The organism is Shewanella inventionis (genome assembly GCF_019931735.1).
Taxonomy (GTDB): domain Bacteria; phylum Pseudomonadota; class Gammaproteobacteria; order Enterobacterales; family Shewanellaceae; genus Shewanella; species Shewanella inventionis.
In genome coordinates, this window is the sequence record NZ_CP082926.1 from 3979331 (window position 1) to 4037001 (window position 57671).

54 protein-coding genes and 2 tRNA genes (2 of these 56 running past the window's edge) are annotated in these 57671 nt (G+C 40.6%); 12 read left to right on the forward strand and 44 right to left on the reverse strand.

Annotated features, from left to right (window positions below; genetic code table 11):
• A protein-coding gene (locus tag K8B83_RS17735) for a HipA domain-containing protein (RefSeq protein ID WP_223418538.1) crosses the window boundary here: on the forward strand, positions 1-428 show its 3' portion. 457 nt of this gene lie to the left of the window's left edge; only the last 428 of its 885 coding nucleotides appear in the window; its start codon lies beyond the left edge, outside the window; its stop codon occupies positions 426-428.
• Between the two features lie 88 nt (positions 429-516).
• Here K8B83_RS17735 and K8B83_RS17740 read toward each other — a convergent pair whose 3' ends face one another.
• From K8B83_RS17740 to K8B83_RS17910, 35 genes are all read right to left on the reverse strand, one after another.
• Positions 517-777 carry a hypothetical protein gene (locus tag K8B83_RS17740; protein ID WP_223418540.1) on the reverse strand — a complete coding sequence of 87 codons (261 nt, stop codon included), beginning with the start codon at positions 775-777 and terminating at the stop codon, positions 517-519.
• 376 nt (positions 778-1153) lie between these two features.
• The gene (glmM, locus tag K8B83_RS17745; protein ID WP_223418542.1) at positions 1154-2503 is read right to left on the reverse strand and encodes a phosphoglucosamine mutase; all 1350 of its coding nucleotides are present in this window, start codon (positions 2501-2503) and stop codon (positions 1154-1156) included.
• A 252-nt stretch (positions 2504-2755) separates the two neighbouring features.
• Positions 2756-3187 (reverse strand): type VII toxin-antitoxin system HepT family RNase toxin, encoded by a 432-nt coding sequence (gene hepT / locus K8B83_RS17750; RefSeq protein ID WP_223418543.1) that lies wholly within the window; start codon positions 3185-3187, stop codon positions 2756-2758.
• Entirely contained in the window at positions 3184-3567 is a 384-nt protein-coding gene (gene mntA, locus K8B83_RS17755) for a type VII toxin-antitoxin system MntA family adenylyltransferase antitoxin (RefSeq protein ID WP_223418545.1), read from the reverse strand. The genes hepT and mntA overlap by 4 nt, the downstream gene beginning before the upstream one ends.
• 297 nt (positions 3568-3864) lie before the next feature.
• The gene (gene galU / locus K8B83_RS17760; protein WP_223418546.1) at positions 3865-4743 is read right to left on the reverse strand and encodes a UTP--glucose-1-phosphate uridylyltransferase GalU; all 879 of its coding nucleotides are present in this window, start codon (positions 4741-4743) and stop codon (positions 3865-3867) included.
• A gap of 45 nt (positions 4744-4788) precedes the next feature.
• Positions 4789-5862 (reverse strand): UDP-N-acetylglucosamine--undecaprenyl-phosphate N-acetylglucosaminephosphotransferase, encoded by a 1074-nt coding sequence (gene wecA, locus K8B83_RS17765; protein ID WP_223418548.1) that lies wholly within the window; start codon positions 5860-5862, stop codon positions 4789-4791.
• Positions 5863-5993: 131 nt separating this feature from the next.
• Complete coding sequence (gene wecA / locus K8B83_RS17770; RefSeq protein WP_223418549.1) at positions 5994-7073, reverse strand: UDP-N-acetylglucosamine--undecaprenyl-phosphate N-acetylglucosaminephosphotransferase; 1080 nt, start codon at positions 7071-7073, stop codon at positions 5994-5996.
• 92 nt (positions 7074-7165) lie between these two features.
• Complete coding sequence (locus K8B83_RS17775; RefSeq protein WP_223418551.1) at positions 7166-8071, reverse strand: glycosyltransferase; 906 nt, start codon at positions 8069-8071, stop codon at positions 7166-7168.
• 54 nt (positions 8072-8125) lie between these two features.
• Entirely contained in the window at positions 8126-9253 is a 1128-nt protein-coding gene (locus tag K8B83_RS17780) for a glycosyltransferase WbsX family protein (protein ID WP_223418553.1), read from the reverse strand.
• On the reverse strand, positions 9250-10074 hold the full coding sequence (locus K8B83_RS17785) for a hypothetical protein (RefSeq protein WP_223418554.1): 825 nt from the start codon (positions 10072-10074) through the stop codon (positions 9250-9252). Before K8B83_RS17785 ends, K8B83_RS17780 begins: the two co-directional genes overlap by 4 nt.
• Before the next feature lie 71 nt (positions 10075-10145).
• Complete coding sequence (locus K8B83_RS21760) at positions 10146-11111, reverse strand: EpsG family protein (protein ID WP_223418556.1); 966 nt, start codon at positions 11109-11111, stop codon at positions 10146-10148.
• A gap of 56 nt (positions 11112-11167) precedes the next feature.
• Complete coding sequence (locus K8B83_RS17795; protein ID WP_223418558.1) at positions 11168-12211, reverse strand: glycosyltransferase; 1044 nt, start codon at positions 12209-12211, stop codon at positions 11168-11170.
• A 118-nt stretch (positions 12212-12329) separates the two neighbouring features.
• Positions 12330-13580, reverse strand: coding sequence for an O-antigen translocase (locus K8B83_RS17800; RefSeq protein WP_223418559.1), 1251 nt, complete (start codon positions 13578-13580; stop codon positions 12330-12332).
• Positions 13577-14680, reverse strand: a complete 1104-nt coding sequence (locus K8B83_RS17805) for a DegT/DnrJ/EryC1/StrS family aminotransferase (protein ID WP_223418561.1) — start codon at positions 14678-14680, stop codon at positions 13577-13579. The genes K8B83_RS17800 and K8B83_RS17805 overlap by 4 nt, the downstream gene beginning before the upstream one ends.
• Positions 14680-15594: a WxcM-like domain-containing protein gene (locus tag K8B83_RS17810; RefSeq protein ID WP_223418563.1), complete on the reverse strand. Its 915-nt coding sequence runs from the start codon at positions 15592-15594 to the stop codon at positions 14680-14682. Before K8B83_RS17810 ends, K8B83_RS17805 begins: the two co-directional genes overlap by 1 nt.
• A gap of 14 nt (positions 15595-15608) precedes the next feature.
• On the reverse strand, positions 15609-16148 hold the full coding sequence (gene rfbC / locus K8B83_RS17815; RefSeq protein ID WP_223418564.1) for a dTDP-4-dehydrorhamnose 3,5-epimerase: 540 nt from the start codon (positions 16146-16148) through the stop codon (positions 15609-15611).
• Positions 16149-17024: a dTDP-4-dehydrorhamnose reductase gene (gene rfbD / locus K8B83_RS17820; RefSeq protein ID WP_223418566.1), complete on the reverse strand. Its 876-nt coding sequence runs from the start codon at positions 17022-17024 to the stop codon at positions 16149-16151. It abuts the gene before it with no gap.
• Positions 17025-17026: 2 nt separating this feature from the next.
• The gene (gene rfbA / locus K8B83_RS17825) at positions 17027-17905 is read right to left on the reverse strand and encodes a glucose-1-phosphate thymidylyltransferase RfbA (protein WP_223418568.1); all 879 of its coding nucleotides are present in this window, start codon (positions 17903-17905) and stop codon (positions 17027-17029) included.
• A gap of 68 nt (positions 17906-17973) precedes the next feature.
• Entirely contained in the window at positions 17974-19038 is a 1065-nt protein-coding gene (gene rfbB / locus K8B83_RS17830) for a dTDP-glucose 4,6-dehydratase (protein WP_223418569.1), read from the reverse strand.
• 341 nt (positions 19039-19379) lie between these two features.
• Entirely contained in the window at positions 19380-20366 is a 987-nt protein-coding gene (locus K8B83_RS17835) for a Wzz/FepE/Etk N-terminal domain-containing protein (RefSeq protein ID WP_223418571.1), read from the reverse strand.
• A gap of 417 nt (positions 20367-20783) precedes the next feature.
• Positions 20784-21179, reverse strand: a complete 396-nt coding sequence (locus K8B83_RS17840; RefSeq protein ID WP_223418572.1) for a four helix bundle protein — start codon at positions 21177-21179, stop codon at positions 20784-20786.
• Between the two features lie 109 nt (positions 21180-21288).
• Positions 21289-23781: an SLBB domain-containing protein gene (locus K8B83_RS17845; protein ID WP_223418574.1), complete on the reverse strand. Its 2493-nt coding sequence runs from the start codon at positions 23779-23781 to the stop codon at positions 21289-21291.
• 1282 nt (positions 23782-25063) lie between these two features.
• Positions 25064-25573, reverse strand: coding sequence for a transcription/translation regulatory transformer protein RfaH (gene rfaH, locus K8B83_RS17850; protein ID WP_223418576.1), 510 nt, complete (start codon positions 25571-25573; stop codon positions 25064-25066).
• Between the two features lie 306 nt (positions 25574-25879).
• The gene (locus K8B83_RS17855) at positions 25880-26437 is read right to left on the reverse strand and encodes a DUF4136 domain-containing protein (protein ID WP_188739339.1); all 558 of its coding nucleotides are present in this window, start codon (positions 26435-26437) and stop codon (positions 25880-25882) included.
• 744 nt (positions 26438-27181) lie between these two features.
• Positions 27182-28924: a sugar phosphorylase gene (locus K8B83_RS17860; protein WP_188739338.1), complete on the reverse strand. Its 1743-nt coding sequence runs from the start codon at positions 28922-28924 to the stop codon at positions 27182-27184.
• A 93-nt stretch (positions 28925-29017) separates the two neighbouring features.
• The gene (locus tag K8B83_RS17865; protein WP_188739337.1) at positions 29018-30238 is read right to left on the reverse strand and encodes a glycosyltransferase family protein; all 1221 of its coding nucleotides are present in this window, start codon (positions 30236-30238) and stop codon (positions 29018-29020) included.
• A gap of 1 nt (position 30239) precedes the next feature.
• On the reverse strand, positions 30240-31097 hold the full coding sequence (locus K8B83_RS17870) for an HAD-IIB family hydrolase (RefSeq protein ID WP_188739336.1): 858 nt from the start codon (positions 31095-31097) through the stop codon (positions 30240-30242).
• Between the two features lie 927 nt (positions 31098-32024).
• Complete coding sequence (gene ruvX / locus K8B83_RS17875) at positions 32025-32444, reverse strand: Holliday junction resolvase RuvX (RefSeq protein WP_188739335.1); 420 nt, start codon at positions 32442-32444, stop codon at positions 32025-32027.
• Positions 32445-33120: 676 nt separating this feature from the next.
• On the reverse strand, positions 33121-33681 hold the full coding sequence (locus tag K8B83_RS17880; protein ID WP_188739334.1) for a YqgE/AlgH family protein: 561 nt from the start codon (positions 33679-33681) through the stop codon (positions 33121-33123).
• A 28-nt stretch (positions 33682-33709) separates the two neighbouring features.
• Positions 33710-34039, reverse strand: a complete 330-nt coding sequence (yciH, locus tag K8B83_RS17885) for a stress response translation initiation inhibitor YciH (RefSeq protein WP_188739378.1) — start codon at positions 34037-34039, stop codon at positions 33710-33712.
• A 457-nt stretch (positions 34040-34496) separates the two neighbouring features.
• Positions 34497-35510 (reverse strand): ferrochelatase, encoded by a 1014-nt coding sequence (gene hemH / locus K8B83_RS17890; RefSeq protein WP_188739333.1) that lies wholly within the window; start codon positions 35508-35510, stop codon positions 34497-34499.
• Positions 35511-35707: 197 nt separating this feature from the next.
• A complete protein-coding gene (locus K8B83_RS17895; protein WP_188739332.1) occupies positions 35708-36241 on the reverse strand; it encodes a glutathione peroxidase in 534 nt (177 codons plus the stop codon).
• Between the two features lie 120 nt (positions 36242-36361).
• On the reverse strand, positions 36362-37462 hold the full coding sequence (locus K8B83_RS17900; protein WP_188739331.1) for a hypothetical protein: 1101 nt from the start codon (positions 37460-37462) through the stop codon (positions 36362-36364).
• Positions 37463-37583: 121 nt separating this feature from the next.
• Complete coding sequence (locus tag K8B83_RS17905) at positions 37584-38696, reverse strand: PilT/PilU family type 4a pilus ATPase (RefSeq protein ID WP_188739330.1); 1113 nt, start codon at positions 38694-38696, stop codon at positions 37584-37586.
• An 11-nt stretch (positions 38697-38707) separates the two neighbouring features.
• Positions 38708-39745, reverse strand: coding sequence for a type IV pilus twitching motility protein PilT (locus tag K8B83_RS17910; protein WP_188739329.1), 1038 nt, complete (start codon positions 39743-39745; stop codon positions 38708-38710).
• 27 nt (positions 39746-39772) lie between these two features.
• On the opposite strand from K8B83_RS17910, the gene K8B83_RS17915 reads away from it, so the two are divergent.
• The 7 genes from K8B83_RS17915 (at position 39773) to K8B83_RS17945 (ending at position 47185) form a co-directional block, all read left to right on the forward strand.
• The gene (locus K8B83_RS17915; RefSeq protein ID WP_188739328.1) at positions 39773-40459 is read left to right on the forward strand and encodes a YggS family pyridoxal phosphate-dependent enzyme; all 687 of its coding nucleotides are present in this window, start codon (positions 39773-39775) and stop codon (positions 40457-40459) included.
• 546 nt (positions 40460-41005) lie between these two features.
• Positions 41006-41824: a pyrroline-5-carboxylate reductase gene (proC, locus tag K8B83_RS17920; protein WP_188739327.1), complete on the forward strand. Its 819-nt coding sequence runs from the start codon at positions 41006-41008 to the stop codon at positions 41822-41824.
• A 150-nt stretch (positions 41825-41974) separates the two neighbouring features.
• Positions 41975-42523, forward strand: a complete 549-nt coding sequence (locus tag K8B83_RS17925) for a YggT family protein (protein ID WP_188739326.1) — start codon at positions 41975-41977, stop codon at positions 42521-42523.
• Between the two features lie 132 nt (positions 42524-42655).
• Positions 42656-43057, forward strand: coding sequence for a DUF4426 domain-containing protein (locus K8B83_RS17930; RefSeq protein ID WP_223420107.1), 402 nt, complete (start codon positions 42656-42658; stop codon positions 43055-43057).
• A 327-nt stretch (positions 43058-43384) separates the two neighbouring features.
• On the forward strand, positions 43385-44029 hold the full coding sequence (gene rdgB / locus K8B83_RS17935; protein ID WP_188739324.1) for an RdgB/HAM1 family non-canonical purine NTP pyrophosphatase: 645 nt from the start codon (positions 43385-43387) through the stop codon (positions 44027-44029).
• Entirely contained in the window at positions 44030-45169 is a 1140-nt protein-coding gene (hemW, locus tag K8B83_RS17940) for a radical SAM family heme chaperone HemW (RefSeq protein WP_188739323.1), read from the forward strand.
• Between the two features lie 171 nt (positions 45170-45340).
• The gene (locus tag K8B83_RS17945) at positions 45341-47185 is read left to right on the forward strand and encodes a DUF885 domain-containing protein (protein WP_223418578.1); all 1845 of its coding nucleotides are present in this window, start codon (positions 45341-45343) and stop codon (positions 47183-47185) included.
• Positions 47186-47927: 742 nt separating this feature from the next.
• Here K8B83_RS17945 and K8B83_RS17950 read toward each other — a convergent pair.
• The 5 genes from K8B83_RS17950 to trmB all read right to left on the reverse strand — a co-directional run bounded on the left by K8B83_RS17950 (position 47928) and on the right by trmB (position 52293).
• Positions 47928-48869 (reverse strand): LysR family transcriptional regulator, encoded by a 942-nt coding sequence (locus K8B83_RS17950; RefSeq protein ID WP_188739321.1) that lies wholly within the window; start codon positions 48867-48869, stop codon positions 47928-47930.
• 340 nt (positions 48870-49209) lie between these two features.
• Positions 49210-50022, reverse strand: coding sequence for a YggN family protein (locus K8B83_RS17955; RefSeq protein WP_223418579.1), 813 nt, complete (start codon positions 50020-50022; stop codon positions 49210-49212).
• 283 nt (positions 50023-50305) lie between these two features.
• Positions 50306-51220, reverse strand: coding sequence for a glutaminase B (gene glsB, locus K8B83_RS17960; RefSeq protein WP_188739319.1), 915 nt, complete (start codon positions 51218-51220; stop codon positions 50306-50308).
• A gap of 6 nt (positions 51221-51226) precedes the next feature.
• Positions 51227-51553 (reverse strand): YggL family protein, encoded by a 327-nt coding sequence (locus K8B83_RS17965; protein WP_188739318.1) that lies wholly within the window; start codon positions 51551-51553, stop codon positions 51227-51229.
• A gap of 23 nt (positions 51554-51576) precedes the next feature.
• The gene (trmB, locus tag K8B83_RS17970) at positions 51577-52293 is read right to left on the reverse strand and encodes a tRNA (guanosine(46)-N7)-methyltransferase TrmB (protein ID WP_188739317.1); all 717 of its coding nucleotides are present in this window, start codon (positions 52291-52293) and stop codon (positions 51577-51579) included.
• 215 nt (positions 52294-52508) lie between these two features.
• Between trmB and mutY the strand changes: the two genes are divergently transcribed.
• Positions 52509-53582, forward strand: coding sequence for an A/G-specific adenine glycosylase (mutY, locus tag K8B83_RS17975; protein ID WP_223418581.1), 1074 nt, complete (start codon positions 52509-52511; stop codon positions 53580-53582).
• 33 nt (positions 53583-53615) lie between these two features.
• Positions 53616-53894 (forward strand): oxidative damage protection protein, encoded by a 279-nt coding sequence (locus tag K8B83_RS17980; protein ID WP_188739315.1) that lies wholly within the window; start codon positions 53616-53618, stop codon positions 53892-53894.
• Between the two features lie 68 nt (positions 53895-53962).
• Here K8B83_RS17980 and K8B83_RS17985 read toward each other — a convergent pair whose 3' ends face one another.
• Complete coding sequence (locus K8B83_RS17985; protein ID WP_188739314.1) at positions 53963-54538, reverse strand: YceI family protein; 576 nt, start codon at positions 54536-54538, stop codon at positions 53963-53965.
• A gap of 54 nt (positions 54539-54592) precedes the next feature.
• Complete coding sequence (locus K8B83_RS17990) at positions 54593-55144, reverse strand: cytochrome b (protein ID WP_188739313.1); 552 nt, start codon at positions 55142-55144, stop codon at positions 54593-54595.
• 559 nt (positions 55145-55703) lie between these two features.
• Here K8B83_RS17990 and K8B83_RS17995 point away from each other — a divergent pair.
• Both K8B83_RS17995 and K8B83_RS18000 read left to right on the forward strand, forming a co-directional pair.
• Positions 55704-55779, forward strand: a tRNA-Phe gene (locus K8B83_RS17995).
• A gap of 7 nt (positions 55780-55786) precedes the next feature.
• Positions 55787-55862, forward strand: a tRNA-Thr gene (locus tag K8B83_RS18000).
• Between the two features lie 401 nt (positions 55863-56263).
• Here the strand turns inward: K8B83_RS18000 and K8B83_RS18005 are convergent.
• Positions 56264-56965: a SapC family protein gene (locus K8B83_RS18005; RefSeq protein WP_188739312.1), complete on the reverse strand. Its 702-nt coding sequence runs from the start codon at positions 56963-56965 to the stop codon at positions 56264-56266.
• Between the two features lie 214 nt (positions 56966-57179).
• A protein-coding gene (locus K8B83_RS18010; RefSeq protein ID WP_188739377.1) for an NAD(P)/FAD-dependent oxidoreductase crosses the window boundary here: on the reverse strand, positions 57180-57671 show its 3' portion. Its footprint extends 798 nt past the window's final position; only the last 492 of its 1290 coding nucleotides appear in the window; the start codon falls outside the window, past its right edge; it ends in the stop codon at positions 57180-57182.

The following is a 57671-nucleotide window of genomic DNA, read 5'->3' on the forward strand; positions in this document are numbered from 1 at the left end:
TGTTTAATTTAATGATCAGCAACTACGACAGTCATGGCAAGAACGTTTCATTATTCTTTGATAGCAATAATGCACGATTCACTCCAGCTTATGATCTCGTCAATATCGCTTTGTTCCCTCAATTTAAACACAGGTTAGCGATGGCTATAGGTGATGAGTTTGACCCCGACCATATTCATGCGTATCAACTGGCTGATTTCGCAGAAACATGTGATATCGATAAGAAACTGTTATCTAGGCTATTGATTGAATTAGCAAATAAATTGATAAAACAACTATCGACTGGGTCGTTGATTAAAAGTTTACAAACTCAATCTCATTTTTCTGATAATGATATTAAGTATTTTCAGCAACTGAGTGACAACATACTGACAAGAACCGAGTATTTAAAAGCTCAAGCAGTTGAAATCCCTAATATTGAAGTATAGAGACGTCAGCTTAGTGAAATCGTTTTTTAGAGGGGATGACCAACGGCGTAGCCAACAAACATAGCTGCGGATTACACACATTGTTTAATTACCACTTAGAAAAGTCATAGTGCACGAATGAAGGTGACAATGAAGTGCTGGCTCCATCAACCTTTTTTCCACAATAGGGACAATAGCGTACTTTTATTGCTATTGTTTCGATAATTTGGCCAACTTCTTCTAAGTAGTGGTTTTCCTGAAGATCAATTTCTGTTGCCACTCTATTTAAATTTAAAATGCAGCAACCTTCGACATGTTCATACCAAGCATCTACTAATTTCATGTTTTCGCAATAGTGAAGATCTTTCATTTGTCACCCTTCCAAGAGAAGAACATATTTGTAACCGGCTAGCACTGTTAATTTTGCACTGTTCTGAAAGTTAAGGCCATAATCAGATCTACGCTAAGTTTCGATTCGCTCACGTAAAGATGACGAAGTGTGCTACTTGTAATTTAATGGGTATTTTCTCTTAATTGCCCGAAAAATTGCACTATCATTCCGCCATCCAGAACAGCATAAGTAGATATCATGCAATAGATTTTTTGTTTAAAAGCGCACAAACAAAAACAGGTGATTGCTAAGCAATCACCTGTTTTTATGTTTTATGTGAAGCGCTCTAGGAACTAGGTTCTAGGAACTGCAAGAGAGCGGACTTCGTCCTTCTAGAATCTAGAAGCGAAGCGCCCTAGCACCTAACTGCGTTAGCGATGTGCTCAGCTTGTGTTTGCGACATTTCTGGGTCAGTAGATTCTACCATTACACGGATTAATGGCTCGGTGCCAGATTTACGCAGTAACACGCGGCCGTTGTTGCCTAGTACGGTTTCGGCTTCGATAACCGCTTGTTTAACGGTGTCTGAGGCTAAAATCTCATCAGCATTGTTTGCGGTTAAGCGCACGTTAAGTAGCACTTGTGGCAGTTTTTGCATGCCAGAAACCAGTTCAGCTAATGATTGTTTAGACTCTAATACAGCTTGCAGTACCAGTAATGATGCAACTACACCATCACCTGTTGAGGCGTAATCAAGGTGCAAAATGTGGCCAGAGCCTTCGCCACCTAGCCTCCAACCGGTTTCTTTTAATTGCTCAACCACATAACGGTCGCCCACTTTGGCGCGTTTAAAAGGAATGTCCATCTCTTTTAACGCCAACTCAAGGCCAAGGTTAGACATTAACGTGCCAACCACTCCGCCTTGTAATGTACCTTTACGTTTAGCGGCGCGGGCTAATATGTATAAAATTTGGTCGCCGTCGACCACATGGCCGTTATGATCAACAAACATAATGCGGTCGGCATCGCCATCAAGTGCAATACCTAAATCGGCCTCGTGAACCATTACTGCCGTTTGTAGGCTGTCTAGATGGGTCGCACCGCAATGATCGTTAATGTTCACACCATCCGGTTTGTCATTAATGCTAATGACTTCTGCACCTAACTCGCGGTACACATTCGGCGCAATGTGGTAGGCCGCACCATTGGCGCTGTCGACCACAATCTTCATTCCCGCTAAGGTTAAATCTTTAGCAAATACGCCCTTGCAAAACTCAATGTAACGGCCAGCGGCGTCGGTAATACGGCGCACTTTACCGAGTAACTCAGAAGACACACACTGCATCGCATTGTGGTTTAACGCCTGGTCGAGTAGCGCCTCGATTTCAAGCTCTTGTTGGTCATTGAGCTTAGTGCCAGAGTTAGAGAAAAACTTAATGCCGTTATCGTAATGGGGATTGTGCGATGCGCTAATTACCACCCCCGCATCAGCTCTAAAGGTTGAGGCTAAATACGCCACCGCAGGCGTTGGCATAGGGCCGATTAACGCCACGTTTACACCGGCAGCAGAAAGCCCCGCCTCAATAGCCGACTCAAACATATAACCACTACTGCGGGTGTCTTTACCAATTAACACTTCCTTGGTACCGGTTGAGGCAAGCACAGTACCCGCAGCCCAACCCAGCTTCATTGCAAAATCAGGTGTAATTGGAAAAGTCCCCACTTTTCCACGCACACCATCGGTACCAAAATATTTACGACTCATAAAAACTCCAAAAATAAAGAAGGGTCTAGGTTCTATATGCGTTGACGGATTACGGATTACAGAACGCTTCGCTTACGGGTTCAAGTACTAGGAGCTCGCAAGCTCGCCGGAGAGCGGACTTCGTCCTTCTAGGTACTAGGGTCTAGGAACTCGCAGGCTCGCCTGAGAGCGGACTTCGTCCTTCTAGAATCTAGCAGCGAAGCGCCCTCGAAGTGACGCAGTCACGCCCTAGCCTCCCCGACGATGTGAGGGTTACTCGGAAAGCAAAAAAGGAATAGCCTTATCCGTAAATTCGGCCAAGGATTGATAATGCTTTTGGCGCAAAATATCTTCAATAATCAATAAATCGATATTCAAATAATCGTGCACCAAACCATTACGCATGCCAATGATCTGTTTCCAAGTTCGTAATTCATCACTGGATATCAGGTTATGCACCTTTAAAACGGAGAATGATTGATAAGCTTCGGTCACACTGTGACCCTGAATCTTTTTCACCATATGCTTGGCTAGCCCTATGCACATTTCTGTGAAAACTTGCAGTAACCGCTCAGTTGCTAAGAAGTCACGATTTTTAAGCCCTGAATGTATTAAATCAAAGCGAAGTTCATCGAGTTCTTTGAGATACATTGCTTTGTGCATTTTGACTTCATTGAGGTATAGCTCAATACCTTTGTTCATCATTCTGCCTCGCGTTTGCTTTCCATCAATTGATACTCAAACATAGAACGAATGCGGTTTTCTTCTTGATAAACGCGCAGTGGGTTATTGTTATATACCAATTGGCCATATTCAATCACATTAAAAGCGAGCGCAATAGGTATGCGATTAATATCAACGATGCTCAATTTATCGAGAGGCATGTTTAACTCTTCTGCCCACTCTATTGCTATACATTCGGGGCGAGATTTAAGTGATAAAGCAGGGAGAGTATGATTCTTAAACGCTATGGCTAAATCAACATCACTTTCTGAGTGTGCGGTTCCCTGAGCTTGAGAGCCATATAACCATACAAGCTCAATGTCTTCATTAAGCTTGGCTAAGTTAACGATAAAATCTATCATCCCCATCCTATTTTTACCGTTTATAAGCGAAGCGTCTAGCAGTGACGAAGTCAGGTTCTAGGTTCTAGGTTCTAGGTTCTAGGTTCTAGGAACTCGCAAGCTCGCCGGAGAGCGGACTTCGTCCTTCTAGGTACTAGGGTCTAGGAACTCGCAAGTTCGTCTGAGGGCGGACTTCGTCCTTCTAGGTACTAGGGTCTAGGAACTCGCAAGTTCGTCTGAGGGCGGACTTCGTCCTTCTAGGTTCTAGCAGAGTTGCGCCCTTCTGTTAACCTAGCAGCGAAGCGACCTCGCACCCAGCTAGAGCATTTTTGCGATACGTTCTTTAAATTCTGCACCGAGTTTGGCGTCACGTAAGCCGTATTCGACAAATGCGGCCATGTAACCAAGTTTGTCACCACAATCGTGTGATTTGCCTGTCATATTAAAGGCTTCAACTGTGTCCTGTTCAATCAGCATATCAATCGCATCAGTTAGCTGAATTTCATCACCAGCACCGGCTGGGGTTTTAGCCAATAATCGCCAGATTTTTTCAGACAATACATAACGGCCAACCACCGCTAAGTTAGATGGTGCCTCACCTATGGCAGGTTTCTCAACCATGGCAGAAATTTTTGCCGAATCCCCTGGGGCAATCTCAACACCATTACAATCGGCAATACCATACTTGTTTACTTCATCGTCAGGCACTGGCGCCACCATGATCTGGCTAGCAAAACTGGTTTTGTAACGGGCAATCATCGCCGATAGGTTTTCAGTTTTTTGATCTGCTGTATACGCGTCTAAAATCACATCAGGTAGCACTACAGCGAACGGGTTATTACCAATACAAGGGTGTGCACACAATACCGCATGGCCAAGGCCTTTCGCCTCACCTTGACGCACATGTAAAATAGTCACATCTTTAGGGCAAATGGCCTGCACTTCTTCAAGCAACTGTCGTTTAACACGTTTCTCAAGCGTAGATTCGAGTTCAAAAGACTTATCAAAGTGGTTTTCAATAGCATTTTTACTGGCGTGCGTCACCAATATAATCTCTTTAACGCCCGCAGCCACACACTCATCAACAATGTACTGGATTAACGGCTTATCAACCAAAGGCAACATCTCTTTAGGGATCGCTTTGGTTGCCGGTAACATGCGAGTCCCAAGGCCCGCCACAGGAATAACAACTTTCATCAATAAAACCTTATATATTAATTCTTAGGCGCATAAAGTTAACAGTTAGTCATTACGTTTTAACCAGGTAATTATTTGCCAAACATGTGCTAAGGCCCAGTTGTAAGCAATAAATAATGCAATAAATACAGAAAACATAACCCATTCAGAAACAAAATAAAACTCACCTGCTATACCAAATAAGGCCAAAAGCAAAGACAATAACGTGATGCGGATCAGTGTTTGTTTACGGTTATAGCCTGCACGTTCAAAAATATGATGCAAATGATCTCTGTCAGGTTTAAAAGGTGAATGCCCCTTTTTTACACGTCGATACATAATAGCTGCCATGTCCATTAATGGAATTGCAATGAGGTACAAAGCGGTTACAGGAGAGAAAATTACATCACTCGATGCGGTCAAGCCATGCACGTTATTGGATTGAGTGCCAAGCACTAACAACCACACCACAGTCAAACCAATTAGCATACTGCCTGCATCACCCATAAAGATTTTTTGTAGCGAAGCAAAAGGCCAGCGCAGGTTAAAAAATAAATAGGCAATAATTGCAGCGTCAAACAGCAACGGGATTAAAAACCACTCATTATCAGCACGATAAAATAGCAATGCTAAGGATGAAAACGTCACCAGGCTTAGCATACCTGCAAGGCCGTCAATGCCATCAACCATGTTAAACGCGTTGATACACCCGATAACAGCAATTACGGTGACAAGAATGCCAACATAACCCAGCCTAAAATCAAAAAAGTAGAAGATGTCACCCAAACTACTCAAATAAAAACCAGCACCAAATATGAGTATAGAAGCAACAATTACTTGCGCGACAAGGCGAACACGAACAGAAAGGTCGTAGCGATCATCCAGCACACCAATAAATAAAATTAATGACGCTGAAATAAGATACAAATTGAGGGTCTGGCTCTCTTGAATAAACAGACTGGAAGCCAAAAGAACACTGAAAAAGATCGACACACCACCAATGAGTGGTATGGCACCTTCATGGCATTTTCGCTCATTTGGGAGATCTAACAAACCTACTTTTGCAGCAATCGGGTTAAAGACTAAAATCGCAGCAAAACTGAGTATAAAAGCGGTAATAAACGGAATAAAATAATCCATTATCTCATCCTTAAGGTGTTATAGAAAAACACAGTAACAGGTTTAAAGGTTAATCTTTACAATAGTAACACTTCTTTCAAAATTGCGATAATTAACTTTGTGAGTACTAACGAGGTTACTTAAGCAATATGTCATTCATGTGACGGCTTGGTAAACTGGAAGTGTTTGTGTAAAAGGGCAATTATTCGCCAAATATTGGCGATAACACTATAGTAAATAGCAAAAGTAAACACAAAAGAAAAAAACATAATGGATTCTGGCACGCTATATAGCTCTGACCACACTCCTACCCCAGCCATCAAAGCCGCTAAAAAACAAATAAAAAGTAAAGATTGAGCAGGTGAAAGGCCTATGCGTTGGCAAATATGATGTAAATGCTCTCTATCAGGTTTAAAAGGTGACTGTCCTTTTTTGATCCTTCGCGCCATGATGCAAACCATGTCCATTAAGGGTAATGCAATAAACCATAACGCTGTCACTGGCCTAATAACCAACTGCTCTTGCCCCTGGCTTGCATCAATTAATAACCATATCGCAGTGAAACCGATAAACATGCTTCCCGCATCGCCCATAAACACCTTAAAACGGCGGCCTAGAGGAAAACCTAAATTAAGCATAATGTATGGGAGCATTGCACAAACAAATAATAAGCAAAAAGTGGCAAGGGTTGAATTGCCAGCAAGATAAAACATAACACCAAGGGCTGAGAATGTCACCGAAGCAAGCCCGCCGAGCAAACCATCAATACCATCGACCATATTAAAAGCATTAATTGCTCCAATCACAGCAAAAATAGTCACTATGTAACTCACGTATGTCGGAATAACTAAGGCCGTATCATTAAACATGGCCCCAAGGTAATGCAAGCTCTTATAGCCAATTAAAATCATTGCTAGGGAAATACCCGCTTGAACAATTAACCGAGATTTAAAGCTTAAATCATACTTATCATCAAGCGCTCCAAGCACAATAAGCACTGTTGAACATGCAACATACAGGAGTAAGGCGTTGGTAATCTCAAAAAAAGCAAACAAAACAATCATTAAAGATGTGTAAATTGAAATACCACCCACTAACGGGATTTGACCTACATGGTGTTTACGTTCATTGGGTTTATCAACTAATCCAATGCGTTTAGCCAATTTTCTGAAAAAAAACAAAATAATAAAAGAAAAAGAAAAAATGAAAAAAATTAAAATATGTATCGACATAATTGATTCTTGATTATATGTGTTAGAACACATAGGGAGTAAGTTAGAAACTTCAATATTGAAATAACAATTAAAATCAAAAACTTAGATAATTAAAATAGATTCAAGAACAAAATTAAAGCGAGAGCCAATTGGTCTCTAATTCTGCGTCTTAACTGCCTAACATGAAGGATTAAATACAAATTACCTAAATAACCATTTAGTAAGCCATACTTAACGATTTTAAACTTTTCCAAGTCAAATAATGAAACTAACTTCAAAATCTCGTTTCTATACCATTTATTTTTAATCAAAATAAGTCTCTTTCTAGCAGCTGAAAAAGAATTATTAGCACCTACTTGGTTATTTGCATGCTGTCTGTATAGCATTGAAGGAGTCATATCAATAAACCACCTATATTTATTAGACCTAGCAAATGCGTACAATAACCAATCATGCAGAACGATTTGATTAACTTTATCTTGTTTCTCAAAAATAAATCTTTTAAAGTCTAAAGCTGCTTCGGTTCGCATAATATATGTACAGCCAGGTCCTGCGGCTTCAAAAATAAAATCATATTGAACCTGTGGTTGAGCTTTATCAATGAGGCAGTCTCGACCATCAACCCAAAACGCTGTTACATTGGAGGAGTAAAAATCGTAATCTATTAGCTTTTCAGAACCAATATGAAGCTTATCTTCAAACCATATATCATCTTGATCACTAAAAGCAACTACATCAAATGAAGAAAAATCTACGTTACGCAGCAAGAAGAAAAAATTTTTACCTGCTCCGCCGAAATAATTACCATAAGAAAGAAGAATAACATTATTAAAACTTGCATACTTTTCTTCTAAATAAGCATAAGTACCATCGGTTGATAGATCTACACTAATAAAAATTGTAACACTAACATTTCTCTGTCCTAAAATAGATAAAACTTGTTCATCAATCCATTTTTTTCCATTATAAGCTGCTAGTAACACAGCACAACGAGGTACAACAACATTTAAAGTCATAAACAAATTACTTATAATAAATCAATCTATTAATTCGACAATATATGAGTTGAATCAAATATCATCATGAAATACTTGTTTTATAATATCAAGTTTTTTTAGACCGTATAACTCATCTGGTTCAAGATATGCACCTTCAGACCATTCATTCCAAGCATTTATTATCACAAGTTTGTCTTCTACATTTCTTAGATTATTTTTTACGATTCTAAGAGCAGTTTCAAATTGTTCTAACGAAATATCACTAAACAAAGTAGCTCGGTCGTTGTAACGAGGAGTATTATCCCAATCTGGAAATACTACTTGATAACAAACTTTGCCAGCTATTGTTAAGTCTTGGCTAGAATCAAGTTTACTAACGTAATCAGTGTAAGAGTATGACTTTACAGAATAATTATTGGTAAAATAACTTAATTTACTCTGAATCGACTCAGGTAATTTTCTAGCTACAGATTCAAGTCGTTTAGTAAAACTAGAACGTGAACTCAAGTATTTATTTACAGCAAATCTAGGCTGAAAGTTGATTATGGCTTCAAACATTGAATATACTTGTTCTGCACCCGACAAACTATAAGCTCTCATAGCAATAAAATGAATTCCGTCGAAACCTGCTTCAAGGGCCTTTTGATTGAAGAAAACTAACATCTCATTTAATGATATAATTATTTCAGGACGGTATATACAAAAAACGGGCTTATTCTTAATTTTTGTATATCTAGGATCTTTAAAGAAATTCAATAAGTAATCAAAATGTTCACCCCACATTTCTTTCGATGGGGTATAAGTATTTTTAATAAGTATATCATTTGGTTTACCAACCCATTGTCGTGTCCAATTTTCATTTGCCCAAGTAAAAAAAAACTCAAAATCTATATTAGAGTTATTTAACAAATTATTGACTGGTGCATCAAGTAAAACTTTACCGTCAAACCAATAATGATAAAAATTAAAACCTGTAACACCATAACTTTTAGCTAAATTACATTGGGTTTCAATAGTAGATGGCAAAGATTGATCTAAATAACCTAAAGTAGGAACCCTAGGCTGATAATGACCAGAAAAAGACGGGGTAGACTTTCTAACTAAGTCCCAATCTGTAAATCCGTCACCCCACCACAAATCATTTTCAGGAATTGAATATAACTGAGGAAAGTAAAGTGGAAAAATTTTGAAATCATTCATGAATTGGTACCTATGTTAAACAAGTTTATTAGAGTTTTATACTTTATAGAAAGCTTAATAGAAAGCATAAAAAGATAAACTTTAAAAAAGAATTGACTAATTAAGCCAAAAGAATAATGTTCACGCCAAAAACATATTACTTTCACTAATGATGAAAGATATTGAACTTTATCATTATCAGGGTGAAAAGATAAATCATGTTGAATATATGAGTCTAATACATATATTTTGACTTTTCTAAAATGTAAAAATTCAAATAAGACGGTGTCAGTCCCATAAAACTTCGCGTATTCGGGATATACAAAGAGATTTAAATCATTAAATTTTGGAATAAATATACCACTATTCATTGCAAAAACCTTCTCACTAAACCCATTTGAATTATAAGGCTTTGAAAACACAAAAAAACTCTTATATGGACTAATTAAAGATGAGTGTGTAATTACTTTAGGAACAAAAACAATGCCGGAAAGACTAGACAAGGTTTTTCTAGTACTTATAAAATTTGAAATATAATCATCTGGTAATTTAGAATCATCATCTAGAAGTAATAAGTACTCATCGCTAGATAACAAGTCAAACTGTTCTTTATATATAGTACTTAGAGGTAAGTTGTTTTTATTATGTTTATAATTCACATAATAATTACTCTCTAGTAATTTTAAATCAGAAGAATTTAAACAAGGAAGTTTACTGTTATCGTAAATATTCAACTGGTGCTTCTTTTCTAACACCGCCTGAACTTGAGAAGTTAATGTAACAAGAGTTTTGCTTTCATTTAATTTTTTATTAAAAAGAACAACAACTATTTTAATATTCATAAATTTCACTTTTGTAAATTACAAAAAAATGGGAATTAAATAAAATATATTAAAAATATTAAAAATATCATTTAATACAAGTTAGTGTAAGCTAACAGCCTATAATTGTAATAGATAGATGATATAATAAATAGTGAGACAGAAAAATAAAACACTGACTTTTGATAATATTTATACGTACTTTGTATTAAAAAAATTGAGAAAAATATTGCAATATCCACTAAGCGAAATGCAATATCTGGAATACTCTTAAAACCTATAGACAATATAACAAGCAGCGACACACAGAAAAAATACACAAAATCTAATTTCGACAAATAAATCAATTTATACAGAATCAACACCATCAAAATATATAAAACCATCATTCTAACAGAGAAAATATTCATACTTTGATTCATATGCTGACTTACATTTATATATAAAATCAATTTATCATAAATATAATCTGGAAGAATAAAGTTTGAAAAGCTTAAAATATCCAAGAAGAAGTTAGAGAAAACAAATACAAATGGAATTAAAATAAATACAAACCTTCTTCTGGCTTCAAGTATTATTGAAACATAAAAAATAAAAACAAATACAATAGATGAAGTATGAATCAAAATTGAAAACAAAAAAAGAAAAAAGGCTCTCCAACTATATCCTTTTACATATAAAATTGAGCTCAAGAATAATAATGATATGGCTAATGCAATTCTGATTTGTATAAACTCATGCAATATCAATAAAGAAGAAATATACATCAAAAAAATTGCATTTTTCTTCTTAAACATTATGAAACAATTGAATTTTACATATAACGAGATAAAAACATATAAAAATATAACCCATCTAAATGAATCACTGAATGATAGTACTAATTTTGAAACTAAAATAAAGCTATATTCAACAAGTACATTAACACCAGTCTTAACATTATTGAAGTAATCTTGATATGTACCCATGTCTGGTAATAAATTAATAGGTTTGAAAACACCAAAAATAGTAAATATGATCAAAAACAAAAGGGAGTAACATCTATAATAACTGATCATATAGTCTTCACACCTAATATTAACAAAGATGACTTTGAATTAATGTTATAAATAAATCACAAAACTTCAGCTCTTATAACAGAATGAAATTCATCTGCTACTGATTCCCAAGATAAATGCTTAACCAATTCATAATTTTCATTCAACTCTGATTCAATTCTTTCTTTGCTAAATTTAAAACATTGACTCAATTTACTTTTAAGCTCAATTGAATTAAATGTTGATAACTTAAGCTCACTATTTGATAAGGTTAAGGGTGCATAATTTGATATTACTAAGCAACTTGAAGCTATAGCTTCAGCACATGGATAATGGAATGCACCATCTTCAATTAATCCAGTTGCAACAACAATATCATTACGTTTATAAAAGTCTGCGAGTTCAAACTCATTGTTTATGTCAAAAAACTTTAAATTTGGTAATTTCGCCGACCACATTTCATTACAATAAACAGCCACGTTTACAAAGAGCTTACCTTTAAACTCATTATTTAATTCTATTAGTACGTCGATAATCTCTTGACTTCCTTTATATAACTCTTTTCTGCCAATAAGACCTATATTTATTACTTCTTTGTCACAAAAGTAAGAATCTTTAAAATTTCGATATAAAGAAAGATCTATTCCTGCAGGAACTATGGAAATATAATTATTAAGATAAGAGGGTAAGAGCAATTCTGAGTTTACGATCTTCTTTAGGGGTAAAAAATAAGTAATATATGCTAAAAGTTTGCGATGAAAATGATTACTAAACAGGACCTCATACGCTTGAATATAATAAAACTTGCCAACTTTACGACTTAACAATAAAACAACATATGCGGTTAAAAAATAATTTGCAATTGCTACGTCTGCATTAACACTTTTTACTTTTCGCCATAAGTAATACATATTAAATAAAAAATTTAATGTTTTAAAATTTGTTTTTTTTACTTTTGATGTCAAAATTTTACAATTGAGTTTATAATATGGTGTGCAGTTGTTTTCAGGTGCAACAATAATTACCTCCTCACCTCTTTTTACCAATTCATTAGCTAAATTAGCTAACACACGCTCACCTCCTGAGCGTCCTATCCCCATAAGTGGTATAACAATCTTCACAATATTCTCAACCTGATAAAGTAGAATTTCACTAATTTTATTAGTAAACATCCATGAAATAGAAACTAAGCACTAAACAAACTATGTCTAATACCTATAAAACAGTAAATTTTTAGAATCACAAAGAAAATCGCTTTACATTTAAAAATACAAATAAAAAATATAATATGTAATTAACTAAATAAGCTATGCTCGCACCTTTAACACCATATATATCAACAAATAAATATGATAAAAATATAAAATTTGTAGAAAAAAATATCTCTGTTGAAATAAACCATTTTGTAGCACCTCGAGACAGCATTGGGTATGCATATAGCCAAGCTAAAATTTTAACCACATCTCCAGTTAATTGTATTGCAAACAAATCACGTGCGGCTTTAAACTCTTCTGTGAATAATAGCCATATAGCGACATCTCTTAATAAATATACGCCAAGAGCCATAATACAAACAATAGGAAAAATAACTTTAGCTGTATGATGTATCTCTTTAACAATTGAATCCACACCAATTAACGATGATAACTTGGGTAAATAGTAAGTACCTAAAGCTATTGTGATAACACTGAGATAAACCTCTGATATTTTCCATACTGCTTGCCAGTGGCCTGTTGACTCCCATCCGACTTGTTCAACTAAGATATTTCTAACTAGAATTAATGATACTGGGACAGTCAACGCTGTCGTTATCGCCATTAACGTATAATTACCTATAGATTTGCGTGCTGTAACACTTGTAGTCCCCCACCAATACCGCAATTTAAACCAAGGTTGACGTAAATTGGCAGATAACATCACTAAACCAATCAGAGCTGATTGCAAAGCTGCTGCGAGCAGTGCACCTTTTATATTTGCGTAAAATATCATGCCTAACATCAAGGCTGCTGATATAATTGCCGAGAGCATGCCTAAACCAACATAACGACGATAGTTTTGCTGGCCATTAATGACTGAATTACAAAGTGTCCCTATAGCGGATAAGGGTAGAACACAAACCGTAACAGTAATAACCCAAGAAAGTGCTTCATCTTGAAATAATAAAATAGCTAAGTAATCAGATAACAATAATACTACTGGAATAGTAATCCCAGCGAGTATCAAAATCCATTGCAATGAAGCCTTCCACCAAAGAGAACATGCTTCATAACCCTCAGCTTGTTTCTCTGCGGTATAACGCACTACCCCATTGGCAGCTGGAGCATTGATTAATCCATTGAGTACAGCCACGACACCTTGTACCTGCCCTAACATAGCTAAACCGGTAGGGCCGGTGTAAACGGCCACCACTTTAGCTATTACAAAGCCCATTACCATTTTTAGAAGCGTTAGCAACCCTGTCATGGCAGTGACTTTTAGAAGACGTTTCATGCCCTAAAGCCATTTACTGCTTCAATGATAGTATTAACTGACTCATCACTCATTGTTGGATCTAACGGAAGTGATACGACTTGATTATGAATTAGCTCTGTTACTGGTAAACATTGCAATCCCATATCTGGATATGCTTTTTGCTGATGTGGGGGAATTGGGTAATGAATTAATGTTTGAACTCCTGAATTAATTAAATGCTGTTGTAATAGTTCTCGTTTATCGCAACGGACTACAAAGAGATGCCAAACATGTGCAAGTGATTCTTTTAACTCAGGTAAAATGATTAGGTCATTATTTATTCCTGATAAATAACGTTGCGCAATTTGCTGACGGCGTAGCGTTTCTGAAGGTAAAAAATTCAATTTCACTCGCAACATAGCAGCTTGAATTTCGTCTAGGCGGCTATTCAAACCTTGGTACAAATTTTCATATTTTTTATGAGAACCGTAATTACGCAAAGCCTTTAACGTTAACGCTAACTCATCATCATTTGTAGTCACCGCTCCAGCATCACCTAACGCACCAAGATTTTTTCCTGGGTAAAAACTAAAACCTGCTGCATCGCCCCAATTGCCAGCTTTTTTATCTTGTGTTTCTGCACCATGTGATTGTGCGCAATCTTCCAGAACTAATAAATTGTATTCTTTCGCAATCGACATTAGCTCAGGCATAGGTGAAAGTAAGCCATATAAATGCACTGGCAAAATAGCTTTAGTTTTCGGTGTTATTGCTGCACGAACTAAATCTGGTTCAAGATTGAATGTAGCAGGATTAGGTTCAACTAATACTGGAACTAAATCATTTTCTGTAATCGCTAAAATAGAAGCGATATAAGTATTAGCTTGAACAATGACTTCATCACCTGATTTCAACTTGCCTAACTCTTTCCATGCACGCAATGTTAAAATTAAAGCATCTAACCCGTTTGCGACTCCGATGGCATGTTTGGTTCCACAATAGATGGCAAACTCACTCTCAAACTGAGTTAATTCATTACCCATTATATACCAACCAGAATCGATAACTCTAGCACAAGCTTGTTTCAGCTCATCAGCGTATTGACCATTAATTGATTTTAAATCTAGAAAAGGGATCATTATTTTTGGCTCATTTGTGTAAACGTTGAATAGTCGCGAATGTAATCATCTGCATCATAGTAATGAGAAGCAAAAACAAGGAGTACGGCATCTTTTGAATACTTATATTGGACCCCCCATGTCATCGCTGGTAGATATATACCTTTATCAATACTATCTAATATATATTCTTCTCTATTTTTACCATCATCAACTAAAACACTACAGTTACCGCTAACACAGATTAAAAACTGCTGACATTCTTTATGAGCATGTTCGCCTCTGACTTCTTTATTAGGAACACCGAACACGGTAAAATAACGTTTAGGAGTGAATGGAATTTCCTTTTCAAACTCACCAACCGATAAATTACCTCTTAAATCATTCACCAAATGAAATTTATGTAACGATACACCGTTAACTTTAGATTTTTGATATTCCAGTCCAAAGTTATTACTCGGAATAATGGTTTCTGTACTTGTTGCTACATAACCAGTAATTTTAGCCGGATTTCCCATTACAATGGCGTTGTCTGGAATATTTCTAGTTACCACAGAACCAGCACCAACCATAGAGTTTTCACCTATCGTGATACCCGGTAAAATAGTTGCATTGGCTCCAATTGATGAACCTTTCTTAACGACTGTTTTCAAGTATGTATCAGGATAGGCTTTAGATCTTGGACGCTTATCATTGGTAAAGGTTACATTGGGCCCAATAAACACATTATCTTCAACATGTATACCATCCCAAATCTGTACACCAGACTTTATGGTTACATTATCACCTATAATTACATTGTTTTCGATTAATGAATTTGCACAAACGTTACAATTACTGCCTATAACTGCACCTGGTAACACAACACAAAACTGCCAAATATTAGTATTCTCACCAATATGCTTAGACTGAACATCCGCTAATTTATGGATCATTTTTCCACCTGACTCTATAATTGATTTAAACGTATCGCTAAGTTTTCATCTTTATTTGAAAGCAGAGGTTTATCGACTAAGGGCCAATTAATATTTAACTCTTTGTCATCCCAGCTAATACTGATTTCTGCTTTGGGATTATAATAATCTGTACATTTATACACGAATTCAGCCTCTTCACTAGTAACATAAAATCCATGTGCAAAGCCTTCAGGGACCCATAACTGACGTTTATTTTCTGCTGATAAATACACTCCGACCCATTGGCCAAATGAAGGAGAACCTTTTCTTATATCGACAGCAACATCAAATACCTCACCAGACACAACACGCACTAATTTACCTTGAGTATTTTCAGTTTGATAATGCAAACCTCGTAAAATACCTTGTTTAGACTTGGAGTGATTATCCTGTACAAACTTTGTAGGTTTACCAGTTACCAGATCCTCAAATTTTTGTTGATTCCAGGTTTCCATAAAGAATCCACGTTCATCACCGAATACGGCTGGTTCAATAATTTTAACGTCTGCAATGCTTGTATCAATAACTTTCATTTATGAATACTCTTTAATTCGAACTAACGCTGCTTGCCAATCGCTCTGCTTAATGCCAAATATATTATGAATTTTGTCACAATTTAAACGAGAGTTTGAAGGACGCTTAGCAGGGGTTGGATAGTCTAGTGTTGTTATTTGATTAACTTTTATAGGCTGGACAAGAACACCTTTATCAAATGCTATTTCAAATATTTTTTCAGCAAAAGCATGCCAACTTACATGAGGAAAACCCGAATAATGGTATGTCCCATAAGCTTGATTGCCGTCAACGATCTGTTTCGCGATTGTCACAATTGCGTTTGCTATATCACCTGCATAAGTAGGGCCACCAAATTGATCAGCTACCACACCTAAAGACTCTCTCGTTTTAGCAAGGCGTAGCATAGTTTTAACGAAATTATTACCGTGTTCACCAAAGACCCATGCTGTTCGTAATATAATATGCCTTGAACAGGCAATTGCGACTGCTTGTTCGCCAGCCAGCTTACTACGACCGTACTCACCTTGAGGTGCAGTTACATCAGACTCAGTATAGCTATCCACGCTATGGCCATCGAAAACATAATCTGTCGAAATATGAATTATGGCGGCATCGACTTTTTTAGCGGCTAAAGCCAAATTACTTGGCCCATCACGATTGATTGCATAAGCCAATTGTCGTTCTTGTTCAGCTTTATCTACAGCCGTATAAGCAGCTGCATTGATGATTATATTAGGCTGAAATTCGCTGACAGTTTTATCAACTTGAATTGCATCGGTAATATCAAGCTCTTCACGGGCCAACGCTAAAAATGTTACCTCAGTCTGTGCTTCTAGTAGATCGATTAAACAACGTCCAACTTGGCCATTTTTACCGACGATCAATATTTTCATGTTTATGCCCCATTAGCCAAATGAGCCAAATGAGCCAAATATTGACCATAATTATTTTTCATCATTGGCTTAGCCAATTTAGCGAGTTGTTCAGAGCTTAACCAACCGTTACGCCACGCGATCTCTTCTAGGCAAGCCACTTTTAGGCCTTGTACATGTTCTATCGTTTGTACAAAAGAAGACGCTTCATGCAAACTTTCGTGTGTACCAGTATCTAACCATGCAAAACCACGACCGAGTAACTCCACATTCAAGTTACCTTTGTTCAAATACATTTCATTTAAGGTGGTAATTTCTAACTCGCCGCGATGTGACGGCTTAACTTGCTTGGCCATTTCGACAACACTGTTGTCGTAGAAATATAAACCTGTGACTGCATAATTAGATTTTGGCTTGGTTGGTTTTTCTTCTATCGATATTGCTTTCATGTTTTTATCGAATTCAACCACACCAAATCTTTCTGGATCTTTGACTTGATAGCCAAATACTGTCGCACCGTTTTCTCTATTCGCTGCGCTCTTTAGGGTTTTACTGAAAGATTGACCATAAAAAATATTATCACCTAATACTAAACACACGCTGTCTTTACCGATAAATTCTTCACCAATCAAAAATGCTTGTGCTAACCCATCAGGGGACGGTTGTACTGCATAGGTTAGATTTATGCCAAAATCGGAACCATCACCTAATAAACGCTTAAAACCTTCATTATCTTCTGGCGTAGTAATAATCAATATGTCTCTAATACCAGCAAGCATTAATGTTGACATTGGGTAGTAGATCATTGGTTTGTCATATACTGGCAATAACTGTTTTGATACACCTCTCGTAAGTGGGTATAAACGAGTTCCTGAACCGCCAGCTAAAATAATGCCTTTCATATATAAATAAGTTCCTAGATAAATAGGCCCTAGGTTCTAGAAAAATAGGGCAAAAAAAGAAAAAAAAGCTAGATGCCTAAACGTTCACGTTGGTAGCTACCATCTTGTACATGCTGGCACCAGGTTTGATTTGCTAAATACCATTCTACGGTCTGGCGAAGGCCGGTTTCAAATGTTTCTTGTGGTTGCCAATTAAGCTCTTGGCTCATTTTAGTAGAGTCAATAGCATAGCGTCGGTCATGGCCTGGGCGGTCTGTTACATAGGTGATTTGCTCTGCGTATGGCTTATCTTTTGGTACTAGGGCATCCAGAATATTGCAAATGGTCTGTACCACTTCAAGATTTTGCTTCTCGTTATGACCACCAATGTTATAGGTTTCACCAACTTGGCCTTGAGTAACAACCTTGTAGAGCGCACGCGCATGATCTTCTACATAAAGCCAATCACGAATTTGATCACCTTTGCCATAGATTGGTAATGCCTTGCCTTCTAACGCATTTAAAATTACTAGAGGGATTAATTTTTCAGGAAAATGATACGGGCCATAATTGTTAGAACAGTTAGTAACAATCGTTGGTAAACCATATGTACGTAGCCAGGCTCTTACTAAGTGATCGCTTGAGGCTTTTGAAGCAGAATATGGGCTGCTTGGTGCGTAAGAAGTTGTTTCAGTAAATAAAGGAAGCGGCCCATCTTGCTCATCGGGATGGGGTAAATCACCGTACACTTCATCAGTTGAAATATGGTGAAAACGAAATGCTTTTTTAGCATCATCCGCTAACGTATTCCAGTAAGCCCGAGTTGCTTCAAGTAATGTATAAGTACCTACAATATTGGTTTGGATAAAGTCAGCAGGGCCGGTAATTGAACGGTCGACGTGAGACTCTGCAGCAAGGTGCATTACTGCATCAGGTTTATGGGTATTAAATACTCTATCTAGTTCTGCTCGGTTACAAATATCGACTTGTTCGAATGAATAGCGCTCGTTTGAATCAACACTCACTAATGATTCTAAATTACCTGCATATGTCAATTTATCTAAATTGATCACACTGTCATTAGTGTTGTTAATGATATGGCGAACAACTGCAGAGCCAATAAACCCTGCTCCACCTGTAACTAAAATTTTCATTATTTTATCTTCCCGAGAAGTTTAGAGTGTTCTATTAAGAATATGGATATAAACAAGATTGGTTTAATTTTAACAATTTTTTGACCTAAGCCCTTAATACCAAGCTGAGACTGTTAAGCTAGGTTCTAGGTTCTAGGTTCTAGGTTCTAGGTTCTAGGTTCTAGGTTATTAAGATTAGAGTCTAGATTGCTAGAGCGCTTTGCTGTTAGATACTATAAAAGCGTAAAGAGTTTACGGATAACGGTAAATCGATAACGGAACGCTTCGTTTAAGGATAGAGAGTCCAGGAACCCGCAAACTCGCCTGAGAGCGGACTTCGTCCTTCTAGATTCTGCATAATATTAATCTTGTTTTTTAACAAAATATCGAATTAATACGAACATGATACCTAAAATGCCACCTAGCATGGTGCCTAATACGCATATTAATGCTCGCTTAGGTTTAGCTTTTTCTTCTGGTATTAGTGCTGGGTCTATGGTTTTAAATACATATTCGTCGCGTACTTCGGCAAACATAATTGTTTTAGCTTGCTCTTCGACTAGTTTGTATAAAATCGAACGGATATCGGCAACGTTGGTTTGTTGAATTTTTGATTCTAGAAACTCGGTGCTTTTAATGGCCTCTGCAACATCACGTTCTTTCATTACTGTGTTGATGTCTTGCACTAACCAATTAACCCATTGCTGGGCAACATACGGAGATAAATGCTCAACAGATACGGTTACCATACCAGTGTCTTTTGCAGCATTGACTGCAATAATTTTACTGAATATTTTGAATGCCTCTTGCATTGACGGTTCTGGCTTAAAAGGTGGTTTAACTTCGCGCACCCATTTATTTTGCGATAAGTCGTATACTTCAACATCGTAAGACAAGGTATTGTCTGCCATATTCCATTTTTCGGCAGCCATTAAGTCAACCAATATATTGTGCTTTTGAATGAACTCACTGGCGAATTGACGTGACTTCATCACCTCGATGGCCATTTGAGTTTTATCTACTCCGCCACCGCTGCCTAAATTGATACCCGCCATAGATGCAAGACCACCAAATTGACCAGCAAGGGCAGCTAAGCCACCATTTGCTTGTTCTGAATCTGCAGGCGATAATAGGGCTTCTGACTTGTATATATTGGGTTGACTAATTGCAAAAGCAACTGATGCCACTGCAAACACAAAGGTAATGGCAATGATTAGCCATTTGCCTTGCCAGATGACAGAAAACAATTCGCGAAGGTCGATTTCGTCGTCCGCCACGCTTCCCATTGGTTGGGTGGTGTAGGGTTGAAATAGTGCATCTGGGTTTAATTGATTATTTTGGTTATTCATTGGTTCTTCAGGTTCTAGGTCCTAGGAGCTAGGTCCTAGGAAAGCTTAAAGATATTTAAAGAAGGTACTAGGTACTAGGCTCTAGGTACTAGGCTCTAGGTACTAGGTACTAGGCTCTAGGTACTAGGCTCTAGGTTCTAGGTTCTAGGTTCTAGGTTCTAGGTTCTAGGTTCTAGGTTCTAGGTTCTAGGTTCTAGGTTCTAGGTTCTAGGTTCTAGGTTCTAGGTTCTAGGTTCTAGGTTCTAGGTTCTAGGTTCTAGGTTCTAGGTTCTAGGTTCTAGGTTCTAGGTTCTAGGTTCTAGGTTCTAGGTTCTAGGTTCTAGGTTCTAGGTTCTAGGTTCTAGGTTCTAGGTTCTAGGTTCTAGGTTCTAGGTTCTAGGTTCTAGGTTCTAGGTTCTAGGTTCTAGGTTCTAGGTTCTAGGTTCTAGGTTCTGCATGGTAATTTACACCATCTTCTTTCACACAACCTTTTCTTATTTTGATTAACGCGCCAAGCATTGCTGAAACCTCTCTAGCTTCCTGAACAAGCTTTAAGCCGTTCTGCTTTTCCATCACACCTATTTCAATAGCTATGAAAATTTGTGTTGCTAGTTCGCCGGATGACCCTTTTGCAAAGTATAAAAACCTTGCTGATTCAGCATGGGACTCTCGCTCTTCGCCCTCTGCAATGTTAGAGGGAATCGAAACTGCAGCGCGAGTTATTTGGTCTTTTAAACCATAATCATGACAATTTTTTAATTCAGAATAAACATCACATGCCAATCTGCTTGAACGTTTCCATACTTCTAATTTTTGAAAGCTAAATTCTTTCATATATCCATCCTTGGTTCAGCATGTTTTATTCTCGCTCTGAAGCCTAGTACCTAGAACCTAGAAGGACGAAGTCCACTCTCTGGCGAGCCTGCGAGCTCCTAGAACCTTCTTACAACGTTGCTACTGCTGCGACTGCGATGGCACTGTTGTAGATGATGGTGGTGACTTGCTGCCATAAGGTTAGGCTGTCTTTGTATTCGGTATCTAGCGGTACGATTATGGTGTCGCCTGGTTCCATTTGGGTGCTGCTAGTAAACCAAGTTGACTCGCTAGGCATTGTTACCGAGCCATCTGCTTTAATGATATACACACGTTCGTCATCGGCTCGCTTACGAAGGCCGCCAGCCATGGTTAAATATTGGTCATACGTGATACCTTCTTTGTATCGATGTGTGCTTGGATGTTGTACTTGCCCCATAATAGACACAGTTTGATTTTTTGCTGGTATATAAAGCGCATCGGCGTCTTCTAGATCAAGGTTTGCTTCGTCTATACCAAGCTCTAAGGCGGTTAAGTCCACTACTAAGCGGCCAGCCACTTCAACATTTTCGAGCTCTTTTAACATCAATTGTGCGTCGGCATAACCCACTGTTGGTGTGTCTTTGGTTAATGCTTTTGCTGCAATTTCGCGGCGTAGCTCATCTGAAAGCTTGGTTAATTCAAGTTGCTCTTTTTCTTTAACTGATTTACGTAAAAATACGGCACTTTTTAAAGCTGCGTCATTGGTATAGCCACCAGCACGTGCAATAACCCCTTTTAAGGTTTCACCACGTTGAATTGAGTAAGTGCCAGGGAATTTAACTTCACCTTTAACTGTTACCCAACGGGTTTCTTGCCAGTCTGGTAAGGTTCTTACTGTTAAGATGTCTCGGCTTTGCAGTGCAACAATTGATGAAGGGTTGTTCATTACATCGTTTAAGCTAAGTTGTTGATGCTGTATTGTTACGCCGTCTGTTTGCGATACTACCTGGCGTGTAAGCTCTGCAGCCATGGTATAAGCGCCCTCTTCTAGGCCGCCGGCAGCTATAATTAACTCTTTAACATCTGCATTAACGGTTAGAGGATATTGACCAGGAAAGCGCACATTGCCATTAATGCTAACAAGTTTGGCTGCATCACCAAAACGGCTTTGGTTTTTTAACTGCGTGATGATTGGCTCGAGTAGTTTTTCTCTATCTTCGTAGTCGAACACCAACAGTGTATCGCGAGGTTGTAATACTACATTGTGCAGAGAAAATGGATCGGTAATGGCTTTACCCAACGCCACGCGGTGCACTTCTATGTCGCCACGCTGATTGATTTCGCGCACGAGTAATGAGTAGTCTAAATCTGCGGTGATGGTTAAATTGCCCCAGATTGAAGGCAGTAAATCGGCAACTTTAAGCGCGTTTTTCCATTGGTATTTACCTGGTCTAATTACCGCGCCTGCGAGTGTTACTGCATTATCAATTCTATTTGATGCTGATTTTACATTTAGCACGTCGCCATTTTTAACTGGTGTAGACAAGCCACTATTTGCAGTTAAATCAACGTTGATAACGGTTTTAACTGATTTGTCGCTGTAACGCTCTACAACACTTGATTTAGGGTAAGCACCTGGATTTAAACCACTGGCCATTTTGATTACATCTGCCATGGTTTCGTTATTTTTAAGCTCGTATATTGCTGGGCGACGCACTTCGCCCATTACGCTTACGGTACCGCCAGTTGATGGAATAAACACAACATCGCCAGATTGTAAGCGTTTGTCGCCTGATGCATCGCCGCGCATGAGTAAGTCGTATAAGTCTAATGTGCCTACTGTTTTGCCTGAGCGTTTAAGTTGAATGTTACGAAGAGAGCCAATTTGATTTACACCGCCAGACACGAATAACGCCTGAGTGATAGTTGATAAGCTTGAAACCGTATATGACCCTGGCTTGTATGCATCACCAGCGACAAAAATGCGAATTGAACGCAGCTCACCCATGGTGATGTTAGCATTAATACCTATCATGCTTTGGGCAATTTTATCTTGTAGTAAGTTTCTTGCCTCTGCAAAAGAAAGGCCAACTAACGATATTGGACCTAAATCTGGAAACTGGACAGCTCCATCACGTCCTACAACTAGTTGGTAATTGTTATTTTCTTTGCCGTAGAGTTGAACATTAATAGTGTCTCCAGGGCCTACCATGTATTCAGCTGGAACGGGTACGTCTGATACTGGTGCGAAGGTCGTTGGAGAACCTGCAAACAAGTCGTAACCAAATGGTTTTAGTTCTAATTTTTGCTCAGTTTCTCTTTCTTCAACACTTAATGTTGTTTTTGTTTTTTGTAAATTTGTTTGGTCTTCTATCTCTTTTTGATTGTTTTTTTCTTCTTCAATTGCATCAACTCTAGGCTCTACAACTTGCGGGTTTTCAATTTTGGTTGCAGTTGCTGAAGTCGACAACATTGATGGGTCGATACCGTATTGCTTGGCGATCCGCTCTTGTTCTGATTTAGGCAGTTGTTTGAATTGCTCAATCATCTGTGGCGACGGTGTCACCGCCTGCACTTGCGTACTGAAAATAATAAGGGCTGATAAGCCAGCAATTAACACGTTTTTGGTTTTATGCAACACCAGGTATCTCCAATATTATTTAAAAAAGGTTTTGAGAGTAGGAACTAGGAACTCGCAAGCTCGCTAGAGGTTCTAGGTTCTAGGTTCTAGGTTCTAGGTTCTAGTTCTAGGTTCTAGGTTCTAGGTTCTAGGTTCTAGGTTCTAGGTTCTAGGTTCTAGGTTCTAGGTTCTAGGTTCTAGGTTCTAGGTTCTAGGTTCTAGGTTCTAGGTTCTAGGTTCTAGGTTCTAGGAACTCGCAGGCTCGCCTGGGAGCGGACTTCGTCCTTCTAGGTTCTAGGTTACTACCCGGTTGTCATCCCTGAGATCTTTTATCAGGGATCCAGGTGTTTCTTTGGATTTTGCTTTTAAGCCTTAAAGCAACACCTGGGTTCCGGCTTTAACAGCGCTACCGGAACGACGTAGTCGAGCAGTGTAGCGTCCTCGTACCTAGCAGCGTAGCGCCCTAGCAGTGACGAAGTCACGCCCTAGTACCTAGCAGCGAAGCGTCCTATTCGGACACGCTACCGATTATTACATACGTCCATGTATTCCACTCTTCGAGCCAGCTAAAGCTGTTTAAACTTGTTCCAGACAAGTTTATCGCGTGGCGGGCGAGACGCCCTTCGGCGTACACTAAAAGACAGAAACTATTCTGTCTTTTGCCTTTAAAAATACGTCCTGTATTTCCCCTTCGGGCCAGCTGAAGCTGTTAATAATTGTTCCTGACAATTATTTTCAGGCACGCTACCGCCCATGGATTGCGGCTTCCAACTTGCCCTTCGCAGTGCGAAAATTCAATTTTTTACGATTACATTTAATCACTTTGGCGCTTTAGAGGCTCAAAGCGGCGCGCAATTATACCCAAAAATACATCAATATGCTTGAGTTATCTCCGAGGCATTTATTAAAAATGTTTCAGAATCGTTTAAAACACACAAAATGATTACATTCAGAGCAACTTCTGACTCATTTTGCTTAAATATCAAACTAAACCTAGATAGCTTAATGGACAATGTCTTACAAATCATCGAGCTAAAATCTTATAATTCGTCTGTCATTCGGCTAGGTTCTAGGTTTTTAAGATTAGAGTCTAGATTGCTAGGGCGCTTCGCTGCTAGAAACTATAAAAGCGTAAAGCGTTTACGGATAACGGAACGCTGCGCTTACAGGTTCTAGGTTCTAGGTCCTAGGTCCTAGGTCCTAGATTCTAGAAGGACGAAGTCCGCTCTCAGGCGAGCTTGCGAGTTCCTAGAACCTAAACCCTCAGGCGAGCCTGCGAGCTCCTAGTCCCTTACTGAACTGACTAGTTTTCATTTGTTTTATCTATCGGTTTAAGGTTTGTCAGTTCTACTAAAACTCTTTTTTGCTGCCCCATTATGGTAAACAACACGTGGCAACGTTTGTCTGGATTGTTCTCATCGAAAATGGCTTCGAGATCTTTAAATGGGCCGTCGACAAACTTGACTTTATCGCCTTTTGTTAGCGGTTTTTCGACTTCGGGTACGTGGCCACTCACTCGACGTTTAAGCGCCGAAATAATTCTGTCGTCTATGGGCGTCATATCTTCTCGACAACCAACAATGCGGTTAGCGCCACGGGTATTGTGGATTTTGCTCACGCTTGTTATTTCTGGGTCGAAGTAGATAAAAAGGTAGCTTGGAAATAGCGGTACCGTAACCATTTGCTTTTTGTTACGGATAGTTTTTTGCTGGGTTATCATAGGTAAATAGCTTTCGACTTGCTGTAAAGCCAAGTTTTGCTGGGCACGCTGTTCTTCACGTGGTTTGCAATAAAGTAGATACCAAGATTTCATTGTTACTCGCTTGTTTAAATTTACTCAATTGTCTGAGTAAGTGACGTCCCATTCACGACTCGAGATAATAGCAAACTTGATCATTCTTTTGAATGCGTTTTGCCTTCAAATGCCTAGAAATACACCAGTTTAAGACATTAATGCTTCGCTGATTAAAAGAACCGTTTTTCAATATGGCTAACACATTGATTTATAGGGGCAGAAAAAATCATGCTGCCTTTATAGGCTTGGTGACGGTTTATAATTGTTAGATATAAAAAAACCTCGATAGATTACCGAGGTTTTAGTTATGTAGGTACTGCGCTGTTATTGACCCGATTTAGGTGGGTAATTCATCATTACACTACCAATGGCCTGGTTAATGGTTGCGATGCGTTCTTCTGGCGTGCTTTGTTCTCTTACCGTGTCGGCAATGGTACCACGCCATACTAACTTACCTGTTTTGTTATCAACTAAATCAACCATTAAAGTGCCAACTTCGTATTCACGCACTATGGTTTCTGTTTGCATTGAGCCTGCTAGCCCCCAGCGAGGTCCATAGTATGGGTTGTAACCAAAGTGGCTGTTGAATGTATCAACATTGATTTTTTTATCGACTTTTGTAATGTAATTTACGAGCAAATCAGCATTTTGTTTATCTGTTTTGCTAATGCCCTTCTGGCTTAATTGGTTTTCTATTGCGGTGCGAACGCGTTGGTCCATGAGGCCGTCAAGATGGTAGCCAACTTCGTCATTCTTTTTTTCTACCCAGGCGTAAGATTTGTATTGCTCAAATGATACCGATGGGTCGAAGTCTGAACTCGATTTTAAGGTACTACAAGCGCTTAATGCTAACACCGCGGCGGCGATAAACAATTTTTTCATGACAGACTCCAAAAACAATACGTTAATAGCCATAAGCTTATAGAGCGCAATGAGGTTGTCAAGTTAACTAGAATTTATGAATGGAAGGGCTAGGTACTAGGTTCTAGTTCTAGGTTCTAGGTTCTAGGTTCTAGGTTCTAGGTTCTAGGTTCTAGGTTCTAGGTTCTAGGTTCTAGGTTCTAGGTTCTAGGTTCTAGGTTCTAGGTTCTAGGTTCTAGGTTCTAGGTTCTAGGTTCTAGGTTCTAGGTTCTAGGTTCTAGGTTCTAGCTTCTAGGGCCTAGGGTCTAAATCTACCCGGTTGTCATCCCTGAGATCTTTTATCAGGGATCCAGGTGTTTCTTTTGATTTTGCTTTTAAGCCTTAAAGCAACACCTGGGTTCCGGCTTTAACAGCGTTACCGGAACGACGTAGTCGAGCAGCGCAGAGCCCTTCTAGGTTCTAAATCTACCCTTGTTGTCATCCCTGAGATCTTTTATCAGGGATCCAGGTGTTTTTGTAAGTCTTAAAACCGTTGACGGCTTACGGATTACAGAACGCTGTGCTTACGGGTTTATGTACTAGGAACTCGCAGGCTCGCTAGAGAGTCTAGCACCTAGCAGCGAAGCGCCCTAGCAGTGACGAAGTCACGCCCTAGAACCTAGCAGCGAAGCGCCCTAGCAGTGACGAAGTCACGCCCTAGAACCTAGCAGCGCAGCGCCCTCGTAGTGACGAAGTCACGCCCTAGTTCCTAGAACCTCGCATCGACTAGGCTTTATTACTGATCCACACTGTTTGGTATGGCTGGAGTTGTATGGTTTGGGTGATGTCTTCTATTTGGTTGCCGGTGAGCAAATCGACCCAGTATTCTGATATGACTAGGTTAAGCTCATTGATGGGTAGATCGGTGACTTGATCTGACACGTTACTGATACAAAAAATACTTTGTTTTCGATTACGGCTTTGACGCCAAAAGCCAAACAGTTGCAGCCCTAGATGTAGGGTAAATTGGGTGGCATTTGGATGAAATGCTATTTGTTGAGTGCGTATATTGATGAGCCTTGTCATGGCTGATAACACCTGGCTGTGGGTACTTTGGGCGTCGCTTAGCTGTTGTTTTAAACTGTCTAAATCCCAGCGATGACGATTGATGGCTCTGTTATGTGAGGTATTAGCCAGTTTTTCGTAGTCGTTACGAGTGCCTAATAAGCTGTGGATGTATATTCCTGGGATCCCTTCGAGTGCCAACATAATGGTATGTGCGCACAGGTATCTTTGCATGCCCCATAAGTCTTTGCCTTTGGTGGTACCTTGCAGAGCATCGTATAAGGCGATGTTCATTTCGTAGGGCTTTTGCTCACCGGTTTCGGTGGTGCGGGCGGATATTTGGCCGCCAAATTGCTTCATGGTATCGACGAGTGTTTGTATTTCATCATCGTCTAATAACCCTTCAGCTGGGCGTAAGCCTATGCCGTCGTGGGAGGCGATAAAGTTAAAATAGGTGGTGCCATCTTGCGCTGGCGGCATGCTCATTAACCAACGTTTTAAGTATAAGCAGCTGCCGGTTATTAGGGTATTAATGAGCAATGGCGGCAGTGAAAAGTTATATATGCAGTGGGCTTCGTTGGCGTTACCAAAATATGTTAAATTTTGTGTGTTGGGGATATTAGTTTCGGTGATGATCATGGCGTCGTTTTGCGCGTGTTCAATTAAGGTGCGCAGTAAGCGGATGACCTCGTGGGTTTGCGGTAAATTAATGGATTTTGTGCCTACAATTTTCCATAAAAATGCAACGGCATCGAGCCTAAAAATACTCACTCCTGCATCTAAATATTGTCGAATAATACTGACAAACTCGATAAGGACGTTGGGGTTTCTAAAATCGAAATCAACCTGATCATGACTGAAGGTAGACCACACATATTGAGTGCCACTGGGGGTTTCTGTGGGTCTTAATAATGCTGAGGTTCGGGGCCGTACGACTTCAGTTAAATCATCTGTTAAGTTTGCCGTAAAAAAATAATCATGGCCTGGCCCTTCACCTTTGCAAAAATTTTCAAACCATAAACTGCGGCTTGAGCAGTGATTTATCACTAAATCTGACATTAAACGGCGTTTACTGGCTATGGCACTGATGTCGGCCCAGTCGCCTAGACTCTCGTTAACGGTTGAGTAGTCTATTACGGCAAAACCGTCGTCTGAACTGTAAGGGAAAAAAGGCAAAATATGCGCACCGTTTATGCAGCCCACATAACTGTCGATAAACTGTGACAAGGTTGTGAGTGGGCGCTCACCTTGCTGCACAACACTGTCGCCATAGGTGATCATTATGGTGTCTTTTTCTGACCAGTGGTTAGCAAATGGCTCTGGTACTTGGCTAAACTCGGTGATTCTCATGATTTCGATGAGCCGTTCAGCTAATGTATTTATGGGTGTGTCGAGAGCAATGTCTTTATAAATACACTCAAGTTGTTGTTGCAGCTTTTGTTGTAAACCATCCATTAATGACATAAATAGGTGTCCTTATACCATCAGGAGAAATAAGTGATCAGATATTGCGTTGTTAACCAATAAGAATGATCGGCATTTTTGTGCTGATTGGTATTAGCTAAACTCTGCGTTGTCTGCCTCAACAGCGGCTTTAAGTTGCTCTAACACATCAGGCATGGCGCTTACCACTCGGCTCCATGTTGGCATAAATGGCGTTTCCATGGGGTTGTCTAAAAAGCGCTGCCCTGCGGTAACGATATTTTGAGCAAACATTTCTACGGCTTTTTCTTCTAGGTGAATGTCGGTTGTGAGTCCATTCATTAAAGCATCATTATGGTAAGTTTCAACATAATCGAGGGCAACTCGGTAATAGGTTGCTTTTAAGGTACGAAATGATTCTGTGCTGAAGGTTTCGCCTTGGGTGGCTAATTTACGGAAAAATGCCTTGGTAATATCAATCGACATTTTAGATAAACCGGCTTCTTCGTTGTCGAGCGATAAATCTTGATGCTTGTGGTCGTAATTGTCGGCAATATCCACCTGACAAATGCGATTGTGGGCATAGTTACGCTGCATTTCTGACAGTACGCCAATTTCTAAACCCCAATCACTTGGAATGCGAAGATCGGTAAGCACATCGCGCCTAAACGAAAACTCTCCAGCTAATGGATAACGAAAGCTGTCCATGTATTCGAGGTATTCGTTATATCCCACCACTTTTTTTAGCGCTTTAATCAGCGGGGTGACTAATAAACGTGACACTCGGCCGTTAATTTTACCGTCGGATAATCTGGCGTAGTAACCTTTACTAAATGCGTAGTTAAATTGCGGATTAGCGACCGGGTAAAGCAATCTTGCCAGTAATGATTTTTCATAAGTGACGATATCGCAGTCGTGCAAGGCAACCGACTCTGATTTGCCCGAGGCTAAAATGTAACCCATGCAGTACCACACATTTCGCCCTTTCCCTAGCTCGGTTGGTGCTAGCCCTAGCTTTTGTAATTTTGCATCTAGTGCTTTTAAGCGTGGGCCGTCGTTCCATAAAATACGGTGATGTTGGGGTAATTCGCCAAAAAAACTCAATGCATGCTTGTATTGTGCTTCGTCTGCTCGGTCAAGGCCGATAACAATTTCAGACAGGTACGGCACGTCTTTAAGGTTAGCAACTATGCCTTTTAATGCATCGCCTTCTAACTCTGAATACAGCGACGGTAGAATGAGCCCTAATGGGCGAGTTTTTGCAAACTTAATTAAGTCTTGCTCTAGTTCGTCGTGGGTACGACGAGTTAAGTTGTGCATTGTGGTGATGGTGCCGTTTTGATAAAAATCAGCCATGTTATACGCCTCCTACAGTCATTGGTTTTGCTGGTGTGGCCAGTGTTGACGTGAGTAATGTTGCGGTGATGCATTCGGCCCAGCCTTTAGGACCGTATGCCTGGCTTTTTATGGTTTGCTTTTTGTTAAGTACTGGGAACTCATGAGTGGGTGATTTAATTTGAATAGCGATATCGGCCGCTTCTAGCATTGCACTGTCGTTGCCGCTGTCACCGAGTGCAATGGTGGTGACTGGGGTTTGATATTGCTTGGCATAAACTTGCGCCAGCCAGTTCATGGCTTTGCCTTTGTCGCTTTCACCGCCTATGTGCAAAAAACGCCCGCCTTGTAACATGTGGGCGCCTAATGAGGTCATATAATCGATAAATTCTTGTTTACGCGCTTCATCGCCTTGCCATAACAAAGGCTCTGAATAATGCCTAACTAAAGCAAGGCGCGCTTTGTCTGGCGCAAGATCGGTAACTTCACACAATTCTTCAACGCTAAAGGATGAAAAGCCGATGTATTCATCTTCAAACTCAACGGCTTGTTGAGCTAATAAATCAAGCCAGTGCTGGCGAGGCGGACAAAACTCTTTTACCCAGTAATACCCTTGCTCAAAAGTCCCTTCTGGCTGCTCATTGAAATAACCTATTGGAATATAAATAACGGCGCCATTTTCTGAAATAAAGGGAGAGTTAATCCCAATGGTTTGTTGTAGTTTTTCCATTTCGGCAAAGGTTTTGCTGGTATTGGCAATAATAGGGATATGACGCTCATTAAGCGCTTCGATGACCTCAATGGCATGGTTAAAACTGTAATCGAAGTGGTCGAGTAATGTTCCGTCTATGTCAGTAAAAATCAATGGTCTGCTGGTCATATAGAGTCCCTTTAATATTAATACGGGATAAAACAAGGGTGAAAATAATGCTGCCACCTTTTGTTTTATTGGTAATTAACTGATTCAGAAAATGTGCCAGTGCAGTATGCATTGCCCAAAAATGGTTCAATCGACTTATTAAGCATTGAAATTTATAGCTTTTTATTTGAGCAAACTTAACGTGAAGAATAATTTTTTAGTGCGCTGATGAGTTACATACGTGCAAGGTTTTATGCAGATCGCACCATTTTGGTGCAATTTAAGGGTAGCAAGTGGCAAGTGGCATGCTACGAGTGTACTTCTTTGCCGTCCTCGAGTGCTGTTATCCCGGCTTTATAAGCGTTACCGGGACGGTTCCAGGTGTTTGCTCTTAAAAGATAACAGCTGGATCCCGGCTCAAAAGCATTGCCGGGACGACGTAAATAAGGCCTTAGCAGACGTGATAAAAGTGACAAGGTTCAAGTGGCTGTGTAAGTGCAAGTGGCAAGTTACGAGTTACAAGTGACAAGTGACAAGTGCAAGTGACATGCTACGAGTGTACTTCTTTGCCGTCCTCGAGTGCTGTTATCCCGGCTTTATAAGCCTTACCGGGACGGATCCAGGTATTTGCTCTTAAAAGATAACAGCTGGATCCCGGCTCAAAAACATTGCCGGGACGACGTAAATAAGGCCTTAGCAGACGTGATAAAAGTGACTAGTGGCAAGTGTAAGTGTAAGTGCAAGTGGCAAGTGGCATGCTACGAGTGTACTTCTTTGCCGTCCTCGAGTGCTGTTATTCCGGCTTTATAAGCGTTACCGGGACGGAACCAGGTGTTTGCTCTTAAAAGATAACAGCTGGATCCCGGCTCAAAAGCATTGCCGGGACGACGTAAATAAGGCCTTAGCAGACGTGATAAAAGTGACAAGGTTCAAGTGGCTGTGTAAGTTTTAAAATTGGTTTTCAAAATAACTTTCAATGATCAGCACGGCAGAAACCGCGTCAACCTGCCCTTTAGTCAGTGCTTTAAAGCCCCCTAACTCAAATAATCTTGCTTTAGCGTCTGCAGTGGTGAGGCGTTCGTCTTGTGTGGCAATTTTAACACCGAAGCGGCCATTTATTCGGTTAGCAAACTTGCGCGCTCTTTGGGTCATTTCTTGTTCTGTGCCATCCATATTTAGTGGTAATCCCACTACGACTAGATCGGGTTGCCATTCTTTGAGCAGTTTTTCGATATCGTCCCAATTAGGAATACCGTCAACAGCTTTAAGTGACAACAGAGGCGTTGCGCTGGCCGTAATAGCCTGACCGATTGCGACACCAATACTTTTGGTGCCATAGTCAAACCCTAATACCGTTTGTGGTTGCATGTATTTCTCTTTGTTTTGTTTTTAGGGGCTAGGAGCTCGCAGGCTCGCCTGAGAGCGGACTTCGTCCTTCTAGGTTCTAGGTTCTAGGTTCTAGGAACTCGCAGGCTCGCCAGAGAGCGGACTTCGTCCTTCTAGGTTCTAGGTTCTAGGTTCTAGGTTCTAGGTTCGAGGAACTCGCAAGCTCGCCTGAGAGCGGACTTCGTCCTTCTAGAATCTAGAAGCGCAGCGCCCTCGAAGTGACGAAGTCACGCCCCAGCAGCACAGCGTCCTACAAGGGTTCTAAATCTACCCTTGTTGTCATCCCTGAGATCTTTTATCAGGGATCCAGGTGTTTCTTTTGATTTTGTTTTAACCATTAAAGCCTAAAAGCTAACACCTGGGTTCCGGCTTAAACAGCGTCACCGGAACGACGTAGTCGAGCAGCGAAGCGTCCTTCTAGGTTTTAAATTCATTCCGGTTGTCATCCCTGAGATCTTTTATCAGGGATCCAGGTGTTTCTTTTGATTTTGCTTTTAAGCCTTAAAGCAACATCTGGGTTCCGGCTTTAACAGCGCTACCGGAACGACGTAGTCGAGCAGTGTAGCGTCCTAGCACCTAGCAGCGCAGCGCCCTCGAAGTGACGCAGTCACGCCCTAGAACCTACTACCTAGAACCTAGCTGCGCAGCGATACTATCATTAAGCATGACCAACTTGAGTCGACATTTGCCAAAAGTCGAAGCCTAAAGATTGGGTCGCGCTTTGCCAGATTTGCTCATAATCTACGTTAAACAGTAATTCTGGGGTGGCTTTAATGGTTAACCAGGTATTGTCTGCGAGTTCTTGTTCTAGTTGATCTTTACCCCAGCCAGCATAGCCTAAAGCGATAATAAAATTTTCGGGCGGATTACCGGCTGCAATCGAGGTTAAAATGTCGCGAGACGAGGTGAGCATTGAATAGTCACTGATTGTAACGCTATTGATCCAATTTTTTTGGGGCGTGTGTAATACAAAGCCGCGATCTGGTGACACTGGGCCGCCGACTAAAACCTCGTCATTAATTGCGAACATCAGTTCTGGTGAAGGATTGAGATCCATTTGCTCGAGCAGCCCTTCAACATCAACGCCTATAGGGCGGTTAATCATTATGCCCATTGCACCTTTGTCATCGTGTTCACAAATATAAATCACTGAACGTTCAAAGAATGTGTCGTCTAACGACGGCATGGCAATTAAAAAATGATCTTTTAAGCTATCCATATGATCTCCCAAGTCGTGTTGTTAGCGTTTATCCACCCGCTAATTTCACGGTGAAATTCAATTTCTCTAATATGGATTTAACAAGTTCACGGTTGTCTGTTTGCACTTCAATGTTGAAGTCTTTCACTGTACCACCACAGCCGCATTGTTTCTTAATTTTTTGGGCTAACTCTTTTAATGCCTTTTCGTCTAACCCTAGACCTTTGATAACACTAACGCCCTTGCCTTTTCTGCCTTTAGTGTCTTTATGAATACGCACAATACCATCACAGGTAGGCACTTCGGCTTGTGTTTTAGGCTCGTCGATACGACCTTTGTCGGTGCTGTAAACTAGGCTGATATTAGGATCTATTCTCATCATATTTCTTATTGATTGGCGTTTAGGGCAGTTTATCAAATCAAAAAAGCGGAGGCGAGTTTAGATTCTAGGGGCTAGGAACTCGCAGGCTCGCCAGAGAGCGGACTTCGTCCTTCTAGGTTCTAGGGGCTAGGGGCTAGGAACTCGCAAGCTCGCCGGAGAGCGGACTTCGTCCTTCTAGGTTCTAGGGGCTAGGGTCTAGGAACTCGCAAGCTCGCCTGAGAGCGGACTTCGTCCTTCTAGGTTCTAGGTTCTAGGTTCTAGGAACTCGCAGGCTCGCCAGAGAGCGGACTTCGTCCTTCTAGAATCTAGCAGCGCAGCGCCCTAGCAGTGACGAAGTCACGCCCTAGCACCTAGCAGCGAAGCGCCCTAGCAGTGACGCAGTCACGCTCTAGAACCTAGCAGTGACGAAGTCACGCCCTAGAACCTAGCAGCGCAGCGCCCTAGCACCTATCACCTAAATGAAAGGTTTAACCAAGTTGGCCATCATGTTGATGTGATCATCATTGTCATTTAGGCATTCGATATAACGGAATTTTTTGCCACCAGCGTCTTCAAATACATGGCGGTTTTCACCTTTTATCTCTTCCAGTGTTTCTAGGCAATCGGCGCTAAAAGCTGGACAAATAACGGCGATATCGGTGACTCCTTTTTCAGGCAGGCTGCCTATTGTTACGTCGGTATAGGGTTGTAACCATTTGGCTTTACCAAAGCGAGATTGGAATGTGGCGACATAGTCATCTTCGCTTAACCCTAGTTTTTCGACGACGAGGCGAGTCGTTTTCATGCAAAAACAGTAGTAGGGATCGCCAAGGTGTAAGTTACGCTCTGGCATTCCGTGATATGACATGACTAACTTTTGCGGTTTGCCATTGGTGTCAAAGTCTTTTTGAATCGATGCGGCAATGGCATTGATAAAATCTGGGTTGTCATGATAAGTATTAATAAAGTGCAATGAGGGTAAATAACGCCATTGCATCATTTCTTTGGCTAGAGCATCAAAGGCTGACCCGGTTGTGGGCGCCGCATATTGTGGGTACAAGGGTAATACAACTAGGTTATCAATACCTTGCTTGTGCATGCTTTGTAATGTGGTAGCCACCGACGGCGAGCCATAGCGCATTGCCAAATGTACACTGACATCATGCCCTTCGGCCTGCAATTGACTAGCTAATTTGGCTTGCTGACGCTCGCTAATATCAAGCAAAGGCGAGCCTGCATCTGTCCACACTTGTTTGTATAGCGCTGCTGATTTAGCCGGACGAATGCGTAAAATAATGCCGTGGAGGATTAACATCCAAACAAGTTTGGGGATTTCAACAACTCGAGGATCTGATAAAAACTCGGCTAGGTAAGTTCGTACTGCCGAGGCTGTTGGCGCATCGGGTGTGCCAAGATTCATAATTAAAACACCTGTTTTACCACGCGCTTTGTGGCCAGTGTCTTTGTCTAACCCTGAAAATCTAGCCAAAATGTAGTCTCCGTAATCTATCTAGGTAAACTCAGCTAAACGCAAAAATAGTCTTGATGCTTGTGTTAACTTATCGTACTCGTTTTGCTGAGATTAAAGTCATTATTTGTTGATTGTATCTTATTATTTATAAACAAAAAGAGCGCTAGGTATCGAATTGCATACCTGTTTGCGCTCTTTCTTATTGCTGCTGCGATTTATAATACAGTTTCTATCGCTTTTTTGATTTGTTCACTGTCAGGTTTTACTCGTGAATTAAACTGCTGGACAGTTTGTCCGTCACCTGAGACTAGGTATTTATAAAAATTCCATTTAGGTGAACCGCTTTTATCACCGAGGTATTTAAATACTGAATTGGCATTGTCGCCCCGTACAGGCGATGTTGCGACCATGGTAAAGCTGACACCATAATTGATAAAACACACATCTGCCGTTTTTGCTTCATCTTTTTCTTCTTGGAAAAAATCGTCAGAAGGAAAACCAATTACCACTAAGCCCTTGTCTGCATACTCTTTATGTAAAGCTTCTAGTGCTTCAAATTGCGGAGTAAAGCCGCAGTTTGATGCCGTATTTACAATCAAAACTGGCTTTCCCTGGGTGAGTTCACACAGGTTAACATTGTCTTTGGAGTGTAATTTACGTGCTTCGACATTGAGATACTCTGGACAGCTTGCAGCTGACACGCCCAAACTGCTAGTTAGTAGCGCTATTGCGGTAATATGTTTTATCATTTTTTCGTGTCCTTTACTCAAATTACATCGAATAAAAAAGGTATTGATAATCTACTTATCAATACCTTAGTTGATTATTTATCGCATTACGAATTACATCTGCAATAAGATCAACCCATGCTAAAAATATAAACCAACATTGATGTTCAATCTAGAGTGCCAGCCGGTGTCACCATTATCAATGCCTACACCTGAACCATTGATAAAGTACATGTTTTTACCCGCAATCCAATCAACGTAAGAATAAAACTTGCCCGCTGTAATTGCACAGCCAGTGACGTTTTGAATAGAGTCGGCTAAGCCATCACCCGACACCATCACTTGGCTATAATCGTTGTAGCAATTTAATTGGGTAATTGGCCCCCAATCAACATCAAACGACTTAGCAATGTTAACGATTGCCACATCAGCTTCAGCAGCTATATCTGATTGATACTGAAAAGCGCCAATAGCTACACGGTTGCTGTCTACGTCATAGTCGTAATGCATATATTGAACTTGTAATTGCCATTTTTGCCAGTCGGCTTGCCAATGTGCTGCAGCAGCAATGCTGTCTGAGTCTTCACCATTGACGTTTGCTGCATCGGCCACAAAATCTAACTGACTAAACTGAAGCGAACCACCTAACTTATGAGTCACCTCACCTGTAGTAAATTCACGTTCAATACGCGCATTTACTTGGCCAGATTCTTCGTATGGCGAATCACCGGTTGTTGCTACGTCAAAGGAGTAACGGTCATAACGTGATCCATTGGCGTATTCATCATTAGCAAAGTAGGCTACATCGTAACGCCAGCCATTTTGTTCATTTTTGTAATGCACACCAGCATCGTAATCATCTTCGAAACCAAGATAATAAGCAGCGCTAAACCAGAATGAATGTGCGGCATATGGCAAAAAACCAAATGGCACTTGAGTGACACCAACTTGTACCGACTGGGTTTCATCGAATTGATATCCCATATAAGCATGGTGTATCGCATCCATATCTTGATACCAGCGGTATTGCGCCGATGCAAATAAACCATCTTTAGATTGGTAATTAACATCTGCACGAAATAGTTCAAACTCTAACTTTGCGTTATCGTCATAATCTTTCCAGCCATAGTTAATGCGAACGGCACCACCAACATCTACCTCGTCGGTCACTTTAACTGCCAGTGCGGAGAATGAAAACAAAACAAGTGAAGTAGAAAGTGCAAATTTTTGCCATAAAAGCATGGGGCATCCTTGATAGGGAAATATAAATATTGAAATCAGTCAGCGATTATAACAAAAAAGGCCACAAGTTACTGCTTATGACCTCTCGAATTTAACTCAATGCTTAATATAATTAGCCAAGTTACCCCATATCCAAGGTTATGCCTTCCATCGTTCCTGCTGATGCGGCTTCGTTACCTTGCAATTTAATCATGAGACGTAAATCGTTTGGCGAGTCGGCGTGGTGCAATGCATCTGCGTAACTGATTTCGCCTTCGAGGTATAAGTCTAATAACGCTTGGTCAAACGTTTGCATACCCTGCTCGCGAGATTTACCCATGGTTTCTTTGAGTAAATGCAGCTCGTTTTTAGCAATAAGGCTCGCAACACGGGGGGTGTTAATTAATACTTCAATTGCTGCGCGGCGGCCTGTACCGTCAGATTTAGGGATAAGTTGCTGTGCCACGATGCCGCGTAGGTTTAACGACAAATCGAACAGTAATTGATTGTGCTTACTCTCTGGCACTAAATGCATAATACGGTCTAGTGCTTGGTTGGCGTTGTTTGCGTGCAATGTTGCCATACATAAATGGCCAGTTTCAGCAAAGGATAACGCAAACTCCATTGTTTCTTGGGTTCGGATTTCACCAATTAAGATAACATCGGGCGCTTGGCGCAGTGAGCTTTTCAGTGCCGCATCAAATGAGTCAGTGTCGATACCCACTTCGCGCTGAGTAATAATACTTTTGCGGTGGTTATGAACAAACTCGACTGGATCTTCAATGGTTAAAATATGACCGCGAGCGTGGGCGTTGCGGTAACCTACCAGCGCGGCAAGTGATGTTGATTTACCTGTACCTGTCCCACCTACCATAATGATTAGGCCACGCTTACTCATGACTAAATCTTTAAGAATGGCAGGCAGCTTTAAGTCGTCAACTTCTGGAATATTGGTTTCAATACGACGCATAACACAGCCAGCAGACTCTCGTTGCCAGAAGGCACTTACACGAAAACGGCCAAGCTCTTTGGCCGCAAATGCAAAGTTACACTCACTGGTGTCATGAAACTCTTTTTTCTGTACGTCAGACATTAGCGACTCAACAAAAGCTAAAGACTGCTGTGGTGTTAATTTGGTTTCTGATAACTGACGTAACTCACCATCAATTTTGGCACTTGGCGGAAAACCGGCAGTAATAAATAAATCTGAGGCCTTTTTCTCGACCATAATATTTAAAAACGGACGAACATCCATGATTCTAATCCTTAAAAATTAGCTTGTTTATTCGAGCTCTTTTGCATTGCATCTTCACGAGTAATGAGCCCGCGATTAACTAGATTTTGCAAACATTGATCTAGCGTTTGCATACCATGTGCCATACCCGTTTGAATGGCAGAGTACATTTGCGCGACTTTATCTTCACGGATAAGGTTACGAATTGCCGGTGTACCCATCATGATTTCGTGAGCAGCAACTCGGCCACCACCAATTTTTTTAATTAAGGTTTGTGAAATAACAGCCTGAAGCGATTCAGACAGCATGGTTCGTACCATACTCTTTTCACCTTCAGGGAAAACGTCAACGATACGGTCAATGGTTTTAGCCGCCGAGGTGGTGTGCAAGGTACCAAAAACTAAGTGACCGGTTTCGGCTGCGGTCATCGCTAATCGAATGGTTTCAAGGTCACGCATCTCACCAACGAGGATAACGTCAGGGTCTTCACGCAATGCACTTCTTAGGGCAGCATTGAAGCTGTGGGTGTGTTTGTGAACTTCACGTTGGTTAACTAAGCATTGTTTATTTTGGTGAACGAATTCGATAGGATCTTCAATGGTTAAAATGTGTTCGTGACGGTTTTCATTAATATAGTCGACCATGCCTGCAAGGGTTGTTGATTTACCCGAACCAGTTGGCCCTGTTACTAGCACTAATCCACGTGGAAAACTGGATATTTTTTTGAAAATCTCAGGGGCACCAAGTTGCTCTAACGATAAAATATCTGACGGAATGGTACGAAATACAGCGCCAGCACCGCGAGCCTGATTAAACGCGTTAACACGAAAACGAGCAAGGTTAGGCACTTCAAATGAAAAGTCGATTTCGAGGTGTTCTTCGTAGTCTTTTCGTTGCTTATCGTTCATGATGTCGTAAACCAGACTATGAACACCTTGATGATCGAGTGCGGGTAAGTTAATTTTTCGCACTTCACCGTCGACACGGATCATAGGAGATACACCTGCAGAAAGGTGTAGATCTGATGCTTTGTGTTTTACACTAAAAGCGAGTAATTCAGTGATTTCCATTGTAGAGACATCCATTTAATCAACATTATGACAACAATAGCAGACAGAATATCAATCGCCCAGCGCAGAATTAACCAAGCGGCGCAAAATTGTTCGCGAACGCCAAGCGACATCAGCTTACTTGCGGTCAGTAAAACTAAACCTATCAATGACATTGTTGCAGCATACGATGCAGGACAACGTCAATTTGGCGAGAATTATGTCCAGGAAGGTGAGGCAAAAATTACAGCCCTTGCTGGTGATTACCCCGATATTGAATGGCATTTTATTGGCCCATTACAATCAAATAAAACCAAAATTGTCGCCGAACATTTTGATTGGATGCATACCATCAGCCGCGACAAAATAGCCCAAAGGTTAAATGATCAACGCCCCGCACACAAAAAGCCGTTAAATGTGTGCATTCAAGTTAACATTAGCCAAGAAGACAGCAAGTCAGGTGTTGATGCCGCAGAGGTTGCCTCGTTAGCGCTTACTATCAGCAAGCTGCCAAATATAACGCTGCGGGGACTAATGGCAATTCCAACCGCCACAGACAATACCGATCTCCAGCAACAAGAATTTGCCAAACTAAAAACACTCTACGATCAACTAAAACAGCAATACCCAAGCATTGACACCTTATCGATGGGAATGAGCGGCGACATGGATATTGCTATAGCTAATGGCTCAACCATGGTGCGTATCGGTAGCGCGATTTTTGGTGAGAGATAAGTGATTTAGGTTCTAGGAGCTAGGTTCTAGGAACTCGCAGGCTCGCCAGAGGGTCTAGATTCTAGGAACTCGCAGGCTCGCCTGAGAGCGGACTTCGTCCTGCTAGATTCTAGAAGCGAAGCGCCCTAGCTAAATCTACCCGGTTGTCATCCCTGAGATCTTTTATCAGGGATCCAGGTGTTTCTGTAGATCTTAAAAGCGATTACGGAGTACAGAACGCTTTGCTTACGGGTTCTAGGAGCTCGCAGGCTCGCCTGAGAGCGGACTTCGTCCTTCTAGATTCTAGAAGCGTAGCGCCCTCGAAGTGACGAAGTCACGCCCTAGCAACTAGAAGCGCAGCGCCCTAGCAGTGACGAAGTCACGTCCTAGAACCTAGCAGCGTAGCGCCCTAGTAGTGACGCAGTCACGCCCTAGTACCTAGCAGCGAAGCGCCCTAGCAGTGACGCAGTCACGCCCTAGAACCTAGAACCTAGCAGCGCAGCGTCCTTTTATGTAACATAGCGCCATTAACGATTTAAATTCACTCTCTTAATGGATGTAATTGAAATGACTCAAGCAAAAGTATGTTTTATCGGTGCGGGCAATATGACTCGCAGTATTATTAGTGGCTTAGTCAAACATGGTTACCCAAGTGCACTTATTCATGCAACGAACCCAAGCCAGGGTAAGTTAGATGCGCTGCAACAAGATTTCTCTATTGAAGTGTCTAATGATAACGCAGCGGCGGCTCAAGCCGCAGATGTAATTGTATTAAGTGTAAAACCGCAACTGATGGAAGCGGTATGTAATGCACTTAGCCACCTTAATTTAGCCGATAAGTTAATCATCACTATCGCTGCAGGTATCCCTGCTGCTCGTTATCAAGAATATTTTAAGCAGCCTATTACGCTTATTCGTACTATGCCAAATACCCCAACTCAAATTGGCTATGGTATGACTGGCATATACGCTGAAGACAATATTTCAGCTGAGCATAAAGCCATATGCGAAACCTTAATGCAAAGCGGTGGCAACGTGGTTTGGGTTGATAGTGAAGAAGGATTAAACCAGGTGATAGCACTGTCTGGTAGCTCTCCGGCTTACTTCTTTCTATTTATTGAATCAATGATTGCCTCTGGTGTAAAAATGGGTATGCCAGAAGACAAAGCCAGATTACTCGCAGAACAAGCGGCATTAGGTGCCGCTCAAATGGTGATTCAAAATCAGCAATTGTCACTTGAGCAACTCAGAACCAACGTGATGTCAAAAGGCGGTACTACAGCTAAAGCAGTAGAAACCTTTCAGCAAGGCGACTTAGGTGGATTAGTTGATAAAGCTATGAACAACTGTGTGGCGCGGGCCCAAGAAATGGCAAAAATGTTTTAAATTAACGTTAAGCTTGAGTATAGATGAACGATTATTTATCTCAGGCTAAAATACTTGGTGATAATATTACATCGAGTGGTTAAGCGCTCGACCGTACAACAGCTCACTAAGCCCTATTTCAATTAATGGCATAAATGTAAGGCAATATTCATGAATGCAATGGTTTTTTTGATCAACACGCTGTTTGACCTATACCTGATGGTTGTCATTTTGCGCTTTTGGCTGCAATTAGTTAAAGCCGATTTTTATAATCCGTTTAGCCAATTTGTGGTAAAAGCAACTCAACCCATTATTGCGCCAATGCGCCGAGTATTACCATCAATGGGCAGCATTGATACTTCGTCAATGTTGTTAGCATTGATCGTTGTTATGCTAAAAATGTTAGTACTTACTTTAATTGCAGGCGCCAGTTTTGAGCTACTCACAATTTTGTTATTTTCAGTCGTGTCTGTGCTGAAAAATGCAGGCGTATTGCTATTTTGGATGTTACTTATTCGTGCAATTTTGAGTTGGTTTAATCAAGGATACAATCCCGTCATCATGATTATGACTCAATTAACGGAGCCAATTTTAGCCCCTGTACGTAAAATATTACCTCCACTTGGTGGCTTAGATTTATCGGTACTTGTGGTATTTATTGCGATGAATTTTTTAAACATGTTGTTTGCGCAGTACATTCCATTTTGGTCGATGATTTAAGCTTTTTAACCCAGTAACAATATTAAATGGCGGCCTGATAGTTCATATCATGTCGCCGTTAAACTACAGGAATTAATCATGTTAAAACCACTATTGAACTTACGCTATTTGGCGAGTGCATTGTTGTTGTCTATGTTGTGCTTGATTAACCTTGCACATGCAGAGCAAAAGCAACAAGTGGGTAATTTTGATATTCACTACATGGCACTTAACAGCACCTTTATCACGCCCGAAGTCGCAAAAACCTATGGTATTGAGCGAAGTGGTTATAATGGACTGGTGAATATCACAGTATTAAACACAAACTTAAAAGGCAACCCTGCGGTAGCAGTTGAGATATCAGGCATAGCCAACAACTTAATCGATGCGCGGATCACCCTTGATTTTAAAGAAATTCGCGAAGGTGATGCAATTTACTACATTGCAGAAGTGCCGTTTAGAGACGATCAAGAAGTTAATTTTGATATTGCGATAAAATATGCAAACCAACTCAATACATCACTTAAGTTTAAGCAAAAGTTTTATGTAGAATAACAAAGCGCCGATAGAACGACCTACGGTATCAACGACGCTGCCCTGCGAAAATCTAGAGACAAATCTTAGCAGCGCAGCGACCCTAGCAGTGACGAAATCACGCCCTAGGAGCTCGCAAGCTCGCAAGAGGGTCTAGATTCTAGATGCTAGAAGTGCAGCGTCCTCGTAACTCGCAGCGTAGCGCCCTAGCCCTAGCCCCTAACAGTGACGAAGTCACGCCCTCTAGCGTTCCTGCGAGCACCTAGAATCATAGCCGAAGAACCATAGTACACCGCTGCTTTGTTAGCGTATAATGTTGCAAATTTTTACCTTAGGTTGACCAATCTCATGCAATCTCCAACTCAACACATAGTGCTTGCCAGTGGTAATAAAGGCAAACTCGCTGAATTTGCCCAAATGTTTACCCACTATGGCATCGAAGTGTTACCGCAAAATCAATTTAATGTGCCAGATGTGGCCGAAACCGGTACCACTTTCGTTGAAAATGCCATCATTAAAGCGCGTCATGCTGCCGAAATTACGGGTAAACCTGCCATAGCCGATGATTCGGGTATTGAAGTTGACGCCCTTCAAGGGCAGCCTGGGATCTACTCTGCACGTTACTCGGGTTCAGGCGCGACTGAAACCAGCAATTACCTCAAATTATTAGCAGCCTTAAAAGATGAACCTCTTCGTTCTGCTCGTTTTCAGTGTGTATTGGTGTATATGCGCCATGCAAAAGACCCTACGCCGATAATTTGCCAGGCATCCTGGGAAGGCAGCATTAATATGGCGCCACAAGGTGAACAGGGCCATGGTTACGACCCAATATTTGTTCCACAAGGATTTGACTGTACTGCTGCGCAACTTAGCAGCGAGCAAAAAAATGCCCATAGTCACCGTGGTAAAGCCCTTGAGTTATTAATTAGTGCAATGAAGGCAAAGGGAATTATTGGCGAACAGCAAGTTTTCGAAACAAATGGCGGGCAATAAATGACTTTGCAGCTGCCGCCTCTTAGCCTGTATGTGCACATTCCATGGTGTGTACAAAAATGCCCTTATTGTGACTTTAATTCTCATGGCCAGCATGGTGAATTACCACAGCAGGAATATGTTGATGCGCTTTTGGCCGATTTACAGGCTGATTTGGGGTATGTGCAGGGGCGTAACCTACACACAATCTTTATTGGCGGTGGTACACCATCTTTGTTTGACGCAAGCCAAATTAAGCGTTTACTCGAGGGGGTTAATGCATTAATCCCTTTTGAAAATGATATTGAAATCACCATGGAAGCCAATCCTGGCACATTAGAGCATGACGATTTTAGCGCTTATCGTGCGGCGGGAGTAACTCGGTTATCCATTGGTGTGCAAAGTTTTTCTAAAGATAAACTTAATTTACTTGGGCGGATTCATAACGAAGATGAAGCAAAAGTCGCGGCAAAAAAAGCCAAACAAGCTGACTACTTAAGTTTTAATCTCGACTTGATGCACGGCCTGCCAAACCAAAGCTTTGCTGAAGCAATGCACGATATAGACACGGCCACAGCGCTTGCTCCACCGCACTTGTCTTGGTATCAACTCACCATTGAGCCCAACACCCTATTTCATTCAAAACCGCCACAATTACCAGATGACGAAAACCTGTGGCAAATATACGAGCAAGGGCAAAAGAAGCTTGCAGATTTAGGTTACGAGCAATATGAAATATCTGCCTATGCCAAACCGGGTTTTCAGTGCCGTCATAACTTAAATTATTGGCAATTTGGTGATTACCTGGGCATTGGCTGCGGCGCACACGGAAAAGTCACCATCGTAGAGCAAAACCGTATCGTAAGAACAGTGAAAATTAAGCATCCTAAGGGGTATCTTGCCGCAGAGAATTACACCTTTGAAACAACAGATGTTATTGAAGAAGATCGCCCATTAGAATATTTAATGAACCGCTTAAGGTTAATGACACCCATTGCAAAAACAGAGTTTGAACAGCGCACAGGACAATCGGCTGATGTGGTTAAACTCGGTATGCAAAAATCGATTGAAAGAGGCTTACTCACTGAAACAAACACCCATTGGCAGCTCACACCAAAGGGCCACATGTTTGTAAACGATTTATTGTCGCAATTTATATAATGCAACGAATATCGCCCAACTACATTTAAATTTATCTGGCGGCTCACTGACACAAATTATGAGCCGCTTTTTTATCATAAAATACACACTTTCTAACATTTGAATTAACACATTTAGCGCAAGCTTGATTAGGATGTCATCCTATAAATTGTGTACTTTAGGAAGATATCGATGCCCATCAACACCAAAACCACCATTATTGCGGTGGCGCTATCAAGCTTATTAAGCACAAGCGCGATTGCTCACACACATTCTTCTGCCGTATTTAGCCAACAAGAAAGTCAGGCCGTGGCGACAAATAGCGAGTCAGAAAAAGCCAATGCGCTATTTGAAACCATCTTTATGGAAAATGTCTTGTCTAATCCGGTTAATCAAACCTTTCTGGGCATAAAAAAAGATTACGGCAAATGGAATGACTTATCAGAGGCGGCAGCGGATGCCGACCTTGCTCGCGCAAAAAAACAGCTGGCACAACTTAATGCAATAGATGTTACCCAACTCGATGAGCAAACCGCCCTTAGTTTTACACTTTTACAGGCTCGCATAGAGCAGACTATTGCCGACGACAAATGGCGCTACCACACTTATCCGGTTAACCAGATGTACGGTGTGCATTCTCTAGTGGCCTCAATCTTAATTAACCAACACCAAATTACCGATGAAAGTGACGCAAAGGCATACATTAGCCGCCTAAACGGCACTGAAACGCTATTAGCACAATTAGAATCCGCATTGGAGCTAAGGGCTCAAAAACACATTATCGCGCCAAAATTTGTGTTTGCTTATGTGATTGCCGACAGTAAAAATATTATTTCAGGATTTCCTTTTAGCGACTCAGGTAAAGATAATCCGCTTTGGGCAGACGCCAACCGAAAAATCAATAAACTCGAAATAAGTGACGATAAAAAACAAGCTTTGTTAACTGAAGTTAAGCAAGCATTGCTCACTAAGGTTAAACCAGCCTATGAGCAGTTAATTAGTTATACCAAAACCTTAGAAGCCCGCGCCGACAACCGCGATGGGGTATGGAAATTACCCGACGGTGAAGCATTCTTTAATAATGCGCTAGCGCGGACCACAACTACTGATTTAACCGCAGATGAAATCCATCAAATTGGACTCGCTGAAGTGAGCCGTATTCATGATGAAATGCGACTTATTATGAAAAAAGTAAACTACACCGGAACCCTAGCCGAGTTTTTTACTTACATGCGTAATGACAAGCAATTTTACTACCCAGACACAAAAGAAGGCCAACAAGCCTATTTAACGCAAGCAAAAGCCTATATCGACAATATGGAATCACGTTTAGACGAAGTGTTTAAGGTTAAGCCAAAGGCTGCATTACTGGTTAAACAAGTTGAAGCATTTCGTGAAAAATCGGCTGGCAAAGCCTTCTATGATCAGCCTGCGCCTGATGGCTCGCGACCAGGTATTTACTACGCTAACTTGTACAAAATGGCTGCGATGCCTAAATACCAAATGGAAGCACTTGCATACCACGAAGGAAGCCCTGGGCATCATATGCAAATCGCTAAGGCTCAAGAATTACAAGGACTCCCAAAGTTTAGAAAATTTGGCAGTTACACCGCTTATGTTGAAGGCTGGGGCTTATATTCTGAGTATTTCCCAAAAGAAATGGGCTTGTATGTAGATCCTTATTCAGACTTTGGCCGTTTATCAATGGAACTGTGGCGCGCATGCCGTTTAGTTGTTGATACTGGCATCCATACTAAAAAGTGGACACGTGAACAAGCCATTGTTTATTACGTCGAAAACACACCAAATGCTAAGTCTGATGCAATAAAAATGGTAGAGCGCCACATCGTTATGCCATCTCAAGCTACAGCATATAAAGTGGGAATGATGAAAATTTTAGCCTTGCGAGAACAGGCCAAAAAGCAACTAGGGGATAAATTTGATATTCGAGAATTTCATAATGTTGTGCTAAGAAATGGCCCATTGCCATTAGATGTTCTTGCAGAGCAAGTGAATAAATGGCTTGAACACAGATAACCGACTTGTAAGATACACTAAGATGCAGCACTTATTGTGCTGCATTTTTTACCAATCAGCACAATGGTGTGATCATTCTGAACATCGCTTATAAAATTTTGAAGGTATAACAACTAGCTTGCTGCAATTTCTGCCTTATTATGAGCGATTTTTCCTACGCAATCTCTGATCACTTATTTATCCTGATTGGTATTATTTGGCGAAAATACAAAAAAATAACCCCAGTTCGATGCCTGGGGTAAACCAAATAACTAGGATGATGGTTTCAAAGCCGACATTGTTTTAGTTTGAAAAACGGTTGTCAGCACTGATTCAAAATTCGCTAAGTTGCTGATTTGGGCATTAACTGAAAAGGGGTCATTTCTCAGAAAATACAGGTTCAAATCATTCTGAATCAACTAGCTGCTATTGTATTAAATTGAGAACAGACTGCAACAGCAAACATTTTCATATTGAGTAAGTCATTGATTAGTAATTCAGTAAAACACTAATTAACAAATAGCTTAAATTATTGATAAACATCAACAAAAAACAAAGCCACATAAGGCTATGCGGCTTTGTTTTATTATACAAACAATGTTTCCACTTTTTTACTTAGCCTCAACTCTGGGTAAGAGATGAATAAATGACGTTGATTCTAACAATAACGCCATAAGATACATTCAAACTTGAAATTTGCGCTGATAACTACGTTATCGGTGCAAAGAGCTGTTTGAAATACATTTATTACCCACCGCTGAGGTTACTTACGAAGTTTGTATAAATGATCAAATTTAGCGTCCCAATATGGTGGGCTGCCAATATGCGTTTTAATAAAGTCGATAAATGCACTCACCTTAGGCGCTAAATGCTTACGGCGTGGGTAAACGGCCTGTAATGGCAAGTTATGCGTTAACTGCCAGTCGGGTAATAATGGCACTAATGTGCCCTGGGCAATTTCGTCTTCCATTAAATAACTGGCCAGATAAACAATCCCTAAACCACTGACGGCAGCTGATTTTAACGCTGGGGCATTGTCTACACGAAAATTACCAGAGACGCCGATTTCGCAGTAATCTTCGCCTTTTTTAAACTGCCACATACTGTGTTCGTGCCACTCACCTTGATAAACAAGACAATTATGTTCAACCAATTGTTCAGGGCGACTGATATTACCGTGCTTTGCAATATAACCAGGCGATGCAACGAGTAAAAACTGGCACTTCATTAGTGGTCTTGCAACCATACCTAATGGTAGTTGTTCTGACATGGTTAACAGTAAATCTAACCCTTCGCTAACAACATCCACTTTATGGTCAAGTAGGCTTACCTGCAATTCAAGCTCAGGATGGCGCGCCATAAAATCAGGCAAAGCTGGGATAATATGCATAGTACCAAATGACTGTGAAATACCCACTTTAAGTACGCCGCGAGTGGCGTCATTTAAATTATGCACACTGGCGACAGCTTGCTCTGCGTCGCGCAGCAATTCTTCACCCTGTAGGTACAACAAATTACCTGCTTCTGTCAGGCTCAAACTACGAGTGGTTCGCTGAATAAGCTGTACACCGAGTTTGTGCTCAAGATCAGCAACTTGTGTACTGACTTTAGATTTAGAAATACCAAGACGTCTGGCTGCAGCACTAAAACTTCCTGCTCGTGCAACATGAGTAAAAATTGCGATAGGTTCTAACAGTTCTAACATGAAAGTCGCCTTAAGCTGGTTACGACATTAATAAAATCAGGTGTTGTGTAGCTCGCTAATATGAACAGGCTCATTACTATTGGCGAGGTAAGCAATCACATCAACTCAGTCATATTTATTATTGCTAAACATAACTGCATCTAAAGTAGAGGGTATTTTCTTATATTTTGAGAGAGTATAACAAAAAAACACTCTCTTGCTCTATATTTATAATTGACAATTTTTTTATCAGAACAAAGAAAACAAGCTATGGCAGGCAGATGGGGACTTTTGCGATATAAAAAAAGCCCCTGTGTCTTGAAAAAGACGACAGGGGAGGTCAAGGAGATAGAGACTCAAATTACTGGGTGGTTTCGCCTAATTTAGCGAGGGTAAATGGTGCAAGTTCAGGGATTGCTTGTCTAGCCTGGTTTTCAAGAACTAACAGCCCTGCAAAGTCGTCACATACTTTTGTTGCTCTAGCCTCAAGACTTTGAGATTGTGATTCGAGTTGCTTTTCGATATCGCTGCCAACATTTTCCATTTTTTGAGAAAAAGCATTCATTTTTTCTTCAAAGGTGCCGCCTTCTGACGACATGATTTGGCCACCGAGTGTCATCATAAGTGCCCCCATTGAATTGGTGACCATTTGCTCTATCTCTTGTTCAAACTCTTCGTTAAAGGTTTTTTCGATAGATGCCTCGGTTGAACCAAGGTAAAACTTGTCACCCTGCTGATAGGCCATAGTGTCAACGCGTTGCTGAATACCATTCATTAATTTATCAATATGTGTACCAGCTGCATCGCCCAAAATTGGCGTTAACGCCATATTCACAGCTTGAGTGGCAATCGCAACAACATCACCTACAAGATCAATAACATCGGGTACTTGACGAGATAACTCTTCTGAGTATTGGGTCAGTAATTTTTGCTGTTTATCGTCTAGGGTTATTTTTTTACCATCTACGTATAATTGCCCTAGCTCAACACGATACTTTTCAGTGCCATTGTCACTTACTTGTAAATTTGTTGGCTCAACAGTGACATCATAATTTAACGTGACATTACACTTTTCATCATTTAATGACATTTTGGCCATGGCCGGTGTCCATGCCCCAGCAGTAAATAGCACGCTGCTTAACGCTAAACCACAAGTCAACTTTTGTTTGGTCATAATCAAAACCTTTCTTTGTTGTGAATATTATTAATTGATTAACTATACCGAATACTTAGCACAAGTCATGCCACAATCGTAAAGCACTGATTTATATAAAAATGAGAAATCTAGGTATGATAATAAAATAAGATGAACAATCTGTAGCGGCAGTGTATTAGCAAAATAAACCAAAATGTAGTCTATTTTACAAATACCAATAATAATTAATTTTGCGAGATTTGGGGTGTTTATCTTTCGTGATTAAGATTAAATAATCGATAAAGATAAACACGCCCTAATATTAAAAAATTGAACGGCCTAATTGCTGGCTTATGTGCTCAAGCATAGCGGTACCCGCAAGCGAGTTACCGTTGGTATCAAGCTCTGGAGACCAAACACAAATAGACATATCACCAGGAATAACGGCAATAATCCCACCACCAACACCACTTTTACCCGGCATACCAACGCGATAGGCAAACTCACCTGCACCATCATATAACCCTGATGTTGCTAGCAATGCATTAAGCTGTCTATTTTGTACTGGCGTTACTAGGCTATCACCGTCTAATGTTTTGCCGCGATTGGCTAAATAAAACATGGCTCTGGATAAATCAGCACAATTCATTTTTAGTGAGCAATAATGAAAGTAACTTTTAAGCACAGTGTCTACATCGCCATTAAAATTACCAAACGACTTCATTAAATAGGCAATAGAAGCATTACGAGCACTAAATTGATATTCAGAGTCGGCCACCACTTTGTCGTAAGTTACACTAGGATTTTGGCTTAACTGCCTCACCACTTCTAACATACGATGCTTTGGCGCGCCCAAACGAGCCTGCAGTAAATCAGCAATAATTAATGCACCAGCATTAATAAAGGGGTTACGAGGCTTGCCACGCTCTAGCTCAACTTGAACAAGTGAGTTAAATGAATGCCCTGAAGGTTCTTTGCCTACACGATGCCAAATTTCATCTTCTGTATATAAGTTTAACGCTAAAGTTAAACTAAACACCTTGGAAATACTTTGGATAGAAAAGGGTTCAAGGTAATCGCCAGCACCAATAGTGGTACCATCGATAGTCGTTATGGCGATCCCTATTTTGTTGGGATCAACATCGGCAAGGGCAGGAATATACCCTGCCACTTTGCCTTTGCCCAATAGCGGCCTGACTTTGTCTACCGCTTCTTGAAGGAGTAATTGCTCTGGCAATTTGGCTTATCCCCACCAGATGTCGTACAAACTGCTTACTTCGAGTCCTGATACAGGCTTACCTTGCCAAAATGCTTTAACGGCGGCAACGTCTTCGTCAGTGCATTTGCCAATAGCTTGAGTGGCAATAATGCCTTCCCATTCTTTGTGTCCACCACCGTGAAAACCCAGTTTGCGAGGCTCAATGACTTCATCAATAAATTGATCAACTAAGGCATCTATATCAGCCTCAGACACCGATTCATCAAATACCCAGTTGATGTCAAAACCTAACTCTTGAAATTCATCAACTCGTAATTTTTTACGTAAACGACGGCTACGATTTTGCGCCATGATGTACTCTCCTGTTGCTAAAATTAAGCGGTGCGCTCAAACATGATGTCCCAAACGCCATGCCCTAAACGGTGTCCGCGCGCTTCAAACTTTGTTAACGGACGATGATCTGGACGCTCAACCACGGTACCTGTTGAGGATTGATTTTTATATCCCTGTGCAGCATTCATTACTTCTAACATATGCTCACTGTAGTTTTCCCAGTCTGTTGCCATATGAAATACGCCGCCAATTTTTAACTTTCGGCGTACTAATTGAACAAACTCAGGTTGTACAATACGACGCTTATGGTGACGTTTTTTGTGCCAAGGATCGGGGAAAAACAATTGCAAACGCGCTAATGAACCATCGGCAATACTATGCTCTAACACTTCCATTGCATCATGATGATATACACGTAAGTTTGTTACTTTTGCTTCACCCGCATCGGCTAAACAAGCTCCAATGCCGGGCTTATGAACTTCAATACCAATAAAGTTTTGCTCAGGCGCTTCGCTGGCCATTTGCACTAATGACGCCCCCATACCGAAACCAATCTCAAGAACGGTATCAGCTTCGCGGCCAAACACTTTTGTTAAATCAAGTGGTTGCGGCGAATAGTCTAGCCCCATTGCTGGCCAATGTGCCTCAATCGCCTGAGATTGCCCTTTTGTTAAACGGCCTTCACGTAAAACAAAACTTCTGATTTTACGAATATACTTACCGTCTTCGTTAAATTCAGCTGTGGTAACGTCGCTCATTATTGCCTCATTGCTTACATACGTTACATAAGGTTTATGCCTAGTGAAGTTTGCCTATCACTATTTACATCAACATTACGTCATTGTTATCTGTATTAATGGCGTATTATACCTAAAGTCGCCGCACATGTTTACGCTAAATTAGCATCGAGATTTTCATCTTGCGATAAAAACCAACTCTTGTGTAATAAAATGGCTATGGATACACTGCGCCCATGAAAAAAGTCACCTCATTTGCTGAGCGCATAATCGCTTGGTATGACCTAAACGGTCGAAAAACATTGCCTTGGCAAATCAATAAAACACCTTACCGAGTTTGGGTGTCTGAGATTATGCTTCAACAAACTCAAGTTGCGACAGTTATCCCTTATTATGAAAAGTTTATGGCGAGGTTTCCTACAGTTGTCGCATTGGCTAATGCACCTCAAGATGAAGTACTGCATCTTTGGACAGGCTTAGGGTATTACGCCAGAGCGCGAAATTTACACAAAGCGGCTCAACACATTAGAGACCACTTTAATGGTGAGTTCCCGACTCATTTTGATGATGTTGTTGCCTTGTCTGGCATTGGTAAATCAACCGCGGGAGCCGTTCTGTCGTTATCGTTAGGTCAGCATCACCCTATTTTAGACGGGAATGTAAAGCGCGTATTGGCAAGACACGGTGCAATTGAAGGTTGGCCTGGCATTAAAACCGTTGAACAGCAATTGTGGCAATTAACCGAAAAATTGACTCCAAAGGCTGGAATTGAAAAATTTAATCAAGCCATGATGGATATTGGCTCTAGTGTGTGCACTAGAAGCAAACCACGGTGCGAATTATGCCCTGTGGCACTAGATTGCAAGGCTCAATTACAAGGCAACCAAAGCTTATATCCAGGTAAAAAACCTAAAAAAGTAACGCCCGAAAGATCCGCCTTTATGCTGGTAATGGTAGATAACAGCCAAAACATAACCAAAGTACACTTGGTTCAACGTCCTCCGGCGGGCATTTGGGGTGGGCTATGGTGTTTTCCGCAGTTTGAAACTCAGGCAGAATTATCCGATTATTTGCACATGCATAATCTGGTTGCCTCTGAGCAAGGTCTTGCTGGGTTTAGGCACACTTTTAGCCATTTTCATCTCGACATACAACCTGTACTGGTTGAGATAACACCTGAGTCGGCAACCAGTATCATGGAACAAAACGCTGCGCTCTGGTATAACATACAACAACCTGCGAAAGTTGGGTTAGCGGCAGCCACAGAGCGTATTTTGTCTAATTTAGCCGTCCTTTTCGCGACACATTAGTTTTATTTGTATTTACGTTAGTAAGGAATCATCATGGCTCGCACAGTTCAGTGTCTTCATCTTAATAAATCTGCCGACGGATTAGATTTTCAGCTTTACCCTGGAGAAATCGGCAAGCGTATTTATGACAATATCAGTAAAGAAGCCTGGGGCTTATGGCAGAAAAAGCAAACTATGCTCATCAATGAGAAAAAACTTAACATGATGAACATAGATGACAGGAAATTTTTAGAAACTCAAATGTTGAGTTTTTTATTTGAAGGTAAAGACGTTGAAATCGAAGGTTATGTGCCGCCGAGTGAAGACGAATAACTGACCTAAACTCAACATAAAAATATACATAAAGCCGCTTTTTAGCGGCTTTATGTTTTTCAGTACAATTATTGCTTAACCCCTTCAACGACAAGATCAAGTACTACATTTGCTGATGCAGGGCCTAGATCCATTTTTACGCCGTAGTCTTTCATTGCAAATGTGGTTTTACCGGTAAAACCTGCACGATAACCGCCCCATGGATCTTTACCTTCACCGATGGCCTTTGCATCTATGCTTAATGGCTTGGTCACACCATTAAAGGTAAAATCACCATTTATCACAAATTGATTATTACCATTATCAACTATAGAGGTAGACACAAAACTGGCTTCAGGGAATTTGTCAGTATTTAAAAAGTCTGCACTGCGTAGATGCTTGTCACGCTCAGCATGGTTAGAGTCAACACTGGTAGTATTGATTTTTACATTGACTTTAGCGTCGGCAATTTTAGCTTGATCAAAACTAAAGTTACCGGAAAAATCATTAAAGCGCCCAACAACAAAACTGTAGCCCAAATGACTAACACTAAATTGAATTGAGGCATGTGCCCCTTGTGTATCAATAACATAATCGGCAGCATTAGCAGATACCGATAAAAATAAAGATGAGCCAATCATTGCCGCAAGTAGATGTTTTTTCATTATGTTGTCCTTTAATGTGTATCTATAAAATTAATTATGTCCAAACCTGTAGCGTTACTTTCTGCGAGCAGGTTTGAGCATCCTCGTTAAGGTATTATCTTTGTCAAAGAGGTGATGCTTTATGGCACCTAAAGCATGCAATACAACTAAGACGATTAAAGTGTATGCAAGATATTGGTGTACCACGCCAGCGATGTCTGCCTGGTCATCCATAAATGCATTCGGAAATGGCACAGCAAACCAATCAAAAACCCATATATCACGACCATCTGCCGTTGAAATCAAAATGCCAGACACCATGATCAATAACAGCAATACATATAATGCTCTGTGGGTCCACTTTGCTAATTGCTTTTCCCATGAGCTGTGTTCAAGTGCGTTAGGCGTTGTTGACACGGCTTTCCAAAGCAATCTTAGTAAGGTTACCCCCAAAAAGAGTAGCCCTATACTTTTATGAATATGTGGCGCAGTTTGATACCAGCTACTGTAATAAGTTAGATCGACCATCCAAAAGCCAAGGCCAAACAACCCAAACACAGCGATTACTGATAACCAATGCAATAAAATCGCCGTTAAACCATAACCTGATGATGTATTGTTAAACATTCAATAGTCCTTAAATAACTCACCCCAGTTTAATACTAATTTTAAAAAAGAAAATCAGTTAAATTAGCCTATTGCATTCTAAAAAATAGAACGGTTTACGCGAGAACATCTTTTTAATCGAATAACGTTCGCATAATTAGTTCCTGTAGTGGTTTATAGCATTAGTGGTTTGCTATATTAGTGATTTACTACATTACTGGTTTAGAACATGAGTGCTTTAGCACACTGGATCACATAGCTTTCACGTCAAAAATATAAAACCTAGGTTTTTTTTCGCGATTTATTGAAATTTAGCAGTTATTAATATTGATAAACACAGTCTTTACTCAGTTTTGCCCTTCATTTTTTATAGTCAAATAGCCACTTTGCGCTAAAAACCAACGAAAACAGATAAAATTGCAGCAGTTTGCACATTAACTAGCCGAACGAGTAAAAAGATTTAAAAAGCACTTGCACGATAAAATCCATCACTATATTATGTGCGCACTCCAGACGAGACAGGCACTGATTACCAAGTTAGTACCTAGTTTGAAGTAGTAAACTAACGCTTAGTTTAGTTGCCCGAATAGCTCAGTCGGTAGAGCAGAGGATTGAAAATCCTCGTGTCCCTGGTTCGATTCCGGGTTCGGGCACCACAATTTAGCCGGCATAGCTCAGTTGGTAGAGCAACTGACTTGTAATCAGTAGGTCCCGAGTTCGACTCTTGGTGCCGGCACCATAAAAAAACAAAAAAGCCACTCATTGAGTGGCTTTTTTGTATCTGTTTATACCAATCAAGATGAATAATACCATTTCCATTAATTATGTGACCAATCAGAGTCGCTCAGACTGTTCAGTTTGAGGCGCATTGTTGAAATAATGGCTATTCCCTTCTAAGGCAATGCAACAAAGAAATGGACTGTCTGAGCGTCTCCTGCAAGGCGGGTTTCTGTGCCTTCTATGCTGCTTAATAGTATTTTGACGTAGAGCAACTATGCCTACAATCCTATTACTTGCCTAGAAGACACAGAATTCCCGCTGAATGACCAGATAATTAGTGGAATTGGTATAAGTGATCATTCTTGTGCTGTAAAAAAAAGACACCCTACTGAGTGTCTTTTTAACTGTGTCAAAAAGTGGCTATCGCCCTTGCATTTCAACTCTTGCAAGGCGATTAACTTGGTTTAACGAACCTAAATGTCCATAGATTGGACCGAGTAATCCGCGTTTTTTCAAATCTAAAAACTCGTCGTCACTTAAAGCGTTAAGTTTTTGCTCGTCAATAACATATAGACCATTAATATTGCGTTTTTCGCCAGCCACATCAACCGTTAATGTTTGATTGATTAATAAGCCTTTTTCATTTAAAAAACCGAGAATGCCACGAGTAGCTTGGTCTTGTTCATAATGACTAATTAACGCTTTCTTACGCGCGTCTAAAAATGGCGTTTCTTTACCGTCTTCGAATAAGGCTTGGCCTTCAGTTTTACTAACTTCTTTTGCTTCTTCACGGATCCCAATCCAGACTTTGTCTTTTACATCAGGATTTAGCACTAACCCCATTGGGTAATCACGAACCACAGCAGGAATGTACAAACCATGCCATTTTCCGTCTTTTACACTTAAATTTTGCCCAGGCTTTAAGCCTAGCATTGCAACTGACTGAAACTCATTAGTATCACTATTTTTAACAAATACGATTGGGTATTCTGTTGCAGCTCTACTCACTTCATGAAGCGTTACAGGCACGATATGTTGCTCTGCTACGTGTGAATAGTCACTTGGGATAAGCTTTAAATCACCGTGTTTTGTTTGTTCTAATAGTGTAATTTGGTTTTGCATCTTGGCTCCCTGAGGCACAGATTATCTTGTTTGATGTACGTATAGCGTAATTACGATACGAGAGTTAACAACTCGTTAATAACAGAAACTACCAATATCAATCTTAAATTCAAGTACATTTAGATTAAATTGTGCTTATTGCCATTAAAAGCTGCTTTATTGTGCAACAAAAAGGGCTCTAACAGTAAAAAGCCCTTGTTCGGTCAAAAAGAGCTTAATGTAATTTAAGCTTGGGGCGTTGCCAGCGCAGTAGTTTTTGAGCAACACGATACACAGATGCCGAAAACCAACCATACAAACTGGCTAAATGACGTTGGTATAATGAGATATACATTAATCGTGCGACATGGCCCTCAACGAAAAAATCACCAGAGCGTAAATTGCCCATTAAATTACCTACCGCTGAAAAACGGCTTAATGAAACCAGCGAACCATAATCTTTGTACTCAAAGGGCTTTTCGGGCTGTGATTTCATTTTTAAACATAAATTAGCATAAAGTCGATCTGCCATTTGCGCTGCAGCTTGAGCACGTGGAGGGACAGGCTTACCTGACGGTAATATAAGCTGTGCGCAATCACCTAAAGCATATATATCAGCGATGCCTTTAACTCTCATACACTCATCAACATCGATTTGATTACGAGGAGTCACAGGCAGTTGAGTGAAATTTTCAAACACTTTTGGGCCTTTTACACCTGCTGCCCA

Bases quoted from the DNA above. Each gene is read 5' to 3' on its own strand.
- K8B83_RS17910 (WP_188739329.1), bottom strand. From the start codon at position 39,745: ATGGAAATCACTGAATTACTCGCTTTTAGTGTAAAACACAAAGCATCA.
- K8B83_RS21760 (WP_223418556.1), bottom strand. From the start codon at position 11,111: ATGATCAGTTATTATAGATGTTACTCCCTTTTGTTTTTGATCATATTT.
- K8B83_RS17895 (WP_188739332.1), bottom strand. From the start codon at position 36,241: ATGATAAAACATATTACCGCAATAGCGCTACTAACTAGCAGTTTGGGC.
- rfbC (WP_223418564.1), bottom strand. From the start codon at position 16,148: ATGAAAGTTATTGATACAAGCATTGCAGACGTTAAAATTATTGAACCA.
- trmB (WP_188739317.1), bottom strand. From the start codon at position 52,293: ATGAGCGACGTTACCACAGCTGAATTTAACGAAGACGGTAAGTATATT.
- rdgB (WP_188739324.1), top strand. From the start codon at position 43,385: ATGCAATCTCCAACTCAACACATAGTGCTTGCCAGTGGTAATAAAGGC.
- K8B83_RS17800 (WP_223418559.1), bottom strand. From the start codon at position 13,580: ATGAAACGTCTTCTAAAAGTCACTGCCATGACAGGGTTGCTAACGCTT.
- proC (WP_188739327.1), top strand. From the start codon at position 41,006: ATGACTCAAGCAAAAGTATGTTTTATCGGTGCGGGCAATATGACTCGC.
- glmM (WP_223418542.1), bottom strand. From the start codon at position 2,503: ATGAGTCGTAAATATTTTGGTACCGATGGTGTGCGTGGAAAAGTGGGG.
- K8B83_RS17740 (WP_223418540.1), bottom strand. From the start codon at position 777: ATGAAAGATCTTCACTATTGCGAAAACATGAAATTAGTAGATGCTTGG.
- K8B83_RS17780 (WP_223418553.1), bottom strand. From the start codon at position 9,253: ATGAATGATTTCAAAATTTTTCCACTTTACTTTCCTCAGTTATATTCA.
- K8B83_RS17985 (WP_188739314.1), bottom strand. From the start codon at position 54,538: ATGAAAAAACATCTACTTGCGGCAATGATTGGCTCATCTTTATTTTTA.
- K8B83_RS17950 (WP_188739321.1), bottom strand. From the start codon at position 48,869: ATGTTAGAACTGTTAGAACCTATCGCAATTTTTACTCATGTTGCACGA.
- K8B83_RS17965 (WP_188739318.1), bottom strand. From the start codon at position 51,553: ATGGCGCAAAATCGTAGCCGTCGTTTACGTAAAAAATTACGAGTTGAT.
- yciH (WP_188739378.1), bottom strand. From the start codon at position 34,039: ATGAGAATAGATCCTAATATCAGCCTAGTTTACAGCACCGACAAAGGT.
- K8B83_RS17905 (WP_188739330.1), bottom strand. From the start codon at position 38,696: ATGGATGTTCGTCCGTTTTTAAATATTATGGTCGAGAAAAAGGCCTCA.
- K8B83_RS17860 (WP_188739338.1), bottom strand. From the start codon at position 28,924: ATGTCATTAATGGATGGTTTACAACAAAAGCTGCAACAACAACTTGAG.
- K8B83_RS17785 (WP_223418554.1), bottom strand. From the start codon at position 10,074: ATGAATATTAAAATAGTTGTTGTTCTTTTTAATAAAAAATTAAATGAA.
- K8B83_RS17810 (WP_223418563.1), bottom strand. From the start codon at position 15,594: ATGATCCATAAATTAGCGGATGTTCAGTCTAAGCATATTGGTGAGAAT.
- rfbB (WP_223418569.1), bottom strand. From the start codon at position 19,038: ATGAAAATTTTAGTTACAGGTGGAGCAGGGTTTATTGGCTCTGCAGTT.
- hepT (WP_223418543.1), bottom strand. From the start codon at position 3,187: ATGATGAACAAAGGTATTGAGCTATACCTCAATGAAGTCAAAATGCAC.
- ruvX (WP_188739335.1), bottom strand. From the start codon at position 32,444: ATGCAACCACAAACGGTATTAGGGTTTGACTATGGCACCAAAAGTATT.
- K8B83_RS17980 (WP_188739315.1), top strand. From the start codon at position 53,616: ATGGCTCGCACAGTTCAGTGTCTTCATCTTAATAAATCTGCCGACGGA.
- K8B83_RS17865 (WP_188739337.1), bottom strand. From the start codon at position 30,238: ATGGCTGATTTTTATCAAAACGGCACCATCACCACAATGCACAACTTA.
- rfbD (WP_223418566.1), bottom strand. From the start codon at position 17,024: ATGAAAATATTGATCGTCGGTAAAAATGGCCAAGTTGGACGTTGTTTA.
- K8B83_RS17835 (WP_223418571.1), bottom strand. From the start codon at position 20,366: ATGAATAACCAAAATAATCAATTAAACCCAGATGCACTATTTCAACCC.
- K8B83_RS18005 (WP_188739312.1), bottom strand. From the start codon at position 56,965: ATGCAAAACCAAATTACACTATTAGAACAAACAAAACACGGTGATTTA.
- K8B83_RS17840 (WP_223418572.1), bottom strand. From the start codon at position 21,179: ATGAAAGAATTTAGCTTTCAAAAATTAGAAGTATGGAAACGTTCAAGC.
- K8B83_RS17880 (WP_188739334.1), bottom strand. From the start codon at position 33,681: ATGGATAGCTTAAAAGATCATTTTTTAATTGCCATGCCGTCGTTAGAC.
- K8B83_RS17915 (WP_188739328.1), top strand. From the start codon at position 39,773: ATGACAACAATAGCAGACAGAATATCAATCGCCCAGCGCAGAATTAAC.
- wecA (WP_223418548.1), bottom strand. From the start codon at position 5,862: ATGGATTATTTTATTCCGTTTATTACCGCTTTTATACTCAGTTTTGCT.
- K8B83_RS17855 (WP_188739339.1), bottom strand. From the start codon at position 26,437: ATGAAAAAATTGTTTATCGCCGCCGCGGTGTTAGCATTAAGCGCTTGT.
- K8B83_RS17990 (WP_188739313.1), bottom strand. From the start codon at position 55,144: ATGTTTAACAATACATCATCAGGTTATGGTTTAACGGCGATTTTATTG.
- rfaH (WP_223418576.1), bottom strand. From the start codon at position 25,573: ATGAAATCTTGGTATCTACTTTATTGCAAACCACGTGAAGAACAGCGT.
- K8B83_RS17945 (WP_223418578.1), top strand. From the start codon at position 45,341: ATGCCCATCAACACCAAAACCACCATTATTGCGGTGGCGCTATCAAGC.
- rfbA (WP_223418568.1), bottom strand. From the start codon at position 17,905: ATGAAAGGCATTATTTTAGCTGGCGGTTCAGGAACTCGTTTATACCCA.
- K8B83_RS17930 (WP_223420107.1), top strand. From the start codon at position 42,656: ATGTTGTGCTTGATTAACCTTGCACATGCAGAGCAAAAGCAACAAGTG.
- mntA (WP_223418545.1), bottom strand. From the start codon at position 3,567: ATGATAGATTTTATCGTTAACTTAGCCAAGCTTAATGAAGACATTGAG.
- K8B83_RS17775 (WP_223418551.1), bottom strand. From the start codon at position 8,071: ATGACTTTAAATGTTGTTGTACCTCGTTGTGCTGTGTTACTAGCAGCT.
- wecA (WP_223418549.1), bottom strand. From the start codon at position 7,073: ATGTCGATACATATTTTAATTTTTTTCATTTTTTCTTTTTCTTTTATT.
- K8B83_RS17900 (WP_188739331.1), bottom strand. From the start codon at position 37,462: ATGCTTTTATGGCAAAAATTTGCACTTTCTACTTCACTTGTTTTGTTT.
- mutY (WP_223418581.1), top strand. From the start codon at position 52,509: ATGAAAAAAGTCACCTCATTTGCTGAGCGCATAATCGCTTGGTATGAC.
- K8B83_RS17870 (WP_188739336.1), bottom strand. From the start codon at position 31,097: ATGACCAGCAGACCATTGATTTTTACTGACATAGACGGAACATTACTC.
- K8B83_RS17805 (WP_223418561.1), bottom strand. From the start codon at position 14,680: ATGATCCCTTTTCTAGATTTAAAATCAATTAATGGTCAATACGCTGAT.
- K8B83_RS17955 (WP_223418579.1), bottom strand. From the start codon at position 50,022: ATGACCAAACAAAAGTTGACTTGTGGTTTAGCGTTAAGCAGCGTGCTA.
- galU (WP_223418546.1), bottom strand. From the start codon at position 4,743: ATGAAAGTTGTTATTCCTGTGGCGGGCCTTGGGACTCGCATGTTACCG.
- hemW (WP_188739323.1), top strand. From the start codon at position 44,030: ATGACTTTGCAGCTGCCGCCTCTTAGCCTGTATGTGCACATTCCATGG.
- K8B83_RS17925 (WP_188739326.1), top strand. From the start codon at position 41,975: ATGAATGCAATGGTTTTTTTGATCAACACGCTGTTTGACCTATACCTG.